The organism is Acinetobacter sp. ABJ-A23_2 (assembly GCF_044538765.1).
Taxonomy (GTDB): Bacteria; Pseudomonadota; Gammaproteobacteria; order Pseudomonadales; family Moraxellaceae; genus Acinetobacter; species Acinetobacter nosocomialis_A.
The window spans coordinates 1-54,649 of sequence record NZ_JBIUCP010000027.1 but is presented as its reverse complement, the minus strand read 5'-3'; the positions used below and the strand labels follow the sequence as shown (position 1 = coordinate 54,649).

The window sequence follows — 54,649 nt, the reverse complement described above, 5'->3', positions numbered from 1 at the left end:
ATTTAATATTTGAAGATCTAAATTAAAAGATACGGTTCTATTTTTTCGTGCACTATTTCTCATTTGATAAACTTGAATAATATAGTCACCATCGACTGGTAGTACGAGTTCTCCTGAAGAACCCATAGTCGAACCTACCAATAATGCTTTATCTTTGCCTGGCTTTTTACCGGGAGCAAAAACATTAACATAAGCTAAGTTACTATAACTATTAATGTTAAATTTTAAAACCTGACCACTTTTTGCAAAAACTCGATACCTTACATCATCATAACCCTGAAATTTCCCTGTTAAAGTTGCTTGATCAGAACCTTTTAAAAAGCTTACTTTGTTTTCAACATTTTTAGCCGTCACAGTTAAGGGTAAGGTTGCAATTAATCCTGTTAATAATAAAATTTTAATGATTCTTTTCATTTTTAATCCTCGAAATTCTTTTAAATAATAATAAGAAAGATAGGTTTTATTAAGTTTTACTTTATGTATAAGTTTGATGAGTAACGTTTGAGTTTGTATATCTTTTAATAGTTGTTCAAAAAATATATGTCATGAAACTTTAACTTGCCAGCTCAGAAAAACCACCTTAGAATCCGCGCAACGAATTTTTAGGGGCTTCATTGTGAGTACTTGCTCGATTGATAAGAATAAATCATCGACTCATATCTAAGTATCCACTAAAGCCCACTGGCTCTCTTGTGGATTTAAGAGAGTCCCTCCTTCTTGCTTTATTTCTTATTTATCTGTCTTGTTGAAAGACGAGTAAATACTTGCATATGCTCCTTGTTGTATTGGAGTCATCAATGCTATTTCTTAATTTTAAAAAATCTGTCGTTTTTTTTAGCACTTGCTTGGCATTTATTTCTAGCTATGCTGGACGACCTATGGTGGTTGATGATGCTTCTTTAGTTCCTGCCCATTCTTGTCAACTTGATTCATGGATGCAGAATAACCCTAAAGACAAAGAATATTGGGTTATTCCTTCTTGCAATATAGGTGGCAATTTTGAGTTTGGTGTAGGTATGGGACGCCATTTCTCCGATGAAGCAGGTAATGCGACTTATACAACTGTTCAAGGGAAAACGCTTATAAAACCACTTGAGACGAATAACTGGGGAATTGGCGTTTCATTTGCGACCCAAATTAATAACAACCACACTTCTGAAAAAGATTGGACTGTGAATGTTCCCTTAAGTATTTCTATGTTAGATGACCATTTCTTGGTTCATACCAATGTGGGATGGCTTAGAGAACATACCACTCACCACGAGCAAACCACATGGGGTGTGGGGACAGAAACATTCATTACGAAACCTTTAACATTGACTGCTGAAGTTTATGGAAATGATCGAAATGATTCATTTTATCAAACCGGCATTAAGTATATGTTGTACAAAGAGAATGTTCAGTTCAATGCAAGCTATGGTAATCGTTTAAATCAGACCAAAGATGACTCGTTTTTCTCAGTTGGTTTAGTTCTTGTGACTAACCCATTTTTCTAAGTGAAAATGTGATTTAAAAAGCCCATCAATAGATGGGCTTTTCAATTTTATGAGTCTTTATCTAATGAATGTGGTGTCGTGGTTTTGTCTTGCTGCTTGGTATCATTCTCGCCTTGGCAGGCTGCAACAGAGATTGAAACGATTGCTGCTAAACCTAGGGTAGCTATAATTTTAGTCATATCTTACCTCATACAGTTTCCATTGATTAGCTTATAAATACTGGCTATCAATATTACGATCAGCATAGGTTTATAGACTTTTTTGTACTTCTCACTTAGAAATGTAAATTAGAAAAAATCACCTTTAACCAATTTTTTAATGACAAAGAGGTGAGAAATTTTAGATGTGGTATGAATTAACGTTTTAGCTCATTACTTTAATTATCGCTCTGTGGTTAAGCTTTTTATTAGTTGTAAGAAACACAAAAATCAAGCCGATCATGCTGTTGCTTAAAGCAGGTCCAAGAGTCTTTTTCAGGAGCTTCAATAATCTTTTTAGTTTTGAAATCACGATAATAAATAGTCGCATCTTTTAAATTCGATAAATTACTTCCCACAGACACACATGAATCTTCATGAGAACAAATATTTGATTCTTTTATAAATACTTTGCTATTTGGAAAAGTTAATCTTTCAAAGTTAGAACTTAAGTTATTTGTAGAAGAAAGTAAGCAAGACACCGTACTATTTTTACCATTCACTACAAAACAGCTTTTACTGACTTCGAAGGGCTCTTGAGCGAACGTACCCGTAGCATAAGGCAATAAAAATAATGTAATAAGGCGCTTCATGTTCTTTCTCTCTATTCAACATTTAGTCCAAAACTGCCTATAAATATTCAGACTACATTTAATTTAGCTGTCTATAATACCTGTATTAAGTTTAGTTAAATATTTACTATTTGATAAATTTTACAAAATATTCAAAAAATTAACTTATAGAATGGTTATGTACTCACTTTAAAGTTATTCGTCTAAAATCTTCCAATCCGTACCAATTTGCGCTAGCGCTGGCAACTCATCACTATTAAAAACATTCTGGTTATCATCAACAGCAAATCGATAAAGTGGTATTGAATCTGCTTGTGTTTTCTTAAAAAAACTAAAATCTTCGGTAATATGTATTAGGTCCGCTGACCGATTATCTCCGCCTATTTTGTTTACTCCAGTACCTGATGGTATATGTATATAACTTTCACAAGTTACTTCGATGCTATTTCCATTCAAATCTTGATATGAACATTTCATGTCTAAGTCCTTCCATAAGTTTTAGAGATGTGTAGAAAAACTTAACATGCTATACAGATAAGTTATGGAAGTTTTTATGATGTAATTGTTTTAAGTATGTATATCGTGTTGAAAATTGAAAGATTTACTATTATGTAAGACTGATAAGAAATTGTCCTTTAAAAAAAGCACCGTTACCGGTGCTTATTGTTATTTACATTTCCCATGAGGACTATTTATTTCTTCTTTCAAAGCATCAATATCCATTTTAATTAATTCTTTATCATTCGTTGCTTCTAGACCAGATTTCTTCATGAAAGCTTTATATTCCTTAAATCTAGTAATAATAAATTCATCATATTGCAGTTCAGATTGCATATAAGTACATTCTATTGAATCTAGCTTTTTTCTTTGCGAACTGGTTAGATTTTTATTCGCATTCTTTTTGATAAAAGCATCTCTTTGTGCTTGAGCTGTATGGAATTTTTCTAAAAGACTATGATATTGCTCTTCAAAACTTGTGTCTGATGCAGCCATAGTATTGGTACAAATAAGTAAGCCCAAGATAAAAAGTCTTAATTTCATAATATGTAATATTCGCTTATCATAATTAAAAACTGCATATTATAAGACTGGCGCGACCAAATAAAGTAAATAAACTATATAAAGAAAACCGCCCCAGAAGGCGGTTGCTGAAATTTTCCAGCGATTATAAAAGTGCGGTGGACACACACTTTTATAGGGTTTTAAACCAGATTTACTTTCTTATTATTTTTCTTATATTCCTCAGAATTAAAATAGTTCACTATCATCTTGGCATTTTCTTCCGACACGGCTTTTTTATTTTCCAGTACTGTCTGAGCTTCTTTTTTTACATTAAAGTCGGCTGGCACAATACTTGAAAGTGGTGGCAGTTTTGGCTGTCCACCAATCGTGATTCTTTCAATAAAGCTCGCTAGCCACATAATATATTCGCCCTTATTTTTATATTTAGGCATTAAGCTCATGTCGAGTTTAATCGTACATTCATTTAAAGGTTTACTTAGACATTCTTCAAAATCTATAAAATTGTATTTGAGTTTACAGGGGGTACCCTTTATCTCTTTTCGAATAATGCTGACTAAATTATTCAATTGTTCAATTAGGTCGTCAGAGAACAATTTATCTTCTTCGAATTTTTTATAGACCTTCTCGGCAATTGTTAGAAATTTTGGCATGGGTCCTTCCCTCCTATTCTGACTTTGGTGGTTAATCAGATTTTTAGGGAAGTATGATGGATATATTATTGCAGTATGTAAGTCTTGAAATGCCAAATGTAATCAATAAGAGTGTTCTGAAACCGAGTTCCATAATACGCCACAACAATTGAATAAAATGCAAAATTCATCGCATTTTTGGTGCGGAAAGATTTTATAGTTGGTAATAGTTTTCTGAAAAAAATTAAGCTCATCAATAATATTATTTGACTTAGATTTTTTGTGATGTCTTAGCTAAAAATAGAATACAGAAATATTTGAATTATTTTTATTTACTGCCTTGCTGAATAACCAAGTTACCTAGTCAGGGGACTAGAAAGTTAACCGTGTCTTCAGCAAGGTCTTTTATGGCTATATTTTAGTTTGATGCTGCTTACGCACCACTTAAAGCTGCTTCAAACATTTCAATAATTGCTTTGGCTCCTTCAGCCTTTTGCCTTGCGTCTTGATCGTCAAAAATAACCGTTTCATCATTGAGTTCACTTACATATCGCCGGGCTTCGTCTAGAGCTCTCCTTAGTTTTTGTACTTTGTGTTTGTTTACGTCTTTGGCAATGGTTGGCGCATATCCTCCACGTTTTGCGTTTTTAAGTTGTCTAGCTCTGTTCTCTATTGCTGTAGCCATTCAAACACTCCAACTCACCTAACAAATTTTAGTAAAGCAACTTTATTGTTTGTTATTCTTAAACATTTAGTATTTTCTTTGTTCAAAGTGTCAAATTTGTTACTTAAGCTTTACTCCTGAAAAGTTTTAGATCGAGTTTGCTCAAAAAATAATCTTTTCTAAGTTATGAATCGCGCATAACTTTATATAGTAAATTTATACCGCTATTTAATAATAATTTTCCAAAAATAATTATAAATTAATGTATAAAAATATTAAAAGAATGCTATCTATTTGAAATTTAAATAAAGATAGCATTCTACTATGGGGTTACTCTACAGTTAGTTTTTGAAAATCATGGCCTGAAGGTGCCTGATACACTCTTAAACCAAACTCAGGCAAAATCGCGATGAGATGATCAAAAATATCGGACTGAATTGCTTCATAAGAAACCCATGCAGTGGTATTGGTAAAGGCATAAATTTCTAACGGTAGACCTTCACTCGTCGGTTGTAGCTGACGAACAATAAGCGTTTGGTTCTGAGCAATGCCCTTATGCTGACGTAAGTAGAACTCGACATACGCTCTAAATGTTCCAATATTGGTTAAACGTCTTTTGTTATAGCGTGATTGACTACCTAAATGCTTGTTAAATTCGTCAATCTCAGATTGCTTGGCGTTGAGGTATTGATCTAATAATAGAAAGTCTTTTAGCTTTTGTTGCTCTTCTTCAGTCATGAAGTGAACACTAGTTTGATCAATATAAAGCGAACGCTTCATGCGGCGGCATCCAGCATTACTCATACCACGCCAGTTTTTAAAAGTGTCTGTAACAAGTTTATTGGTTGGAATAGTGGTATAGGTTTTATCAAAGTTTTGTACGGTTACAGTATGTAGTGAAATATCAATCACATCACCATCGGCATTTAGCGACGGCATTTCAATCCAGTCCCCTATACGCACCATGTCATAAGATGCAATTTGCACACTCGCGACCAATGACAAAATCGTATTTTGGAAAACCAACATTAATACGGCGGCCATTGCACCGAAGCCAGCAAGCAAGGTGAATACATCCTTTTTAAGGAATGTACCTAAAATCATCAAACCGCAAACAACAAAAATAATGAGTTTAACGAGTTGTAAATAACCTTTAATCGGCTTGTTTCTAGATTTTGGATTACGCTGATAGATTAAATTAAATATATTTAATAATTCACTAATAGTGAGCGCAATAGTCAGGAAAATAAATGCCTGTGCACCCATCTGTACCAAAGCAATGGCTTTCTCAGATAAGTGCGGAACGGTGGTAATCCCATTCATAATGACAATGGCAGGCACAATATTGGCAAATCGCTTAATAACACTATGCTGAGCAAAGACTGACTGGTTAAGTGACTTGATTTTAGTCACTAAATGACGGATTCCCCGAACAATAATTCGCTTAGCAATAAAGTTTGCCAAAGCAGCAAATAAAATCAAAATTGTGAGTGAAACTATCATTTCTAGCCAAGGATAGTTGCTTAACTCAGCTTGAAGATCACGATAATAATTAAAAAAATCCAACCCTTTACACCTTAAAACTTTATTTTCAATAATTTTAAAGTGTTCGAGTGTTATAGATTAAGGCTTGTTTACATATGTCGTCATAAATACAACACGTCTATAATACTTAATCGCTAAATTAGATTAATTTATGGAAATATGATTCACGCAGGCAATAAGTGAATCTTCTTTTTTAAATAAAACTGTTCCATTCAACACGGCTCTAGCTTCTTAGCTCCTTCATAAGGAGTGCTCGTTTTATCAAATTACAGCTTTTTTGTTTCAATAAACTTCCCTTTGAATGGCGAGTTTTGAGTAAAAAAACTTTCTCCATAAATTATTTACCTTTATTTTTTGTCAATTAACTCATTTTTTCACTGTGATCAATTTTTATAAAATAGTAAGTTTCTGCCTATCTGCTTATATTTAAAAACTTTACTAATTTAAGCTTTTGTAAAATATACATTTTATTATTCAAAGTATTAGAACAAAAAAATTAGTGAAAATTCTTATAACTCCCCCTGCTTTTGCTTTACAAACCGCAACAATCCTGGAATAAATCGTAATAATAATTTAATTAATAATAATTATTATTTACAACACATAAAAACCTGAGAAGATCTGCCATGATCCATGAAAATATTCTCGAATGCATAGGTAAAACGCCATTATTACAACTATCAAGGCTGTTCACGCATCAATCAGTCTCAGTGATTGCGAAAATGGAATTGTTAAACCCAGGAGGAAGTATTAAAGACCGTCCAGCATTATTCATGCTACAGGAAGGTCTGAAATCTGGAGTGATTAATAAAGATAGTCATATTGTTGAAAGTTCATCAGGGAACTTAGCTATTGCACTTGCAATGGCTTGCAAAATATATGGATTAAAATTTACTGCCGTTATTGACCCGAAAATTGCCTCAGCAAACCTACAAATGCTGAAGCTTTACAAAGCCAATATCGAAATGGTTTCTGAAAAAGACCAAAACGGCGGTTACTTAAAAACCCGAATTGACACCGTAAAACGACTCTGCCAACAACTACCAAATGCTGTTTGGATTAATCAATACGCCAATCCAAACAACTGGAAAAGTCACTATTTTGGTGAAGCAGAAGAAATCCTAAGTCAAATTGATCGCAAGATTGATTACCTCGTGATTGGGGCAAGTACCTCTGGCACGATTATGGGCGTGTCTCGTCGCCTTAAAGAAAAGTTCCCCGAATTAAAAGTTATCGCTGTCGATATTGTCGGCTCTGTACTGTTCGGTGGCACATCTGGTCCACGCGAAATTCCCGGCATTGGGGCAAGTACAGTCCCACCGCTGCTCTCCCCCGATGAAATCGATGAAGTCATTTATGTAGATGACTATGAGTCGGCACTCGGTTGCCGAGAACTTCTTGAGCATGAAGGAATCTTTGCTGGCGGTTCGAGCGGCTCATCTATTTCAGCCATCAAAAAACTGATTCCAACCATTCCAGAAGGTTCATGCGTCTTAACACTATTACCCGATCGCGGTGACCGTTATCTCGATCTGGTTTATGAAGATGAATGGTTCGAAATGATCAAGAAGCGTCACTTCAATCGAAACGTACGACGCCAAGAAAACCTTACTTTACAAAATGTTGTTTAACCTTCTCCTTAGGACATATTCATGAGCAATTTGGCTACCCTTCGCTATTTAAGTCAATCAGATTTATTAAATCTTGGCGCAAATCATAGTAATTCATTTATTGAAGCGATTACTGAAGGCTTAACCCTGCATGCAAATAAACAGTTTGTACAACCCTTAAAACCGTACCTTCGCTGGCAAGGTGCAGACCATATTGCTGACCGTATTATCGCTATGCCTTGTTATTTAGGTGGCAATGACCCAATTGCCGGCATCAAATGGATTGGCTCAAGACAACATAACCCTAAAAAATTCAATATTCCGCGTGCTAGCGCACTGATTGTTTTAAATGACTCAGAAACAAACTATCCGGTTGCAGTGATGGAAGGCAGCTTAATCAGTGCAATGCGAACTGCTGCTATTACAGGCGTTTCAATTAAATATCTAGCAAAAAAAGACTTTTCAGACATTACTGTAATTGGCTGCGGACCAATTGCGCAAATGCAGATTAAAACGGTGCTTGAACAATATGCTCAAGTGAAAAAAATCCATTTATTTGATGTGAACCCTGAAGCGGCTGAAAAACTCAAAGCGTTGTTCTTATCAGAATATCCGAATCTAGAAATTGAAATTCATGACAGTGCTAAGTCTGCGATTCAACAAGCCGATGTTCTCATTACCTGCACAGTTTCAGATAAACCTTACATTCCGTTTGAGTGGCTTAAAAAAGGTTGCTTTGTTTCAAACATTTCAATTATGGATATTGAACCTGAAGTCTTCTTAAAAGTGGACAAAGTGATTGTGGATGACTGGGACCAATCAAACCGCGAAAAGAAAGTCATCAACGTACTGGTTGAAGATGGCTTATTTAGCCGTGAAAAACTACATGCTGAACTTGGCGACATCATTATTGGTCATAAAAACGGCCGCGAACACGAAGATGAAATCATTTTGCTCAACCCAATGGGCATGGCGATTGATGACATTGTCTGCGCTAAGTGGTTCTTCAATGCCGCACAAGAACAAAACGTTGGCACGGTTCTACCGCTTTTATAAGAATAGGAATAACTAAAATGTTAGATCGGATTTACACAGCACAACTACAAAAAACGATAGATGCACTCTACATGGAGAATTATGGAGATTTTAAAGATCATATTTCCTATAAAAAGCCTTATCTGGCAATTACTCTCAATGATGAGTTGGAGCTCTATTTCAACTGTTTAAAAGTAGATGGTGTAAATCCTTTCTATATTAACCAACCCGAAGTTTTGCTTCATAACCTCTTAAGCAATACAACATCTAAAATCTCGATTTCTGAAGTTTTTAACTATTTAACTAAAGCATCTTGGTGGCCGTCACCACACCATCAAAAAGCAATTGATTACTGGCTAGACAACTTAGTAACGGCTGAAAAAATTCCCCAAATTTTACAGTCAGCACTTTCATTTTCTTCACCTTTAATCAAAAGCGAGTTGCTATCACTGGTCGCTGACCGTCCATTTCATCCGTTCGCGCACTCAAAAGGTGAACTTGCACCACTCACAACTCACAAAGAAATTAAGGTGTATTGGTGGGCCTTTAAGAAAGATGACGTGATCAACAATATGGAGTCGATTCCTCACAAAGAGCTTTTGTTATCAGAGGTTGAGGAATGTCTTATTGCTGAAAAAATGGCTGAGCTTTCAGATGACTACATAGCCCTGCCTTTGTTAGAGACTCAACATCGCTATTTAAAGTTTGATGAAAATAAGTACGGCGGTATTGACCTAAACCATGTCACTACCATTGGTTTACCGACTTCTTCTTTAAGAACGCTTATTCACAACACAAAACCTACACTGCATTTGAAACTCTCGACCAATGCCAAAACATTAGGTGCAATCCGCTCTATGCCGGGCCGTTACTTAATGAATGGACATACGGCTTATGATTTTTTAAATGACGTTATTAATGAAACTGCTTTAATAAAAAATCGCCTCTTTTTGAGTAATGAAACACATTGGTGGGTACTCGGTAAACAAGAGCCGATTGTAAAAAATTTAGGTGTAATCGGTTGCCAAGTCCGACATTTACCGGATATTTGCCGAGACCAAAACGTTACTCCAATCACTATGTCAGCTTTAAGCTGTACCTATGTTGACCCTTGGGAAGCTTTAGGCGTTGAAGGTGACAAATGGTCATTACTAAAAGACTTAAGTGTTCATTTTATTCAAACATTCTTAACGCTTTGGGCAAAAGGAATCATGCCTGAATGCCACGGGCAAAACACCATGGTGTGTTATGAAAATAATAAGTTGAAATGCTTTATTTTACGTGACCACGATACCTTAAGAATATGTACCACAGCCATTGAAGAAAATGGTTTTACACCTCCAGTTTATACCATTGATACCAGCACGCCGAACAATCTTATCTTTACTAAAAATGAAGACTTATTTAATTACTTCATTACTTTAGGGATTCAAATTAACCTCTACCCGATTGCTTTAGCTGCTTTGAAATATACGGATCGTACAGAAAGCGATTTTTGGGAAATGGTTCAAGACATTATTCAAAATTTTGTAGAAACCCAACCTATTTCAGAACAAACAAAATCGCAAATTCAAACTTATCTTTTTGACAATAAGACTTGGCCGTTCAAACAGCTACTTACGCCTTTACTTGCGCAAGAAAGCGACTCAACAGGCATGCCAAGTAAAATCGGAAGTACGCCAAACCCTTATCACAGCTTATCTGTTTCTAGCTATGAGACCATGGACATCTAAATCATGCGCTCATCTCGCCTAGATCATTTCATTATTTTGCTCTGTCAGTTTTTTTCCACTTTCGGGCTCATGGTGCTGATTCCAATCATGCCGCTCTATATGGAAAAACTGACGGCGCATATGAGTGCTCCCACTATCTGGGCAGGTTTGGCACTCGCAGCTCCGGCTATTGGCAGTTTATTTACCGCACCGATTGTGGGTCATCTATCCGACACATTCGGCCATAAAAAAGCCTTGTTACTTTCTCTGGCTGGCTTTTGTATTTCAATACTGCTCATGGCGAGCGCCCAGCATTTATACCTGTTTATTTTTGCACGAATTTTACTCGGCTTTTGCGGTCTTTCGGTCATTTTAAATGCCTATGTTTCATATCTTTCCAACGAGCAACAACGAGGCGCTGCTTTTGGGCAACTACAGAGTAGTGTTGCACTCGCTTGCTTATGTGGTCCCGTACTCGGCGGGATATTTATGGATCAATGGCGGGTTGAAGTATTACTTAACGCGACAGCATTTGTTGTGATGACACTCATTGTGATTGCGTCATTTGTATTAACCAATCCCGTTAAAACTGAAGTCTCAAAAACCAAAGAAAAATCTAAGCTTCCAGCTTTCTTTGATAGAACGATTTTTTCATGGTTAAGCGCTGGCATTTTGGTTCAAGCGGGCGGCTTTGGTTTGGTGTCTTGCTTTGTTTTATACATTAGTGAAATAAGCCAAAGCACTCATTCATCGTTATCTGCTGCAAGCTTAACAGGCACCATTCATGCACTTTCATGGGGAGCCGCTTTTATTGCTGCAACCTATTGGGGAAAACGAAATGATGATAAAGGAGACTCTTTTAATAACTTCGTTTACGCATCTTTAATTTGCGGTATCACGATTTTCGCATTGATCTGGGTTTCGAATATTTGGCTGGTTCTTGTATTACGACTCATACAAGGCTTTTGCTTTGCAGCCCTGATTCCTTCGATCTTACACACAATTTCTCTAAAAGCTGGCGCTCAAAGCCAAGGAAAAGTGATTGGTATTTCTAACAGTGCCTTTGTCTTAGGACAGCTTATTGGCCCAATCACGATCACGCTCACCTACTCATTTTTCAATATTACCGCTGCATTAATCTGCACCTCACTATTTTTTATCGGTGCGGGATTAGTAGTGATTTTGAACAGATTCTTAATGGATACAATTTTAGAAGAGGCACAAGAATGAACTCAATTATTACAATAGATGCATGGTCTTATAAACTTTTCGAACAGTACCTGAATACTTTCTTTCGTGAACTTAAAGTGAATCTTGAAGAACGCATTATCCCAGCTCAAGACTCTCCTTTATTCACACTGTATGCGGAGCAACCAGATACCCTGTATTTTGCTTATACGTTTAATGCATCTAACACGACTGTTTATGGCGCAGTTCAGCATCTTTCAACGACGGGTTATCACAGATATCAACGTGGTTTTATTCTGCAAAACTTAAATGACAATACATTTGACTCGCTCACCGACCCTAAACAGTTAGTGAAACTGATTACAGATGAGTTGAATAGTCTATTTAAAGACAAAAAACAAAATAAGAATCTGTATTCCGATATTGCCAATAGTATCGATAACACAAAATTCTTTTTAGAAAATAAGCCATCTCAAACAGCAACTAAAGCATTGAGTGGTTTTCAGGCTACTGAACAAGGCATGTTATATGGGCACCCTTTTCATGTGACCTCTAAAGCCAATCTAGGTTTTTCTAAAGAGGACATGAAAAAGTATAGCCCTGAGTTAGGCGCAAGTTTCCAACTCCACTACTTTGCAATTCATTCTTCTTTAATCCAAAAACTGATCAGTGAAGAACAGCCATCTCACCATATTGAAGATGAAGTTTTAGAAGTTGCAAAAGATCGTTTGCAAGAAAACTTCGTAAACTATGAGCTCATGCCAACCCATCCGTGGCAAGCTAATTTCTTACTTCAACATCCATCGTTAAAGAAACATTTAGACAGCCAAGACGTGATCTATCTGGGCGCTTTAGGTCAAACCGTATGGCCGACCTCATCCGTTCGTACAGTGTGGTTGCCTCAATCGAATCTATTCTTAAAGCTATCAATTGATGTACGAATTACCAGTTTCATTCGTAACAACCCAATGGATGAGATGGAGCGCGCGATTGATGCGAGCAAAATTATTATTAATCACAAGATTAATGAGCAATATCCAGACCTTGTGATTCTGCCGGAGTTAGAGGCAAAAACAGTCAAAATTCCAGAGCTTGAAAGTTCATTTGGTATTATTTATCGAGCAGGACTCACTCCTGATGTATTAGAAAATACTCGAATGCTGGGCGGCTTGGTTGAAGAAAATGAAAACCATGAAATCCCGCTTTTAAGCTTTATTCAGCAAGCTGCACCGAATCAAAACTTACAATCGAACGATGCGAAAGACTTCATTACTTTTTGGTGGAAACAGTACATTAAAGTTTCGCTTATTCCATTAGTTGAGTTGTTTGCAAACAAAGGCATTAGCGTAGAAGCGCACATGCAAAACAGCTTAATGGAATTTAAAAACGGCTATCCGCATCGCCTTATTCTTCGAGATATGGAAGGCATTAGCATTGTTCCAGAAATGATAGAAGACGACTCATCTATTTCTGAAGATAGTACCGTTTGGTTCTCTCAAAAAGATGCATGGACCTTTTTAAAATATTACCTCGTGATCAATCACATTGCCCATCTCATCAGTGCAATTGCACGCGTTACGGCCATTGAAGAATCTGAACTTTGGCAAGCCACACGCCTTACGCTCACACAAGAAAACTTTAGCGCCAAAGGCCAACAGTATCGCGATTTATTAATTCATTCACTCACATTACCAATCAAGGCAAATATGTTAAATACGCTCTACCACAGTGGTGGCAATCCAATCTGGATTGAAGTTGAAAACCCTATTTATAAATATCGCGGCGCAGAAGCACTTTGCCCTCTTCAACCAACACAACAAACCAATTATAAAACCCTTGCGGAAAATCGCGTAATGGGCCAATTATTAGAAGCACTTATTTTTGAAAATACTTTTAAATACGAGTTTTCTAAAGGTCAGATCAAGTTTTATATTTCTGATACTGTTTTCTATACTTGCGCGGCCAAACGACATTTTAGTTTTAAACGAATTAAGTTGGATCCTTCAAGCTTAGTTCGTTCTGATATTACTTTAGACACTGAAACTCGCCCTAACTTAAAAACGCTACTTGCCGATTTAAAAAATATTATTGAAGCTGACCCAGTTAAATGGCAAAACTTTAATGATGAGCTGAATTTAACTTACGTTAAACATGCGCAGACTTTAAGCCAAGCACCTGCTCAACCTTTAAGAACCTTGTCTTACCTAGAACAAGAAGCACGGATTACCAACGCGCATTTATATCACCCAAGTTTTAAATCTCGTATCGGCTTCGATTTAAAAGAAAATCAAAAATATGCACCCGAGCTTTCTGAAGGTTTTACGGTTCAATGGGTCGCGACTCATAACAGTTTATGCAAACTGGTTTTAAGTGAAACCATTAACTTAGAGCAGCTTTATAAACAGCATTTTTCAGAAAAAGATCTACAAACTATTAATGAGCAATTGAAAGAGCAAAATGTAGATTTTAAAGATTATATCCTCACCCCAATTCATCCGTGGCAGTGGGATAAAATTATTGAATTGTATTATCAAGATGCGATTAGCAACCAACTGATCATCCCGTTAGATATTGAAGGTCCAACTTACTTACCACAGCAATCGATTCGAACCTTGTCGAATATTAGCGACATCTCAGCGCTTTCTCTTAAGTTGGCAATGAACTTAGTCAATACTTCGACCTCTCGCGTATTGGCACCGCATACCGTTCAAAATGCGGCAAAAATGAGTGACTGGCTGTATAACATTGTTGAACAAGATCATATTTTAGAAAAACAGCGTAAGCCTGTTATTTTAAGAGAGATTGGCGGTCTTTCAGTTAACCAGCCGATTGCGCTACCTGTTCAATACGGCGCTCTCGCCTGCATTTGGCGCGAAAGTATTTACAGCTACTTAAAAGAAGGTGAATCGGCAACGCCAGTCACGGGCTTAATGCAAGTTGATACAGATCAAAAACCTCTCATTGATGAGTGGATTCAAGAGTACGGTATCGAGTTCTGGTTAGAAAAATTACTCACCAATGCTTATTTACCAATCATGCATATTTTATGGTGCCACGGCCTCGCTTTAGAGTCACATGCACAAAACATGGTGCTGATTCATAAAAATGGCTTACCTGTTAAAGCTGCCTTGAAAGATTTCCACGATGGAATCCGTTTTAGTCGTCATCTTTTACGTGAGCCGAACCTTTTACCCAACTTACAAGATGCGCCAAAAGAACATGCCAAAATTAACCCGAACTCGTTCTTGGAAACCCACTCTCCAAATGAGTTAAGAGACTTTACTCAAGATGCGCTTTGGTTTGTAAATCTGGCTGAGTTAGCAATTTTCTTAAATGAACATTATGACTTCGATGAAATCAAATTCTGGACCATGTTAAGAACCATCATCAATCAGCATAAAGAAGCTCACCCAGAGTTTAGCGAACGATATGAATTGTTTAACTTTACAGATGACACCATCGATATTGAACAACTTGCAAGCCGCCGTTTCCTTCCAGAAATTCGCTTAAGAGTACAAACCACCCCGAACCCGCTCAGTCTCATTAAGGAAATTGAATATGAATAAGCATTCGATTTCTTTTAAGAAACGAATAGCAAATGGTGAGACGCTCTACGGAATATTTTGTTCCGTAGCTTCTCCAATTAATGTCGAGCAACTGGCACTAGCGGGCTACGACTTTATTATTATCGACTTGGAACATACTTTATTTAGTACGTTTCAAGTCGAGACCATGATTTTAGCCGCTAGAGCTATGAGCCTTGATGTGTTTGTAAGAGTACCTTTAAACGCTAATCATTTAGTTTTACCTCTGCTCGATGCAGGGGTAACAGGCATTGTGTTTCCACGTATTGAAAATGCTCAGCAAGCTCAAGAAGCTGTGAACTATTGCCACTATATGCCGCTTGGGCAAAGAGGACTCAACTCAACAAGATTAAATCGATATGGCATAGACGATTTAGCGAGTTTTGTTGAACAGGCTGCAAACGAGACTGTTGTCATTGCCATGATTGAAAGCTTGGAAGGGCTAGAACAACTAGATGAAATATTAAAAGTTGAAGGTATTGATATTATTCTTGAAGGTGCTGCCGACCTTTCCCAATCGATGGGCATGCCGTGGCAAACCAGCCATCCCAAGGTCAAAGAAAAAGTTCAAGAGATGCATACAAAGACTAAAAATAGTGAAAAGCATTTCTGTGCTATTCCCCGACAACCTGAAGATATTGCGGCATGGAAACAGCAAGCTGTTCAGCTTTTTGTACTCGGTGATGACCGCAGCATTATTCGCCGTGCCCATCAAAACCATCTAAATACCTTTAAAGACATTTCATAACTGTTCAAATCTTTTAGGGGAATAAATGCCTATTCCCCTAATTCATTGAATAAATTTCAAATATATTATTTTAAAGCAATTAATAATATTGTTAATTACAATGATTCTCATTTATAATTCGCTCAATTTAAAATCACTCTCAGGGCGAGACAATGGCAAATAAGAAAAGTAATAAACTTTTTACAAGAAAGTCTGAAGTTAAAAATATCATTCCTCTTCTTTCACTTGGAGGAGCCATTATTCTTTCAAACTCAGCATTTGCAGCTTCACCTGCTGATACCACAGAAACAGAAAAAAAGCCTGAAGCCCTTCCTACCATTACCATTACCGCTTCACGTGCAGATGAACTCTCTACCTCTGCCAAGCAAGTCACCAAGCTCGATGAAAAACAAATTGAACTTTTGAAAAATGGATCGTCTGGCAACATTGCGACTGTTTTAGCCAAAGCCGTACCGGGCCTATCGGACTCAAGCCGAACCATTACCGATTATGGTCAAACTTTACGTGGCCGTAATGCGCTTATTTTGGTCGATGGCGTACCAATGAACCTCACTCGTGATACAGCGAGAGGACTTTCAGCCATTGACCCCGAAAGTATTGCCAACATTGAAGTGATTCGTGGTAGTAACGCAATTTATGGTGGCGGTGCTGCGGGCGGTATTATTTCAATTACTACGAAAGCTGCGGGCGGTGAGCCTACAGCTAAAACGGTCGTTGGGCTTCAAACACCCCTCACAAATTTCCGTTCAAATGCTTTAAGTGGCGATATTCACCAGTATTTTACGGGCAGTTTTAACGCCTTTGATTATGCGCTCGACTTCGGTTATCAACGTATTGGTAGCCCCTACGATGCAAGTGGTGACCGTGTTGCACCAGAACCAAGCCAAGGCGACCTTTACGACTCAAATGGTTATAGCATTGGCGGTAAGCTGGGTTACCACATTGATGACAACCAATACCTCCAGTTTGCTGCAAACTACTATAATGCCGAGCAAGACTCAGATTATGCATCTGACCCAAGTGTTAAAAAAGCTCCTGCTGGAACTGTGCCAGCCAAAGCCATTAAAGGCTTAAAGCTCAAAGACCAAAATAAAAACGAAAACCAGATCTACAATTTAACCTATAACCATAAAGACTTTTTTGGTAATAAGGTTGATGCTCAAATTTATTACCGCGATTTCTTTACCCGTTTTTCACCGTTTGATGCCCGTGCAAATGCCAACCGTGGTAAACAAGTCGACCAGATTTATCAAGAAAATAATGTACTCGGTAGCCGCTTAACGGTGACCACTCCCCTTGAGTTTTTAGGTGATACATCTTTAGTTTGGGGTGGTGACTTTAGCCGCGAAAAAAGCGAAATGCCTTTAGATATTTTTGATCAAAAAATTTATGATCAATCGGGCGGCTTAGAGTTTGTAAAAATCGGCAAACTCATTTATTTACCTGAACTCACCACACAAAGTGTTGGTGGTTTTGTACAGCTAAAACATCGCTTTAATGACCAATGGTCAGCAGAAGCTGGCACACGCTATGAAGACAGCTATGCCCAAATTGATAGCTTTGTTCCATTATCACAATTAGGCAAAACCAACCCTTACACGGTTCCGGGTGGAAAAGTAAAAGCTGATGCATGGTTGTACAATGCTAATGTGACTTTCTCACCAAACGACCAGCACTCGATCTATGCATCGTTTAACCAGGGTTTCCAGTTACCTGATGTCGGTTTAATTATTCGTAATGCTGGTGAAGGTTTTAACCTTGGTTCATCATTCTTAGAGCCTGTAAAAGTTGATAACTACGAACTCGGCTGGAAAGGTAACTTTAATAACTTCTCGTCAAGCTTAGCTGTATTCCACTCTACTTCTGACTTGGGTGCTGTTCAATCATTCAATAATGGTTTAGTTCTAGCCCGAACCAAAGAGAAAGTTACTGGGGTTGAAGCAACACTTGATTATCTTGATGATGCAAATGTGTGGGGAACTGGCGGTAGTGTTACGTGGATGAAAGGCCGTGAAAAACCGCAAAACGGTGCTGAACAAGACATGACGGGCTTCCGTATTCCACCATTAAAACTCACAGGTTATATTTCTTATAGCCCAACTGAAACTTGGACAAACCGTCTACAAGCAACTTACTTCGGTTCAGAAGATTACCGTTTAGATGGCAAGAACAGTTTTGGTCGCTACGATGTAAAATCTTATACCACAGCAGATTTAATCAGTAGTTTTGCGCTTAACAAGAAAGACACCATGACCATTGGCCTAGAAAACATGTTTAACCGCAAGTACTACCCGCTTTATAGCCAATTATTAAGAACGAACGATAACACCAGCCACTTAGTTGCAAATGGTATAACGCTTAAAGTGACTTATAGCCATAAGTGGTAAGAACTTTGGTTAGCCCCAAATACAGTAAAAGCCCCAACCTCGGGGCTTTTATTTTTAGAGCATTTCTATAAAAACATCGCTATAACATATTCGAATTGTTTGTCCCGCTCATCTACATCGTTATGACTGAGCCTTTGAATAATAGTTCCTTCAATTATATGCAGGAGTAATTTGGCATCATGAAATGAAGCATCAGCTTTTAGTAATCTAAGCTGGCTATAGATTTCATTAATCAACCAAGTTCTATATTTAATGGCGACTTGATAAGCGTTTGAATAAGTATTTTTGGTTTCAAAAATGGCTTTAAATAACAAGTAGTACAGCCCTTCTAAATCAGTATGTAAGTCATAAAGTGTTTTGAGTTTACCCGTCACGCTTGAGTTGTAGTCGTACTCGACCATTGCCGTGACTTTGTCTTGAAGCCGCTCTTTTTGTACGAGTAGGCAGATTTCGATAAACCGCGCTTTGGACTGAAAGTGATGATAAAAAGTCATTTTTGTAATTTCAGACTCTTTGATAATTCTATCAACGCCCACTAAGTGAAAGCCGTGATGGTGAAATAAATGAATTGCATGATTCACAACTTTTAAAGCACGTGTAGAAAGTACTAAAGGTGGCATATTTGTACCGTTTAAAATAATTTTTTGTTGTATATAAAAGAGATAGAAATGCCGTCACTCTTAAATTGAGCGCTAAAAACAGGCATACAAAAGCAGCACAACAAAGGTGTGCTCGCCTATCTCGGGTTTATTGTTGCTATGATTTTTGAATCGTAACGATTCTTAGGGTGCAGAAAACCTAGAGTCGATTAAACCGTTTTATAGACTGTTTAAATGGTATGGGCAGAGAGACTTTGGCAAAGGCCAATAAATGAGAAGAAATAGTACGCATTAGCGAACTCCTTTGGCTATAAAGAAGCTTCACCATATTACTGTCAAATAATGGTGGTGAAACGAGAGAAGGTTGACAGACTGATAGCCAAAAGATCAGCACACCCGAAGGTGTCCCCCTCCCGTTCCACCGCAGAGGGGGCACGCAGGGATGCCCACAAAAAAGAGAGACTTTTTCGTGTGCGTTGGCTATCCGACCTGTCAAAGTCGACTGGCAATGTAGGCCAGCAGGCAAAGGATAATCGGAGAGATTTAGGGTGTCAATGTGATATTGGCTAGAAAATGGATAAATAATTTTTTGTTTTTCATTAGATTAGATTCATTAATCTATTGAATAGAATATATTATATTTGCTTAACGCACTTTAACTTATAAATATGAATACGATCTCAGCTACTCTTTTATATAAATATATGAGTGAATGAAGGCAGGTTGACAGACCAATCATCTAGAACTGGCACGCACGAAGCGTCCCACCTCCATTCTACCGCAGAGAATAATAAGAGAGATTTTAAGTGTCAATGTAATATTGGATGGATTCTTAATAATTATTCTCTGATTTAAGTGTTAGTTATATACTGTGATACACCGATAAAATGAATAATAAAATCCATTTTATCGGCTTGCCTACAGAGGCTTTTTAAGATTCCATTTTATTTTCTAATATAGTTTGGAAACTCTTTTAAAACCGTGCTACATAATTGGCCTTTCATATCTTCACGTTTGCGTGCTTCAAATTGGTCCATACCTAATCTCATAACTTCTCTACCATACTTTTCACCTAGTTCATGTTTGGTACATTTTTCAGATTCATGAACTAATTCTTGTGAAGTATAGTGATAATTACAATCAAGTTGAGCACGGCTTAAAAAACCATGTAGTTGTACTGTTCTCTCGCAAGTTGTTCGCTGTAGATAAGTTTTAGGCTCTTGAGCAGCATAAACTGATGAACCTACCAATAAAGTGAAAGCTGTTACTAAAAAATTACGCATTATTTCCCCGATAAAATTATTAAAAGTATAAGTGGCAATGTTGCGGGTGTATTAAATAATAATTGTTTATAAGTGTCTATTAATAATAAGAAAGTTAGATAAATCCTCTTATCTTTTGAATATTTCATCACCTTATTAAAATTATGGAATTAAGTTTAATAAATGGAATTGGTCTTAATCAAATAGATGACATTAGATTTGTTTTATGTCCGTCTTTAAACATTAGTAAAGAATGTGCTCTTATTATTTTCAATAAAGCGGATTGAGAGCAACTTTGAAGTTTCCATGTTTAGACTAAAGAAACAAACCTTTGAATATAAAAAAAGCTCTTTAAGTAACAAGAGCTTTTTTATCATTTCGACAATTTTACTGATTATCGATACTTTTTATTACCACTTGGCGTAATACAGTAAGTCCCTCCACGAGGCCCAACACAATTATTTGACCCACTACAAGGACATTCGGAAGAACTATTACTAGAAGAGCTACTACTAGAACTCCCATAGCTACTTCGTCCGTGGGATAATTTACTTTTTGAAGAGTAATGATGACTACTAGATGAATAACTATGGCTACTAAATGATCTTCCTCCGCCACGACCTCCCCGTGCCTCGGCCTGAGTTAAAAATATTATCTGTAATAAAACTAATATAGATAAGAAAATAATTCTCATATTCACCCCTAAAAAATAAAAACTCATATTAATTTATGGCCAAATTTTAAACTACAGTTTAATAATTCAACTTTGGTAGATCATATAATATTTGTTTTTATGAATACAATTTAAACTAACAGATAACTTGAAGTTCTATTAGTTCATTAATTATACAAATAATTTTTTGTAATCTAATGCCACCTATAAGGAATTATTTTAAAATCCAAATATGATAATTAATGACAAATTATATTAAAATATACAATGTTTTTAATATAATTTAGTATGACTAAAGAATAATAAAAATGGAAAAATCCAAATATTTTGATCATTTGTGCAATATACGGCCCTGTCCATATAGAGATTTATATGCCTTATAAAAATTCGACTTTAGTCTGATGTTTTTATAACAGAATAAAAATAAGATGGCGGCTGGGTAGACAGTGAATAAATAATTATACCCAGAATATCTTTAATAAATCAGGAACATAACAATGACTTCGCCTTTAATGAATAATTATCTTAACTTTGCATCTGGAATTGCACATCAGCAGTATTTACCAGCTGAAGAAGGGATTGTTAAGGCATATAATGATGGTTGTACTCACTGGTATGTAGATGGAAGTCTACATGGAGAAATGGTTCCAGATTGGTCTTCTGAACGAATTGAAAATCTAAATAACTTAATAAAAAAATATAATGTTCAACCTATTTTCCATGGTAATTTTAAAGCCCCATTAGGTAGCGATGTAGATTATTTACGTGAAGCTGCTGTGGCATATGTTAAACAAGAAATTGATATTGCCGCAAAGATTGGTGCACCTTTAGTGATTCATGGCGGCGGTATTGTTGAACCTAAAAAAATTGTCCTCGCAAAACAAAAAGCTCTAGATAACTATATTTTGTCTATTAAAGAACTCGCTGAATATGCGGCTGAAAAATCAGTTGATATTTATTTAGAGAATTTATCAAACTATAAACATTATCGTCCGTTCCATTATGTCTTTACCCATATGGAAGAGTACGATTATGTTTTCAACAAAATTGATCATAAAAATGTCTATTTCTTTTTAGATGCAGGCCATGCAAATGTGGGTGAAGGTGACCCTATTGCTGTTGTAGAAAAATACCACCAAAAAATTAAGGGTATTTCTTTTAGCAATAACAATGGTGAGCAAGATCAACACTTTAGTATTGGTCGCGGTACTGTAAACTATTCTGATTTTATCGAGACTATTAATCGAAATAATTGGAAAGGTCTTGTTGCCTTTGAGGTGAGAGACAAAAGTACTTTAGATTCAGTTAAAGAATTGGCAAGCGCATAAAATTAAAAGCCTTCTGAGGAACATCAGAAGGCTTTTTAAATATAAATAATTCATTTTTAAAAGGATATATTAAGTGAGTGGTTTACTAGTTTTCATAACAATTGCCTTTCTTACATTATCAAGCCCAGGGCCTGGTGTCTTATTTACAGTGACAAATTCAATAAATTACGGTGTCCGTACCGCATTATTTGGCATTATTGGCTTAATTATTGGTATGTTTGTTATTGCAGTCATTTCGGCTAGTGGCGTTGGTTTAATTATTACTAGTAATCCCACTATTTTTACTGTTTTAAAATTTATAGGTGCATTCTATTTAATGTACCTAGGCTATAAGAACTTTGTAAAAACATCCCCTTCTCAAGACTTATTAGATACCGAGACAAGTGAAAAAACGGTTAGAAAGTCCAAATTATTTTATCAAGGTTTATTCGCTTCTCTTCTAAACCCTAAAACTATTGTTTTCTTTATTGCTCTTTTTCCACAATTTATTGATATAAAAGAAAAAATAATAAATCAATTTTTAGTATTATCTTTAACCTTTTGCCTGATCGGATTTTTAATCCATCTGGTCTATGCTAATTTTTCCTCAATCTTTAAAGAAAAAATGCTATCTGGAAATAACTTTGCCAGATTAAATAAAATCAGTGGTTGTATATTTTTTATTCTCGCTGTTTTATTAATTGTTCAATAAGTAAACTTACGTTTTTGTCTTAATATCAATTCTTTATTAGATCCGCAAAGAGCACTGTTTAGTCACCCTTACTGAAACAGTGCTCTTTGCTTCATCACAACTCCTATCCAGTAGAGTTCGATGCATAGAAATAGTGTATGGCTGTCGTCCTCAAAATGTTTACTGTATTTTCAGTTTTTTTAAATGATCTCAGCATAAAAATCACGTATATTAAAAATTAACAGAAGAATCTTCTTTGGTTTATATTTTGAACAGCACAGAATACACACTAGATCGCATAGATCGGAAAATATTATCTGCCCTTCGTGGAAATGGACGCTTAACGGTTGCGCAGCTCGCTGAAGAAGTTGGGCTTTCATCTTCACCCTGCTGGACTCGACTCAAGCGTTTAGAAAGCCTAAAAATTATTGAAGGTTATACGGTAAACGTAAACCCAAAAGCGATTGGCATTCACGAGTTATTCTTTATTGAAATTACGCTAGAACGCCACGACGACGAAATGCTAGAAAACTTTAGTGAAGCTTTGGCAGACATTCCTGAAGTAGTCGAGGCACATTTAGTTACGGGTGACTATGACTACTTGGTGAAAGTGGCCGTAAAAGATGCCGAACACTACGAACGCTTTTTACGTAAAAAGCTCTATTCGATTAAAGGTATTCGGCATACGCGTTCAACCTTTGCCTTACGACCACTTAAATCTGCCAATACTGCCGACTTAATGTTGATTGAATAATTGAGTTATATAAGCCGCTTTAGGTGCTTCATTGTTTTAATTTGATTTTATTCAATGTTACACATAAAGCCTTTTTGTCAGCTTCTTTAAGTTGAGGGTGCTGAACTGGCCACATATAGCTACAACCGTGCGGCGCCTTGTTATTATTTTTCTTGAGTTCATAGGCAATATTTTTTAGAAGCTCCGTATTTAAAGAACTAATTTTTAAACGCACTTCGCTTAAGTCCTGAGGCTTCCAATTGGTTTCAGGGCTAGACAACCAGTCCGCTCTATATCGGTATTGAATAGCTTTCGCTACATTCATTTGTGTCACTATAAACGGCTTTACTGTTTCACTGTTCAGTCCAAAAGATTCGGCCTCAGAAAGTGATTGGTCAAGTACTTTCTTTTCTTGAGTTAAGTCTTCAATCGGTAAATGCTGCTCTGCTTTATAGCCTGCGACATCTTTCATATAAGATAAGCGCTCGTTAACTAAACGCGCTGTTTGATCATATTGATATGCTTGTGCCAGTGAAGAAAAGCACATCAAAGCTGCCACTGTAGTCGCTACCTTAACCGTTTGCTGAGCATTCTTAATATTTAACATTTGAGTACCTATCGAAATTATTGTTGTGCTGTTATTCCAAAGCAGTACTCTATTTTAAGAACAATCGAAAGTAAAATCTCACGATACACTGAGCTCTTGGCTCCATGCAGAATCGGATTGGTGATAGATGTGCTGACATACTTGTTTAACAGATGAAATAAAGTGCGGGTTTTGTCCATCCCATTTTTCCACCATGCAATACGTGACATGTATACCTTTGGGCTGAAACTCTCTTGCCAACGACTGCGATAATGCTCGAATACTCGCAAACATACTTTGACTTAATACATCGTGGTGAGCCGAATGATGAGATGGCGCTCCAAGAAAAATAACTGTACCCCGCTGCTGCTTTAACATGGGTTTAAGTACTAACTGCGACACGCTCACAGCACTTAAACCTGTGGTCTGCCAACTGTGTTCAATTTCTTCTAAAGATAAAGCTTCAATATTTGGTGCAGATGAAAAATTTGGCTGAAACACGCATAACTCAATGGTATGACGATGCTCTGTTATATATTTCAGCAGATTTTTTAAATGCTTAGTTTTTATCAAGTTTAAGCGCACACTTGTCATGCCATCATTTACGAAACTTACTTGTATGTTCTGAACAGTAGAATCATGTATGACTTGATAAACATGTAATGGAGCTTGATGGTTTTTATCTAAAATTACAAAGTCATGGCCCAGTAGGTCTATATCATGACCAGCAACCACTACACAGCCCTGCTTTTTTTGAAACTTCTGAAATATTGTTTTTAGCATAAGAGTCCCTCAAAATTTTTCTTGGTATGGGCGTAAATCTAACTCATGTGTCCAGAGCTCAGGGCTTTGCAGGTAAAGCATCCAATAGTTTTCTGCTATTGCATCAAGATTAAGTCCACCCGTTCCACGTGTAAGACGTGCTAAACGACCTAGACCAAATAAAGCTTTATTAATTCTGTCACCATTTACCATTCCATCAATAATGACATGAGCAATATGAATGCCTTGTGTTTTATATATTTGAGCTAGATTTAATGCATAAGCTCGCAACGCAGATTTACCCATCGTAAAAGCAGCAAAAAAGGGTTTTCCGCGCAAAGAGGCACTCGCTCCCGTAAAAATAAGCGTACCGTGATTTTGTTCTTTAAAAATTTTTAGGCAGCTTTGAGAAACCAAATAAGCCGATAAAAATGTGGATTGCCACATATCATTAAAAAACGATAGCGGGCTGCGTAAAAAAATTGAGGGAATATTTCCCCCAACATTATGAATAACAGCAGTAATACGTTCGTTTTGACTAGTAACGGTGTCAAATAGGGCCTGAACTTGATGTATATCTTCGGCATCCAAACGAAATGCGACAGCTTCACCACCCTTTGCATGGATTTCGGCAGCGACTGCTTCAATTTTCTGGAAAGTTCGCCCAGCAACGTAAACTTTTAAGCCTTCTTTTGCAAAACGATGACAAACGGCGGCCCCAATCCCCTGTGAAGCCCCGACACCAATAACAACTGCACAATCTCGTGTTTTATCCGGTGTTGCTAATGACATAGTCGTTTCACCCTGTTTGTTTTTTATACCATAAAGCAATAAACGGACGATTCAAAATTTCTTTACTAAACTTTTTACTTGTTCGAACGACTTCACCAAGTTGAGCAACCACGGTAATGTCTGCAATCGACTGGTTATCTCCAACCAACCATTCACTTTGTGATAAAACCTGCTCAATACGGTCTAAGTGTTTAATAAACTCTGCTTCAACATCTTCAGCTTTCATTCGGCCCAAGCCCTGAAAGAAAAGCTGTGTTTTTAATTCGGCTAAAATAAAAGCTTTCACCATTGGCTTTTCATATGCTGGCCGACCAATGCTACTAATACGGATGGCTTCCTCTAAAGCCTCCGAATCATTTACCCTTAAATACACTTCATAAAAATAAAGAGACTCATCTGCCCAGTCTTCCCATAGTTCGGCAAGTGCTTTTTGATTTGGATCTGCGGGATAAAGTCGTGGTGTATCTGGATAGGCTTCATCTAAGTAACGAGCAATACGAGTACTGTCTTGTATACGTTGTCCTTTATGGTCAATAACGGGCACTTTGCCCACTTTACTTAGCAAAGGAACTTTGGCACCAAGAATGCCGTTATAGTTTACTGTATCAAATGAGATTCCCTTAAATTTCAAAGCTCTTGCAATTTTTTGACAAAATGGAGAAATTTCCCACTGGTGCAAAATAATATCCGACATTTGTTCACCTTTATTTTTAATTGCCTGTTTTACTTACTAGTTCTTTTTTAGAACTAATCAATAAATATACAGAATACCTTTTTAAGTCAAACCATTTTTGATGACCTTCAAGTTTTAAAAGCTAAGAATTATTTGATTTTTATTATTTATATTTTAGCAATTTCTAACCAATACAATTTGAATTATAAGAAGCTCTGTCATAAAAGAGCTTCCTATATAGATTTGACAATTAATAAGTCACTGTAACAACAACACTATCAGAGTAGCTACCAGGTCTACTTGCAATCGTAGTACCTTGCGGAATTTTTCCATAAACTGTAGTGGTTTGAGCATTACCTGTTCCAGTGCCAGATACTCCTCCCGTTCCCCCAACGCTATTCACTCCACCCGTAGCATCCCACACCGAACTATAAGCAGCATCTTTGTATAACTGATAGGGAATAAACTCATTATTACTATTAGCCATACGCCTGAACCCTCCGCTTATACGGTTATTGCCATCCCCTAAATAAATCGAATATGGCGTTCCAGAGTTACATGTCGTATTTACAGCACCTTGAGTCGTGTAGTCACGCTTAGTAATACCAATATCATTGATATTGCCAAAATCGACATTTGACGTTGAGTTTAATTGACAAAGCGTCGGTACCACAAAGTTCGCTGTTAGCGTTACATTTCCAGAGTCCCAGCTGAGTAAATCACCTAAACATAACACCGCTAGAAGATCCATATCCCAAAAGAGTTGAACCGTAGCGGTATAGGTTCCTTGAGGATAGGCAATTAATGATCCTGTTCGCGCTGGTACTTTCACATTTACCGAGTAACTAAGAATATTATTTGAAGCGACAGTTACCACTGGACCATACCAAACATTGGAAGTTTGGTTAGTGGTAGAGGAACCGGCTCCACCAACAGTTGCAGTGACTGTATACGGTAACGATACGCTATTATTTGTAGTGGTTGCTCCTGTAAATACTGTCTTCATACACATAAACGGAGAGATTTGAGGTATTAGTCCTCCATTCGTGCAAGTAATTGTTCCTGAAAAGTTTACAGTTGCATCACTATTAATATTTGCTGCCGTGTAAGTAAACGTATTATTGGTCGTTCCAGCTACCGTACAGGCAGCATGCGTTGGACTCAAAAACGCATAAACGAGATAAAGTAAGCAAATGCCTATAAAGTATTTTAAAGATAAGTAAATTTTTTTATAGCTCTCTATTTGAGCCTTATTCATAATATTTAATGACATATATAAGGTCCCAATTTCTTAGTTGAGTACTGATTACTGTTATAAGTGAAGTCAACTTGGCATGAACCATGATCGAGAAGATCTACTTCAAGTTTGTTTTGTTTTAATAAGTTTGGAACGAATACTTCACCATCGTAGCCCACTATTGCATCTTGCTGCCCATTAATTCGAACGCTATAACCCGGCTTTAACGGTGAGTCGTTTTTATCAACGACTTTGACTAAGCCTGAAACGACCTGATGTGCACCAAAGTCAACTAAGGTTCCTTGGCGGTAACCTACTACTGTTTTTTGATCTGTAGATTTAACATTCCAATTTAAAGGTAAATAAGATGGATCTAAATAAATATGGTTCTCTCTATAGGGCATGAGACTAGGAATGAGGAATCTTCCAGACTTATCAGTTGTTCCTAGATTTATTCCACCATTGATAATCTGGCTTTGCGGTCCGGCATTGGTAACAACAGCATAACCATCTCCGATTTCATTGGCCGCAAAGACGCGTCCTGCTGCTGCAACAAGTGATCCAGTCGCTGAAAGTGCAACTTGGTCATTGTCTCCAATTCGGTTATAACGACCTGTTAGGTACGCAGCTCGTGCGCGATAAGAACCATAGATCGATGCATTATTGTTATGTGTATCCTGATCCCGCTCAACATATCCTCCCCATCCAAATGAATCAATTTGTGGTTCCGATAGAACAAATACTTCTTGTCGATAAGTCAATCTGCCACTATCACTAGATACGCTAGAAATAGCATTCACTCTGGTAGATGGTGTATAGCGCAGGGCAAAGTAAATGCCATAGTCCTTATGGTTTTCATAGTCTTTATAAGCTGAACTATAAAAGCCCCAATTCTTGTTCAGACTTCCGCTTAAGTTAGCAGATAGCAACTTATAGGAGTTATCACTGTATTTGATCTGGTTATAGCCGACATAAATGCTATAGCCCGGATAAAAGTTATAGTTAATCCCTGCCCTAATAATCTCATCTGCCAGTGCACTGTAGCTCAAATAATTTTGTGGTTCAGAAGTAATCTGGTTTTCTTTTAAATATCGAATTTGAGACACACGGGCCAAGTCAAAATAGTTATCAAATACTTTGCGGTAACTGGTATTAAACGAAATATTCTTGCTAATACGCCCTTCTAAACCAAACAAGGCAGAATAGCCGTTCTCATCCTTATACTGGCTTGCTGCAATGTCGGCATTAATCACTCCAACACCAAAAACATTCTTGGCAAAACCTGTGCCTAGATTCGACAGGCCATCTGTTGAAGCCTCCGCACCACCACTTAAAGTGAGTGAGTTACTGTAGCCATAGCGAATCGCGCCCGAAGCAAAGGTGGCATCATCATAATCGTTTGAATACAGCCCATAGTTATAGCGTGGAACCCCAACATCGACTGAAAACTCATTTATACCTTTTGCCAAAATCTTCGATGAAAAATAGTAAGGTTTTTTGGTAATGCTTTGCTGACCTGTGGCATCGGTGGTCACCAGCGTGACTTCATTTCCTGAAATAAACGGGAGCTGCTTAATGTCAAATGGGCCTGAAGGAACAAGGCCTGAATAAATCTTTTGCTGGTTAACGTATAAGTCTAGTGTTGAAGGTAACGCCGCCGAACCAGAAAATTGTGGTAATGCCGAAGTAACAATATCACCACGCTGGGTATAGGCACTCGACCATTGCAAACCAGCCAGACGCACACTACTCCCCCAGTCAGAGCTATTGGAAATAAAGTCACCTAGGGTATATATTCTGACTTTTTCAGGGTCTACATATTGCCATTTACTTTCCAGACGTACCCACTTTTCATGGCTATAGCTCGTTTCATTACTACCGTTATATAAAATGCCTGATGAAAAGTTACCGATGGCACTATTAAAAATACCTTCAGCCGAACCAGAGAAAATACTCTCATCATTAGTTATGGTGTGATACAGGCTGTAGTTCAGGAGTGCAGCATTTAAGGGTTTCATTTTTAGCAGACTGGAGCTAGTGGTCTGTTGACCAGTTAAATCAACTGAGTAACCCATTAACATGTTTGACGGAACTTGTAAGTTCAGAGACTGCTCATTTTCTAAGTACTTAAACTGGATTCCTTTAAGTTCGTTAAGACATACCCATTGGCTATCAGGGATATGTTCATCCATTTTCACTCTTAGCGTTTTTAAGTCACCAGAACGAATATATAACTTTCCATCTTTAGATTGTTTTACGGAAAACAAATCTTCAGAAGTATTTGAATTAATAGAAATATTTAAAAATAGCTGAGTAAAATCATGTTCTTGCTGCTGTCCATTCGTCTTTTCATGCATATATTTATTATTACTTCCTATAGACTTAGGAACACTAGGAACTGCAGTATTTGTATGATCTAGTAACTGTTCAGCAAAAGAATACGTTGGAAAATACGCAACACATAAGACACCTATAATATATTTCATATAAGCCTCTTAAAGTGTAGTTTTCTTACCATTAACTGTCAGAGAAATGCTATATTTATGATTGGGCTGATATGTAAAATTATTAACTGAATAGCTTCGTGCTTGGTTTGCAAGAATGTAGCCATTCACGGTATTCACTTTAATCGGATAACTTTTATTTTCGGTGTTATCTATAAGTGTTAAGTCATTTAAAAGTGCATGTCGGTTTCCAATATTTCTAATATTTAAAAAAGCTTCCTTTTGATGAGTATCAATTTTCCAATTCAGTTGAGTAATCGCATCTTTATTGACTACAAATACAGGTAATGACGAACGAAGTAATACATTTACACCTTGAGAAGCTTTACGGCTATCAACTGGTTTTGGTAATTCGTCAATAATAATACGATAAGTTTTTTCACCAGAAATTGGTTCCGGATTAATTCGGACTACCCGTAAATTATAAGACTCGCTAGGCTTTAACTTTAAAAAAGGTGGGCTAATAGTGATTTCATCTGTAGGTGTTAATTGATCTTGTCCATTATTTTGAGTCCATTCAAATATACGTGCCTGTAAATCAGCACTTTCATTTGACTGATTATATAGACTAATTGAAGAAGCTTTTTGATGACTTAAAATTTCTACACTTACTGGTGAAAGGCGGATTGTAGCGGCGTGAATAGTGCTAGATAAAGATAAGAATAATCCCGTAATAATAAAAATATTTTTTTTCATGTTTTACTCAAATATATATCTTTTTAATATATTAGCCCTTTCAAAAGGGCTAACAGCTTTTCTAATTTATACAACTTAATAAGTTACCGTTATTGTTACCGTATCAACATAACTACCCGCACTCGGCAGTGCTGAGCCAGCAGGAAGACGACCATATACATTCACTGTTTGTACTGCACCACTACCTGTTCCGCTATAAGCGGTTGTTGCTATACCAATTGCAGTGGCACGTCCTGTATCCGAATACAGGTTATAAGGGATATATTCATTACTTGCTGCCCCACCAATCATGCGTCGTTGGGTTGATAAAACATTTTGACCACCATCAAACGACAAAGTCCATGGCACAGTATTGTTACAAAGAACTTTAATTGAAGTACCACCTGTAGTTGAGGTATCTGCATCAACATTACTAGTGAGAGAACTCAAAGTACCAAAGTCCAAAACCGCATTTGTTGTAGTACCTGTTGCAGAGGTATTAAGGACACAACTATTTGTTACTGTTGCCTTAACAGTTAATGTCCCCGTCGCTGTAGCGGCATTTGCTGCGTTCAGGGAAAATAACCCTACAGCTATTGCCGATAAATAAAAAAAAGTCTTTTTCATGGCCAAAACCTTTTAAATTAAATTGTCGAATTAATAGATATAAAAAAATTAACTCTTATTCTTACAATCATTTTTTATTTGACTGCTCTTTTAAAGCTTATTTTTTATCCTATTTTAAATATCATACATAAAAATAATTAAAATGCATAAACTTGTTATTATTTTTATTTCTATTTAATAAAATATAGTTACTTAAAGTTACTCCACAAAGATAAAAATCAACATTAACAAATCATAAGCATTTGATTTAAATTAATTTAACCATTCTATCAAAAAATTTATTGATAAAAATTTAAGTAAATGTGTCATTTCTTGTTTTCCGGTAATTAATCACAAAAAAATAGCTTTTGTATGCAATGCTTCAACTTAAAATTAAATTGATTTATTCTTTAATATATTTAAAAAATACATTTAATATAAATTAATAAAGGACATAATTTAAAGAAATATAAAATAAGGGTAAAAATAAAGGCCTCATACGAGGCCTTTATTAAGTATATTTAAATAATTAAACGCTTAACATACTATTTAAAGTTTCAGAAACGTTTTTAGATTTCACTTTAGGCTGCAATGCCTCTAAAGCTTGTTGTACTTGAGTGCGCTGAGGCTCTGCAAGTGTGTACCAACGTGACAATACCTGTAATAGGCGTGAACCTAAAATCGGGTTCTTCTCATCAAGATATTGTGCAAGATTAATAAAGTGCGCTACACCAAAGCTCCAAGTATTTTCAGGGTTATTTGACAAGCCCCCACTTACGGCGCGAATACGGTTTGGCGTCGTGAGGTCATAATCAGGATGTTGAGTGAGATATTCAATCGTCTCAACAGTGGCATTTGGATTTGCTGCCTGAATCATAAACCATTGATCTAAAGACAATGCTTCATCTTTAAAGCGGTCATAGAAATCAGCTAGGGCATCTTGAGCTTGAGGTGCATTTTGCCAAACCAATACACGTAACGCACCTAAACGTTCAGACATATTGCCTGTGTTTTGGTATTGCACATGTGCTAATTCAAATGCAGTTTGGTCGCCCTGACGAGCCATCATCATCAGCATAATATTTTTTAATGCACGTACACCCATCGCTAAAGAAAATTCTTTTTGTTGGTCTGGGTCAAGGGTAAGGTAAGTATCTTTCCAGAATGAACCTAACTCTTGTGCTAATCGATTCAGCAAGGCCTCACGTTTTACATGAACATCGGCTGGTGCATAGTTCTGATCGATACGACTACCTAAATAACCTTCACTTGGTACATCAAACAAACGTGATGCTAAAAGTGGGTCGCGGCCAACCAACTCAGGTAAAGTGCTTTGAATTGCTTGAATGTACGCATCGGCAGAATGGTCTTCTAACAAAATACGCTCAAGTAAGGTTTGAGTTGCTTGCCACTGGTTAAAACCATTCGTTTCGTGTTGAATTAAGAAAGCTAATTCTGCATCGGTATAGTCAAATACAAGATTTACAGGCGCAGAGAAATTACGGAGTAACGAAACAACTGGCTGTTCAGTCACGCCTGTAAACTCAATGGTTGCCTCGTCTTGATCAAACAAGTACACGCCATCTTTAACATCATTTACGAATAAGCTGTCACTGTGCAATGTATATTGCTCGCCTGTTTTAGCATTAAATAGCGCTAAAGCCACAGGAATCGGAACAGCTTTTAAATTTGGATATTTAGGATGAGCTTTCAGGCTTTGTTTAAAACTTAAACGGTAAGTTTGTGCTGCTGCATCGTACTCACCTTTTGCTTCAAGCTTTGGTGTACCCGGTTGGTTATACCAAGTTAAAAATGCAGATAAATCGACACCCGAACCTGCTGATAATGCAGCAACCCAGTCTTCTACAGTTACGGCTTGTCCGTCATGACGGCGAAAGTATTCGTCTGTTCCCTTACGGTATTTTTCTTTACCAAGTAAGGTCGACATCATGCGGTTAATTTCCGCACCTTTTTCATAGACTGTCGCTGTATAGAAGTTATTAATTTCTACAAAGTGGTCTGGACGTGGTGGATGCGACAAAGGACCTGCGTCTTCAGGGAATTGGTGTGATTTAAGTACAGCAACGTCATCAATACGTTGAACCGCAGCAGATTGTAAGTCTTCCGAGAAAGACTGATCGCGGAATACCGTTAAACCTTCTTTTAAACACAGTTGGAACCAGTCACGGCAAGTAATACGGTTCCCTGTCCAGTTATGGAAATATTCATGGGCAATCACCGACTGTACACGCATAATCGCTGCATCAGTCGTGTATTCTTCATCGGCAAGTACACATGAGGTATTAAAGATGTTTAAACCTTTATTTTCCATTGCACCCATGTTGAACTGGCTCACCGCAACAATCATATAGTTGTCGAGGTCATACGCACGGCCGTAGTGTTCTTCATCCCAACGCATTGAATGCTTTAAAGCTTCCATTGCGATATGGCATTTTGGAATGTCTTTCTCAATGGCATAGATTTCTAAAGCGACATCACGTCCTTCCGAAGTCGTATAGCGGTCTTTCAATACAGCTAAATCACCAATCACACAAGCGAACAAATAGCTTGGCTTTTTAGTTGGATCTTGCCAAATCGCAAAATGGCGGTTTTCACCCGCTTCACCTGTTTCAAGCAGGTTACCATTAGCAAGTAATACGGGGTATTTTTTGTCTGCTTCTACACGAGTCGTAAAGACTGAAAGTACGTCTGGACGGTCTGGATAGAAGGTAATTTTGCGGAAGCCTTCAGGCTCGTTTTGAGTTACAAACAAATCGCCAGCTTTATATAAACCTTCAAGCTGAGTATTGGTTTCCGGATGAATAATCACTTGAGTCTGTAAAATGACTTCATCTGGTGCATTAGTGATCACCAATTGTTCACTATCGAGTGAATATTGTGCAGGAGTAAGCTCTTGACCATTGAGCTGAATAGATTGCAACTCAAGATCACGGCCTAACAGCACCAAGTCTCCAGCAGTTTGACGCTTCATGACTAAAGTTGAATCAACAATTGTTTTATCGTCATAGACTTGAATATCAAGATTAATGGATTCAACCAAGAACGAAGGTTTTTGATAATCTTTTAAATAAACTGTTTGATCTGCCTGAACTGGAGGCTGTGCCGCAATATTCATCTTTATTCCTTATATACTTTTCGGAAACCGTAGTACGAATTTTATGAACTTGATCATACACATTCATACATACTGTGTTTGTTTACCTTTATAAAATTAATGGGACTTCATTTATACATTTCAAATTAGAATTTGGTTTTATTAGCACAGATTAGACCAAAATTACGATAATCGTTGTTTATATAATCAATCTATACAATAAAAATAAAACTCCTTTCGCTTTTAACATTTTTTAGGAGCTACTTACATTTTGGGCATGGTTCTTGCCTTAACTAATATACCATTATAAGTATTTCAATTAGAACAAGAGGTAGCCACTATGGAATTAAAAACTTATTTACATCGCTTAGAAAATATTAAAGCTATTCATGATCTAGACGCAGCAGGACTCGACCATCATGTGATCGCCGTGTTTTTAACTGCCGAAGGTATTTCAATGACTGCTCAGGAGGTAACCACTATCGTTAATACTTATGACGCATTAGGTAAAGTGAAATTACCAAGCAAAAAAGTACAGGCACTTATCAATGCTAAAAAACTTGGACAACATGATGAGAGCTTGCCGTGCCCTGTTTAATCTTAACTTTTAACCCCTTATGAAAACCTAAAATCAAAATAAAGATTTTAGGTTTTCTATTTTTGCACCAAACAAAAATACAATCTCAGCTATCGGCAATGCGGCTGTGTATAATAGGTCAATCATGATTGATTTAAGTGTTCGGAGCGAAATGGCCTTACAAATTCTACAGAAACAGCTAGATGAAAGTAGCCATTGCCCACTCTGCCAAGCTTCAATGTATTGGGTAGATGCCGAACAATTTGAGCAAGACATTCAGTTTCATGAATGCGGTCATTGCCAGCACCGTGTATTTAAAGACACAAAAATGACGTGCCATTGTGACCAATGCACTAAACAAAGAAAAAAGCTTTTACAGCAAACCCGCCTCCAAGAACAACGCCAGTTTAAGTCAAAAGACCAACCTCAGCGCAGTCTGGAACAACTCAGTTTTTTAAATAAACTTTTTCTGCTTAGCCTGCTCGATGATTATGCACGTGACGATGTTGCGCATGACGAATACATTCACTGGGACCAAATAAAATATCAGCCTATTACACCCAACTGGATGTTCCAAAACCATCTCATTAAACAGCTTCATAAAGATGGGATTTTAAATGCACAGGATCAATCGGATGAGCCACAGTGCTTTTATTTAAACATTCGTTTAGATGGCTATAGTGACCCAAGCTTATTTAGTGTAGCCCAGCAATTACGCCACTGGTTTTATGAAAACTTAAGTCTTGGTATTCCGTTCCGTAGTGCCGATGAAGTGAAAGATGTCTTGTTTCAGGTGCTCTATCAAGAAATTATCCAGTTTATGCAGTTCTACTGCCGAACATGGGGTATTCAAATTGCAGGTAGCTCTAACTTTCAAACTTTTTGCTATCGTTTAATGGACTCATTGGCCATTGGTCAAATTTATTATTTGATTCAAACCGCGCTTGAATATCTTTATAAGCAAAAAGCTCTACAGCCACGTAATGAAAAGTTTATTAATACTAATTTATTAAAGAAAACTTTAGAACAATATCGGGAAAGAGCTTTAGCTGAAAAGTGGGAAACTTCGATGTTGCCACGTCCGTACAATATTCCTTACAGTAAAATGAGCCACATTTTGTTTAACCGCTTTTTAGGTTATGACGAGCAAATTTTTGTACAACCTGTATGGAAAGCATGGCGAAAAATTGAACCTCGGTTAAACTTTTACTCAGTTAAACGCTGTATGCATTGTGGTTCAAATGATTTAAGTGTTGATTATGATGCAGCAGATTATGTTTCTTTGATTTGCGAAAGATGTAAGCATCAAGATCACTATTTTACCCGTTAAATGTTATCTCTGGCTTATAAGGATAATCAGATGACTTCAACATCAAACCTCATTGAACAGGTGATTGAAGCTTGGCAAAACATGCAGGCAAAAGCGCCTCTTGTACAATGCATCACCAATAGTGTTGCAGCCAACTATACAGCCAATGTATTACTGGCTTCCGGTGCCTCACCTGCCATGATTGATAATCCTTATGAAGCAGAAAGCTTTACCAAGATCTCATCAGCTTTAAGCATTAATTTGGGGACACCTACTTCAGAACAAATGCGAGCCATGCAAATCTCTGCCAAAACAGCACAGCTTAGCAATGTTCCTTGGGTACTTGATCCAGTCGGTTATGGACCAATTTTAGCTTGGCGCAGTCAAATGACAGACGAGCTTTTGCAGTTCAAGCCAAGCGTTATTCGTGGTAATGCCTCAGAAATCAGTACCCTTGCAGGCAAACAAGTTCAATCTAAAGGTGTAGATAGCACTTTAAGTAGTGATCAAGCCTATCAGCAAGCTGTTTCTCTCTTAACACATGCAAGCTGTATCGCTATTTCGGGCGAATCAGATTATATATTGTCTAATGAAATAGATGCTGTGATTCAAGTGAACGGCGGAAGTCCTTTACAACCTAAAATTACCGCAACTGGCTGTGCTTTGGGTGCATTAATTGCCGCATATAGTGCTGTGACAACACCAACCATTGCTGCTCTTTCAGCTCATGTTCATTTTGCAATTGCGGGTAAACTTGCAGCAAATCAGGCACAAACTATGGGAAGCTTTAGTAGCATCTTTATGGATTATATCCATATGTTAGATGACAACCTGATTGAACAGTATGCAGATATCAAACTTTTAAACATACAGGCATAACCTAAGTTATACCTGTATCATCCTAGCCTCATTTTAAAAGTAAGTAGATGTCTGTAACAAGATCGCACTCGTTCACTTCATGCACAAAGTTGTGATAGTGAAAGAAAACCGGATAATCCCCTGCTTCTTCTGGTTGCTCAGGTAACCAGTTTCTAAAGATGTAATAGACACTATCTTTAATCTGGTCATGGCTACCTAAATGTCTTACGGTTGCATAACGCCCAGCAGGAATTTCACCTGTCTGTACGCCGTAATGATTTTCAGGTACATCCTTTTCAATTGAACCTGCTATATCAAACCGAAATTCGTCTGCTGGTGTCTGATCAGGGTCAGCAAAAGGAATACCATAAGTTCTAGACTTGGTTACAGGCGATAAACCAGTTTCTTTACGCCAAGCAATAAAATTCGCAGCCGTTTCCAAGATTTTATCGGGACTTCCTAAATGCGATAGATAGGCAATCTTTTCAGCAGGCCGTTCAACAATATTTACATTCATTTTTAGCTCACTTTTTGGAAGTGTAAAAACAAACCTCTGGTGCCAAGATTCCCAGTCTGGTTTATCTCTAAAAGCCCGAGGAGTTTGATCGAATGAACGCTTAAATGCACGAGTAAATGCCTCGGGACTATCAAACCCTGCTTGCAAGGCAATCTCAATAATCTTGAGATCGGGTTCAAAAGCCAATTGAAAAGAGGCCCGTTTTAAACGAGAAAGTTGAATAAACTTCATCACATTTAGGCCAATATGAATGGCAAAAATACGATGAAAATGAAACTTAGATAAGGCTGCAATCTGGCTTAATATGTCAACATCTAAATCTTCATCTAAATGTCTTTGAATATAGTCGCAAACCAGTTGCAGCTTTTGTGTATATACAGCCATACATTTATGTCTGTTCATTCGATAGCACTACTTTTACATAGTGCTCATCGCTATTCTTGATCGAAATTGCGCTTTTTATAGTTATACAACTTGCTTGAAATAATCTTCTCTTGGCATGTCGACAAGCTCAACGCACAATTGAATTTCTTTATTAAACCCTTGTTGTAAATATTTTTTGTTGCTAAGCGCCGCTAATAACTGCTCACCCATAAGCTGTTTTTGTTCAGCCGTTCTTCCCGACAAAATATAGACCTTTGCATGAATATAAGCTTGATCAGCCCCTAAGCCAATAAGGAAAACATCATCTTTACGCGCACGGCTTTTAATGTCTTCTGGACTAAATAACTCTGTCTCAATCAGTGTACTATTAATTTCTTCAAGTAATTGTTTTGCGTTCAATCCAGTTAAATTTTCTGAATAATCCACTACTACGTGCGGCATAGCCACCTCAATTTATGTAATAAGTAATTAAGCCAATCAGACTTTATTCAATAAATAATAAAGCTAATCGAACCTGATCATATCCCATTCGAGGACTGGTTGCTTCAACAATTGGTCTTAGTTTGATCGAACCATCATCAGAAAAATGATCTGGATTTTGACGTTTTTTCAATTTCTTATAAATTTTACGGACTTCTTCAACCACTTCTTCACCCGGATGGGCAACCGAAATATCTAGCTTTTGTTCTTTATGAAGTCGAGCCAAGTGATTAATAATCGTTGCTGGTGTCAGACCACGTTCATGCGCAATGTCTTCAATTTCGTAGCCTTCTTCAAACAAGGCACGTGTTTCATCTAGCGTTGCCGTAGCGTAATTTTGCTTTCCACCTTTTGCGAGTTTCTTCTCATTACGAGAAATCTCAGTTTCATTCAAGGTGCCACCACAGTGACGAATAAAGGCTTTATGCTGAGCCGTTAAATCTACATCTGCAAAGTTGTCTTCGGCCTCTTTTGAAAGTTCTTGGAAACGACGATCCGCTTTTACAGCTAAACTATCTAACTCTAAAGCTTGCTCGTTAATCCCTAATAGCTTTAACCCAGTTAAAGATTTTAAGCGCGACAATGCAACATAACCCTGACCTTTTTCAAAGGTATTCATCAGGTTAATTTCAGCGGCTTCTAAAGTCATCCCTTGGCTTTTATGAATAGTAATCGCCCAAGCCAAACGAAGCGGAATTTGCTGAAAACTTGCAATGACTTTACCGGCTTCATTTTCAACTGACCACGTCTCAGGCGCAACCAACAATGTCGTGCCATCGGTTAGTTTTACTTTCGGCAATAAGCCATTTTCGTCATCTTCTTCAAAGCCGATGACTTCACCTAGACTTCCGTTGATATAACCCATATCAAAGTTGTTTTTGACAAACATAACTTTGGCATGCTTTTTAAGAGTTAGCTCTTCTGGTGCACGAACTGAAGATTTTAAAGTTTCTAGTAGTTTTTCATTACCATCTAAAACAGCATTGAATTGATGCCCTTCGTTATCAATTTCATTTAAATGCTGATAATTGATATTGTCGACATCCATATTGTGCGTATAAAGACGAGTAAAGGTCTCACCAATATCATGCGAACGCGATTGACGTAATGCGTGTAAATGATCTGATTGAATATTTTGCGCACGAATGGCATTTAAAATTTGGTTCAGAATTTCATCGTCTTGACGGTGTTGTTCTGTTAAATAACATACCCGAAATTTGGCTTCGACCCATGCATCAGACATAAAACAGAATTTGTCACGATTAGCTTCACCATTACGTCCTACAGGGGGTAACTGGAAAAAATCTCCAGCCACAATGACTTGAATACCGCCAAAAGCTTCATCACTTTCTTTAAAATATTTTAAAACCTGATTGACCAGATTAAGCTGCTTCGCATGCAACATCGAGATTTCATCGATAACGAGAACTTGCGCATTTTCAAGGTGTTCCTTGAGGTATTTACGCTCTTTCATACGTTTTAGGTCATCTTCAGTTAACTGATCTTTAATGCCGATACCCGCCCACGTATGAATGGTCATGCCGTTCATATGCGTTGCCGCAATACCTGTAGACGCCGTAATAGCTACAGGCACTTTACGTGCTTTTAGGTATTGGATGTACTGATTGAGTGTATAGGTTTTCCCTGCACCAGCCGAACCGGTTAAAAAAACATTTTCACCTGCTTTGAGCAGTTTAAGCGCAGTTTCCTGTTTCATAATCTCATATGTACATCTTCAACAGCCCATAGCTTAACGATTTTCCCGAAAAAATTAAATGAATGTGCCAAATTTTATATAAAGTCATTAAAAATCAATAATTAAATCCTAAGTAATATTTGGTAGGTTTTTGGTAGGTAGGAAAATAATCTTCACATCACAATACTAAGCCCATGGTGAGGCTCACCTGTAATAACAAACAATGGATTTATGGAAGAAGGAATCACTCCATGGCTTTTAAAAATATTGCAGATCAAACAAACGGTTTTTACATTCCTTGCGTATCACTCTTTGGACCAGGATGTGCCAAAGAAATTGGTACGAAGGCGCAAAACCTCGGCGCAAAAAAAGCATTAATTGTGACCGATGAAGGCTTATTTAAATTTGGCGTTGCAGGCCTTATCGCAAACTATTTAACCGAAGCAGGCGTTTCGAGCCATATTTTCCCGGGTGCAGAACCGAACCCAACCGATATTAATGTTCACAATGGCGTGAAAGCCTATAACGACAATAGCTGTGACTTTATTGTGTCTTTAGGTGGTGGTTCATCTCACGACTGTGCGAAAGGGATTGGTTTAGTCACTGCTGGCGGTGGTCATATTCGTGACTATGAAGGCATCGATAAAAGTAAAGTCCCGATGACGCCATTGATTGCAGTGAATACAACGGCTGGTACGGCCTCTGAAATGACTCGTTTCTGTATTATTACTAATACAGACACTCACGTAAAAATGGCAATTGTCGACTGGCGTTGTACCCCACTCATTGCCATTGATGACCCTAAACTCATGATCGCAAAACCAGCTGGTTTAACAGCGGCAACAGGTATGGACGCGTTAACTCATGCAGTTGAAGCATATGTTTCTACGGCGGCAAACCCGATTACTGATGCGTGTGCAGAAAAAGCCATAACCATGATTAGCCAATGGCTCCAACCTGCTGTCGCAAATGGTGAAAACATCGAAGCGCGTGATGCAATGAGCTATGCACAATACTTGGCTGGTATGGCATTTAACAACGCGTCATTAGGCTATGTTCATGCAATGGCGCACCAGTTAGGCGGTTTTTACAACCTACCTCACGGTGTGTGTAATGCAATCTTGTTACCGCATGTCTGCGAATTTAACTTAATTGCTTGCCCAGATCGTTACGCAAAAATCGCCGAGTTAATGGGTGTAAGAACTCACGGGTTAACAGTGATGGAAGCTGCATATGCTGCAATTGACGCCATTCGTAAACTGTCTTCATCAATTGGTATTCCATCTGGTTTAACAGAGCTAGGTGTGAAAAATGAAGACCTTGCGGTCATGGCAGATAATGCTCAGAAAGATGCATGTATGCTGACCAACCCTCGTAAAGCTAATCATGCTCAAGTTGTGGAGATTTTCAAAGCAGCTCTTTAATCCTGATGTAATGGCATGTCCCTCTAGTAAGTCAAATCCCTCCGACCGTTGACTTACTTTTTTGGGGAATACTTAGCTCCAGCGGTATTCCCTTTTTTTAGAACCTATACTCCAACCTTCTATAAACCTGATTGACAATTTGCCCATTTCATTGAAGGATACTCAGCATGTCTTAATTACAATAGCTCGATAAAAATGAATACATCTTCAGCTAATCAAACTTATGTCCCAGATATTTTAGGTGCTGGCTACGAACAGCTCACACTTAGTTTTCCTGATGATTATGAAGGGAAAGTTGTAGCTACATTAGTCCGTAAAAAAGCCGCTCAACCGACTCAAAAAGCCGTACTATATATTCATGGATTTTTAGATTATTTCTTTCAAACCGAAATGGCTGAGCAATTCAATGCACATGGTTATGACTTCTATGCACTCGATTTAAGAAAATATGGCCGCTCAAAACTGCCTCATCAAATTTTCTATAATGTGCTCGATTTAAATGAATATGATGCCGAAATTACTCAAGCATTAGAGATTATTGGTGAAGAGCAACACACTCAGGTTTTACTCGCAGGCCATTCAACTGGTGGTTTGACAGCAACGCTTTATGCTGCTCATCATCCAGATCATCCTCTTATTAAAGCGCTCTGGGCGAATAGTCCATTTTACGATTTTAATTTAAGCTTAGTCGAAAAGAAGTTTGGTATTCCTATGCTCAGTCGAGTAGGAAAATATCTACCAAAAGTTAAATTTCCAAGCCAATTAAACAAATGGTACACCACCAGTCTTCACAAACAGCTCAAAGGTGAATGGGAGTTCAATCTTGACTGGAAACCGACCTCTGCCCCTACAGTTCAGCTTAGCTTTGTACATGCGATTCATACGGCACAAAAAGAGATTCACCGTGGGGTTAAACTGAACGTTCCCGCCCTGATTATGCATTCGCACCAAACTAAAAATCCGAAAAAATGGGGAATAGATGCGACTCAAAGTGACGTAATTTTAGATGTTAAAGATATTGAGAAACATGGTAAAAAAATTAAAGGCGATGTCTCGGTTGTCTCTATTCACAATGGATTGCATGACTTAGTCCTTTCGGCCCAGCCAGTACGGAAACAAGTCTATCAACAATTGTTCCAGTGGCTGGATCAAAAAATTACTTAACTAAGCTTAGGTGAGTCAAGGTATTTCACCAGCAGTTGATGCGCAGGATGTTCACTTGGTAAGAGCTCCATAAGGCGTTCTACCGCATCAATTGCTTCAGGGAAATGAGCTAGATGCTTTAACAGTAAATCTGTTTCTTGGGTTTTAAAAATTGCATCGCTCAAGCGTGACTCAAGGCAGTCGCGCCATGCACATAAAAACGGACTTTCAGTTTTAGCCAGAAATACACCTGTGTAAAGCTGTAAAGCCGAGGCTGCATATCCTGCATCCAGTGCCTGTTCAGCTTGTAAAAAATCGGCTTCAACATGCACAAGCAGACGATATGGACGAGAACCAAGTAAGCCTCCCAAAATATCGCGTAGTTGAGACATTTCAGCTTTCAGTGTACCCATGCTGACTTTACGTTCGCCGTAGAGCGCCTGATAAAGATGCTCTAAAGTTAAGCCATGTGGACATAAGGCCAATATCGTCAAAATTTCAATTTGACGGGGCGTTAATAACAAGCTTTTGCCGTTAAATTTAACTTGCGGTGTCGAAAATGCACGAATATGTAACTGTTGACGCTGCTGCTCTAGCAAAGCGGATTGAATAATGGATGCACAACGTTCAGCAGCCAATATTCCTAAACTATTATGATTCTTCCAAGTGGTTGACAAATCAACGACACCAAGAGTTTGTTTCGAGTATGGATCGATAATCGGTGCGGCATAACACACCCAATCATGAATCGATTCCATATAATGTTCATTTGAAAAAACACAGCTTGATTGTTGAGTTTTTAAAGATAAAGCCAAGGCATTAGTGCCTACAAATTCTTCACGCCACTGACCACCCTGCACAAAATGTACACGCTCCGCAGCACTTTGCATTTGAGCACTTGGCGCAGTCCAAATAATGGTACTGCCGATATCACCGACAGCAATCACCATTGAAGATTGTTCTGCAATATGACGCAAGTCATCGGCACATTGGCTTAAAGCCAGATCTAAAGCATTCTGTGAGGCAGTTTTTTTCTCGACTAATGGAGCAGCAAAACGCTCTTTAGGAATCGCAGCAGAAGCTGATCGTTCCCAAGAACTTGCAATACTTTGGCCGAGTTTGGCAGCGTTTTGAGGAGAGAGACTATTTTGCGTGCGCAGTTGATCAATCAACGTCCGTTGCTGCAATAAATCCTTTTTTGTGAACATTTGTAAATTCCTTATATATCCACATTTCTATTCCAACCTTTCTCCAACCTTCTTCTTTATATCCTAATTATACAAAGTACGAAAGTACCTACTGACAGGGTTCTTGTTAGTCTTTAGTCCTAAAAAGCAAAGGAATATTTATATGCGCTATATCGATCCAAATCAACCAGGCTCAAAAGTTCAATTTAAATCACAATACGAAAATTTTATTGGCGGTGAATGGGTAGCACCTGTAAAAGGTGCTTATTTTGACAACGTATCTCCTGTTGACGGAAAGGCTTTTACACGTATTCCACGCTCTAGTGCCGAAGATATTGAGCTCGCTCTAGATGCAGCACACAAAGCGAAAGCAACATGGAATAAAGCCTCACCAACGGTACGCTCAAATATACTTTTAAAAATTGCTGATCGTTTAGAAGCAAATCTTGAAATGCTTGCTGTTGCAGAAACTTGGGATAACGGTAAAGCAGTCCGTGAAACTTTAGCAGCTGACCTTCCGCTTGCGATTGACCATTTCCGTTATTTCGCAGGGTGTATTCGTGCTCAAGAAGGTGGCATCTCTGAAATTGATGAAGATACCATCGCTTACCATTTCCATGAACCGTTAGGTGTTGTTGGCCAAATTATTCCATGGAACTTCCCAATTTTAATGGCAGCATGGAAGCTTGCACCAGCTTTAGCGGCAGGTAACTGTGTGGTGATTAAACCAGCTGAGCAAACTCCAGTGGGTATTTTGTTGGTGGCTGAACTCATCCAAGACATTTTACCGCCGGGTGTCCTGAATATCGTTAATGGTTTCGGTGCAGAAGTCGGCCGTCCATTAGCGACAAACCCACGTATTGCAAAAATCGCATTCACAGGTTCAACTCAAACTGGACAAATGGTGATGCAATATGCAACTGAAAATATTATTCCAGTTACGTTAGAACTTGGCGGTAAGTCACCGAACCTTTTCTTTGAAGACATCATGGATAAAGAAGATGACTTCTTAGAAAAAACGCTTGAAGGTTTTGCCATGTTTGCCTTAAACCAAGGTGAAGTATGTACTTGCCCTTCTCGTGCTTTAGTACAAGAAAGCATCGCTGATCAGTTCTTAGAAATGGCTGTCGAGCGTGTAAAACGTATTAAAACTGGTCATCCACTTGATACTGAAACGATGATTGGCGCACAAGCATCTCTACAACAACAAGAGAAAATCTTACGTTGTATTAATACTGGTCGTGAAGAAGGAGCAGAACTCTTACTTGGCGGTAGCGGCCGTAAAGAAGTAGGCGATGGTTACTATGTTGATCCGACTATTTTTAAAGGTCACAACGGCATGCAAGTTTTCCAAGAAGAAATTTTTGGACCTGTACTTGCTGTGACAACGTTCAAAGACTTTGATGATGCAATTAAAATTGCCAATGACACCATGTATGGTTTAGGTGCAGGTGTTTGGTCACGTTCAGCTCACATTTCTTATCGTGCTGGTCGTGCTATTGAGGCGGGTCGTGTCTGGACAAACTGCTACAACATCTACCCTGCACATGCTGCATTTGGTGGCTACAAGAAGTCTGGTATTGGCCGTGAAAACCATAAAATGATGCTAGATCATTATCAACAAACTAAAAACTTGCTAGTGAGTTATTCAACTAAACCAATGGGCTTCTTCTAAGTTTCGCACCAAGTTGATACCAAACTATCAACACTAGAAAGAAGTAAGATGACTAATTATATAAGAAGCCAGTAATTTAGATTGCTGGCTTCTTTATTTCCGATTGTTAAGCTTGAATTTTTATCATTTAGAATAAAAAACTCTATCTACTCTCTGAAGTGCTTAATTTAGGCATTGCTTTTGCATTGATTCATACAAACCCACTCGCAGGAGTATTGTATGAATCAACCAGAAACAGCTTCCGTCATTTCCTCAAGCACAGAAGTCTCATCAGCAGAATATTTTGCTCAGCGTCAACTCAAACAAGGTACGGTTGGTTGGTTACTCCTGATTGGTTTAGGCGTAGCTTATGTGATATCGGGTGATTTTGCTGGCTGGAACTTCGGTATTGCTCAAGGTGGTTGGGGTGGCATGTTTATTGCCACTGCACTCGCTGCGCTTATGTACTTATGTCTGTGTCTTTCTATGTCGGAAATGTCCACCATGATGCCTACAGCAGGTGGCGGTTATAGTTTTGCACGTGCTGCCTTTGGCCCTTTTGGTGGCTATTTAACGGGAACAGCCATTTTAATTGAATACGCGATTGCTCCTGCTGCGATTGCTGTATTTATTGGTGGTTATTGCGAATCTCTATTTGGCATTAATGGCTGGATGATTTATCTCGCCTGCTACGCCATTTTTATGGGCATACATCTGAAAGGTGCCGGCGAAGCCTTAAAAATTATGTTCGCAATTACACTTGTCGCAGCTGTTGCTCTAGTTGTGTTTATTGTCGCAATGATTCCACATTTTAATACACAAAACCTGTTAGATATTCCTGTTGGCACAGCAGCTGGTGCAAGTCGTTTTCTACCACATGGCTATTTAGGCATTTGGGCCGCAGTTCCCTTTGCAATCTGGTTTTTCCTTGCAGTTGAAGGTGTGCCATTAGCCGCCGAAGAAGCAAAAGATCCAGCAAAATCTCTTCCACGCGGTTTAATCGGTGCAATGCTTATATTAACGGCGTTTGCCATGCTCATTTTATTCTTGGGTGCAGGCGCAGCAGGTGCAAGTACTTTGCAAAACTCAGGTGCTCCCCTCGTCGATGCTCTAGTTAAAGTTTATGGCACCAACACTTGGCTTGCGACTTTTGTAAATTTTGTTGGGTTAGCAGGTTTAATCGCAAGTTTCTTCTCAATTATCTATGCCTATTCCCGTCAAATTTTTGCACTTTCTCGCGCTGGCTACTTACCGACTTCACTGTCTTTAACCAATAAAAATAAAGCCCCTTATCTTGCGATTATTATTCCGGGCATTATCGGGTTCTTGCTTTCACTTACCAAAGAAGGCGATTCACTGATTTTAATCGCGGTTTTTGGTGCCACCATTTCGTATGTGTTGATTCTTTTATCCCACATCAAACTACGCCTATCTAAACCCGACATGCCTCGTCCTTATAAAACTCCTGGAGGAATCGTTACTTCAAGCATTGCACTGGTTCTAGCAGTCGCTGCTGTAGTTGCTGGCTTTGTTGTTAATCCGAAAGTTTGGTTTATTGCTGCCGCTATTTATGTCGTATTTATTGCTTACTTTTTATTCTATAGCCGTTATCATTTAGTTAAAGGTACACCAGAAGAAGAATTTGCAAATATTAAAGCCGCAGAACAAGAACTATAAAAAGGATGCAACTATGAGTTATCGCAATATTATCGCCAATCAACAGTATCACTTTGCTGACCTAAAAACTTTAATGGCCAAAGCTACACCGTTACGTTCAGGCGATGAGTTAGCAGGTGTAGCGGCCAGAGATGCAACCGAACATGTTGCGGCACAAATGACTTTGGCCAATGTACCGCTTAAAACCTTTTTAAATGAAGTTGTGGTCGATTACGAAACTGATGAAATTACACGACTAATTATTGATGAACATGATCTGGCAGCCTTTGCCCCTATTTCACACTTTACAGTAGGTGATTTTCGAAACTGGTTACTTGGAGAAGAAGCCACTGCCCAAAGCTTAAAAGCATTAGCATCAGGTTTAACTCCAGAAATGGTGGCTGCTGTCAGCAAAATTATGCGCAATCAAGATTTGATTTATGTCGCCAGCAAATGTGAAGTAGTTACCCAGTTTCGCAACACGATTGGTTTAAAAGGCCATCTTTCTACCCGTTTACAACCGAACCACCCTACCGATGATGTGCTCGGTATTTCTGCCAGTATTTTAGATGGTTTAATGTATGGCAATGGTGATGCAGTGATTGGCATTAACCCCGCCACAGATAACCTTCATAATTTGTCAGAGCTACTGAAATTACTTGATCATGTCATTCAGGAATATCAAATTCCGACGCAATCTTGTGTACTTACCCATATCAGCTCAGGCATTCAGCTTGCTGAAAAAAATGTGCCAATTGATTTAATGTTTCAATCAATCGCTGGCACCCAACTGGCTAATGAAGGTTTTGGAATTTCACTCGATTTACTACAAGAAGGATATGAAGCCACACTCGCACTTAAACGCGGAACCATTGGACAAAATGTTATGTACTTTGAAACGGGTCAAGGCAGTGCCTTATCCAGCAATGCACATCACGGCGTTGACCAGCAAACATTAGAAACGCGTGCTTATGCAGTAGCTCGTAAATACAATCCGCTTTTAGTGAATACAGTCGTTGGCTTTATTGGTCCCGAATATCTTTTTAACGGTAAACAAATTATACGTGCAGGGCTAGAAGACCACTTCTGCGGCAAGTTACTTGGTGTGCCAATGGGCTGCGACATTTGTTACACCAATCATGCCGATGCCGACCAAAACGATATGGATGTTCTCCTTACTTTATTTGGTGCTGCGGGCATTAATTTTATTATGGGAATTCCGGGTTCAGATGATGTCATGCTCAACTATCAAACGACCTCATTCCATGATGCCCTCTATTTAAGACAACTCCTCGGTTTAAAGCCCGCTCCTGAGTTTTTAGCTTGGCTTGAACAGCAAGGTATTTTTAAACAGCAAAACTCTCAAATTTGTTGGGCAGACCACATGCCTGACCAATTCTCTCGTTTGCTCATGAACTAGGGAGAACGCCATGAAACTGAACCGTGATATTCAATATCCATCTTCTACTCATCAAGACCAGTGGGAAAAACTCAAACAGTTTACCGATGCCCGTATTGCTCTGGGCCGTGCAGGTTGTAGCATCCCCACACAAGCCTTACTTGAATTCCAGTTGTCGCATGCGCAAGCAAAAGATGCGGTTTATCAAGACATGGATATTTCCTATTTATCTGAACAATTACGACAAAAGCAACTTCAAAGCATTCATGTTCAAAGTAATGCCCCTAATAAGGAAATCTATCTTAAACGTCCTGATTTAGGACGTCAGCTTTCAGATCAATCAAAAAATGTCTTAATTAAGAAGTATGCAGAAGACCTTCAACAATACGATGTTTGTATTGTGGTTGGTGATGGACTCTCTGCAAGAGCGATTGAAGCGAATGCCATCCCATTCATTACAACGCTAAGTGAACAAGTTCAGCAAGAAAACTGGACTCTTGCGCCCATTGCACTGGCAACAGGTAGTCGGGTTGCTTTAGGTGATGAAGTCGCAGAAATCTTTAAAGCATCCATGCTTGTTATGCTCATCGGTGAGCGCCCTGGTTTAAGCTCTCCTGACAGTATGGGAATTTATTACACATGGAATGCATATTCAGGTTGCCTCGATGCCAAACGTAATTGTATTTCCAATGTCCGTTCAGCAGGCTTAAGTATTCCAGTTGCAGTGCAACGTTTAATCGCTTTAATGAAAAAATCAAAACAACTTGGCTTTTCAGGCGTTAATTTAAAAGATGAACATCAACTCTCAAATATAGACTGTGCAGAGGTACCTAAACTTTTATTTTAATAGGCAAGTTATGCATAGCTATGGTCATAAACAGAAGATGCTTATGCATAACAATATTATCTTAACGAAAAATATCAATTTTCAGGTATTGACGATTTATATGGATATTTTCTTCTTTATATTTATCGCTATACTCCACCTATTGATCTTCTATGAATCATTTGTATGAGCACAACAAACGCCTTCCCTAAAACTATTTATGCCATTCAGCATCTTGCTTTCGAAGACTTAGGTTCATTAGAAGATGTCTTTTATCAGCTTGGCTTTCGCGTCCGTTATTTTGAAGCGGGTGTTGATGATTTAACAGCTGCTTTTGCACACGATGGATTAACTATTATTTTAGGTGGCCCAATCGGAGTTTATGAAACTGAAGATTATCCATTTTTAAAAGATGAAATTGCTTTACTTAAACAACGTTTAGCAACGGATAAGCCTACACTTGGTATTTGTTTGGGTGCACAGTTAATTGCTCATGCACTTGGTGCTAAAGTATATGCAGGTCATCAAAAAGAAATCGGTTGGAGTCCACTCAGCTTAAGTTTACGTCCTAATCAGGTATTATCTCCTTTGCTTAATAATGTTCATGTTTTACATTGGCATGGTGATACTTTCGATCTTCCTGAAAATGCTGCCCTTTTGGCTAGCTCAGATATTTATACCAATCAAGCGTTTGAAGTCGGTAATAATATTCTTGCTTTACAGTTTCACATCGAAACGACTCAAGAAAATTTTGAAAAATGGCTCATTGGTCATACATGTGAACTTCGCCATGCCGGAATTTCAATTCCTAAATTGCGCGAGCAAAATATTGAATATGCATCTGCACTTGAACAAGCTGCATTTGAAGTAATTCAAAAATTCTTGAAAAGAATTGGTTATAGTGCATAAATGAACAGTTTTTAATCTGCATCGAATATAGCTTTTTATCTCCTCGCATTGTTTGATTATTTTTTAAACAAAAAAGCTTTATATTTTATTTTTAGAAACATTTCAGAAAAATTTCAGTGTATTATTAATTTGTAACATAAAATATACGCTGATTTACTATGGATATCTGGAAGTTTATTAAAAGCTTTAATACGGTCAATACTTATTTAATGCTTTCAAGTATGCTTCTCATACTATTAGTTCTTTATTTTTATGTGATTAATCCTACCTAAGCTCTTTTGCCAAGGAAGTGGAATCATAAAGAAAAAGAATATTATGAGAAGACCTCCGAATAAAAAGCCCAACCTTACAGTTGGGCTTTTTTGATATCTGCTGTGTACTCACAACATGTTGCTCGTCTTGCAAAAAAGTAAGAGATAATCAATCTCTGCTCTCTACTCACAACATGTTGCTCGTCTTGCGAAAAAGTAAGAGATAAGCAATCTCTGCTCTCTACTCACAACATGTTGCTCGTCTTGCGAAAAAGTAAGAGATAATCAATCTCTGCTCTCTACTCACAACATGTTGTTCGTCTTGCGAAAAAGTAAGAGATAAGCAATCTCTGCTCTCTACTCACAACATGTTGCTCGTCTTGCGAAAAAGTAAGAGATAAGCAATCTCTTACTTTTTCTCAGGTTTGAAGCTGTCTTTCAAATCAAGAACACGGTTGAACACTGGTTTTTCAGGAGTATGATCGTGTTGATCTGCAACAAAATAACCTTCACGTTCAAATTGGAAACGGTCTTCAGGACTCGCTTGAGCTAAAGCAGGTTCAATCACAGCCTGAACAACTTTTAAAGAATCTGGATTTAAATTTGCTAAAAAGTCATCATCTGCATCAGGTGCTGCTTCAGTAAACAAACGATCGTAAATACGTACTTCAGCAGGAATACCTTTAGTAGCAGATACCCAGTGAATTACGCCTTTTACTTTACGACCTTCCGGATTTTTACCTAAAGTTTCAGGGTCAATTGAACATTTCAGCTCAATCACTTCACCATTAGCATCCTTAATGACTTCATCACATTTAATCACATAGGCATGGCGTAAACGCACTTCACCATCAGGAATTAAACGTTTAAAGCCTTTTGGTGGCACTTCTTCAAAATCTTTACGGTCAATATAGATTTCTTTAGTCAATGGAATAACACGTTCACCCATATCAACATTTGGATGACGAGCATGCGTAAGATCTAAATCTTCTGGTAAGTTTGTAAGTGTTACTTTTAAAGGATCTAACACCGCCATACCACGCGCTGCAGTATTCTCCAAAGATTGGCGAATACAGAACTCAAGCATTGCAACATCAACAATACCGTCAGTTTTAGATACACCTACACGTTTACAGAAATCACGTAAGCCTTCTGGTGTAAAACCACGACGGCGCATACCAACAACCGTTGGCATACGTGGGTCATCCCAACCATTTACATAACCACCTTCAACCAACTTACGCAATTTACGTTTAGAAGTAATGGTGTAGTCTACGTTTAAACGAGAAGATTCATATTGGTGTGGAACGGCTTTAGATTTAACCTTTTCAACAATCCAATCATAAAACGGACGGTGATCTTGGAATTCCAATGTGCAAAGTGAGTGAGTGATTCCTTCAATTGCATCAGACAATGGATGAGCATAGTCATACATTGGGTAGATTTTCCATTTATCACCAGTTTGGTGGTGCTCTGAATGCAAGACACGATACAAAATTGGATCACGCATATGCACGTTCGGGCTTGCCATATCAATTTTGGCACGTAGAACTGCTTCACCTTCTTTCAGTTCGCCATTACGCATTTGTTCAAAGCGAGCAAGGTTCTCTTCTACAGAAGCATCGCGATATGGCGAGTTTTTCCCTGGTTCAACAAAACTACCGCGGTTTAACTTGATTTCTTCTGGAGATTGTAAATCAACATAAGCATCGCCTTGCTCAATGAGTTGAACAGCCCATGCATATAATTGATCAAAATAACCAGAAGCATAGCGTGGTTCGCCATTCCAGTTAAAACCAAGCCATTTCACGTCATTAGCAATACCATCAACATATTCTTGTTCTTCTGCATCTGGGTTCGTATCGTCAAAACGTAAATTACAAAGACCATCAAACTCTTCAGCCACACCAAAGTTTAGACAGATTGCTTTTACGTGACCAATATGTAAATAACCATTTGGTTCTGGCGGAAAACGCGTTACGATTTGTTTTGCACGTCCGGCAGCCAAATCATCAGTAATGACTTGGCGAACAAAATCTAATCCAGCCTGTTGTTCTTGCTGCGCAGAATCGACAGAGGCATGAGTATTCGGTGTCGGGTTGTTTGGCAGGTTCGAGACAACATCATTAGGCTTCATAGTGTATCAATCACTTCTTTGTAGATAAAATTTCGAAAAAATAAACGCTATCTTCATTTTTCACAAAGATTTTAACGTTTTTTACTTGCCTTGTAGTTTACAGTTTGCTTATGCTTCTCTCAACCAAAAAACCCATGGTCATAAGCCCATGTTTAGGAGATTAATGTAATGAGTTTTCCTCAAGTCGAATTAAACACCAATAAAGGTCGTATTGTTCTTGAACTAAATACTGAAAAAGCACCAAAAACAGTAGCAAACTTTTTAGAATACGTACGTGACGGTTTTTATGACGGCGTTATTTTCCACCGTGTCATTGATGGTTTCATGATCCAAGGCGGCGGGATGGATGAAAACTTCAAAGAAAAAGCAACTCGCGATGCGATTGAAAACGAAGCTGACAACGGTTTAAGCAACGATGTTGGTACGATTGCTATGGCACGTACTCAAGCTCCTCACTCTGCTTCTGCGCAATTCTTCATCAATGTAAAAAACAACTCTTTCTTGAACCATACTTCAAAAACTGCTCAAGGTTGGGGTTACGCTGTATTTGGTAAAGTTGTTGAAGGTATGGACGTTGTAGAAGCAATCAAAGGCGTACGTACAGGTAACCGTGGTTATCACGCTGACGTTCCTTTAGAAAACGTTGTTATCGAATCTGCTAAAATTATTTCTGAATAATTTCAGGATAAAGCTGTGACCTATCTGTTTATTTCAGATTTACATTTGTCACCTGAACACCCTCGACTCGTTCGAGGGTTTTTAGATTTGTTGGTACATTATCAACATAAACAAACACAGCTTTATATTTTAGGTGACTGGTTTAATGCTTGGATTGGCGATGATTACTCAGCACCATGGCTCGATGAAATTGTTGAAGCCTTAAAGGCGTTTAATCAAAAAGGGAATCGAGTTTACTTCCAAGTGGGTAACCGCGACTTTGCTTTAAATCAGATTTTTCTCAATAAGTTTAATGGTGTATTACTTCCTGATATCTATTATCTTAATATCGCAGGTCACCAATATCGCCTAGAACATGGCGATGCGTTATGCACAGATGATATTTCCTACCAAAGATTTAGAAAAATTATTCGAAACCCTCTTTTAGTCGCTTTTTTACGACGAACACCTCTAAGTTTCCGTACGAAACTTGTCAATGGTTTCCGCAAAAGAAGTCATTCGGACAAACAACAAAAAAGTTATGAGATTATGGATGTCAATAAGCAGGCTGTTCTCTCTGCCATAAAAGATGTCGACATACTTATTCATGGCCATACTCACCGTCCAGCTATTCATGAAATACAGAACAAACAACGGATTGTACTAGGTGACTGGAAAGAAGATCATGCACAAATTTTGGAAATTGATCCCTCTTCACATTTGCAGCAAATCAAACTAACTGATTGGCATTATTAATTAATAATCAATTATTTTTCAAATGTATAGCTTGTTTATTTAAATCAAAATCCCAGATCATACATAGACAGGTAAGGAATACAAATTTCCAGTTTATATGTCCATATTTTTGATATTCGATGTATAAAATTAAAAGACACAATACAAATGCAAAAATTAGAAAGGCTTTAACAATTCTAATTTCTCGCAGCTTACTCTTTGCATCTTTTGGCATTAAATCAAAC

General features: G+C 37.9%; 48 protein-coding genes. 23 read left to right on the top strand and 25 right to left on the bottom strand.

The annotated features are described in order from the left end of the window. On the bottom strand, positions 1 to 414 hold a 414-nt coding region (locus ACH63V_RS10870; RefSeq protein ID WP_396463506.1), incomplete at its 3' end, for a DNA breaking-rejoining protein. A 383-nt stretch (positions 415 to 797) separates the two neighbouring features. Between ACH63V_RS10870 and ACH63V_RS10865 the strand changes: the two genes are divergently transcribed. Then, a complete protein-coding gene (locus ACH63V_RS10865) occupies positions 798 to 1,496 on the top strand; it encodes a hypothetical protein (RefSeq protein WP_396463505.1) in 699 nt (232 codons plus the stop codon). 47 nt (positions 1,497 to 1,543) lie between these two features. Here ACH63V_RS10865 and ACH63V_RS10860 read toward each other — a convergent pair whose 3' ends face one another. From ACH63V_RS10860 to ACH63V_RS10830, 7 genes are all read right to left on the bottom strand, one after another. Further along, positions 1,544 to 1,675: a hypothetical protein gene (locus ACH63V_RS10860; RefSeq protein WP_263613965.1), complete on the bottom strand. Its 132-nt coding sequence runs from the start codon at positions 1,673 to 1,675 to the stop codon at positions 1,544 to 1,546. Positions 1,676 to 1,902: 227 nt separating this feature from the next. Beyond that, positions 1,903 to 2,286 (bottom strand): hypothetical protein, encoded by a 384-nt coding sequence (locus tag ACH63V_RS10855; RefSeq protein WP_263613966.1) that lies wholly within the window; start codon positions 2,284 to 2,286, stop codon positions 1,903 to 1,905. Positions 2,287 to 2,460: 174 nt separating this feature from the next. After that, a complete protein-coding gene (locus tag ACH63V_RS10850; protein WP_396463504.1) occupies positions 2,461 to 2,742 on the bottom strand; it encodes a hypothetical protein in 282 nt (93 codons plus the stop codon). A 189-nt stretch (positions 2,743 to 2,931) separates the two neighbouring features. Next, the gene (locus ACH63V_RS10845) at positions 2,932 to 3,258 is read right to left on the bottom strand and encodes a hypothetical protein (protein WP_396463503.1); all 327 of its coding nucleotides are present in this window, start codon (positions 3,256 to 3,258) and stop codon (positions 2,932 to 2,934) included. Positions 3,259 to 3,467: 209 nt separating this feature from the next. Continuing rightward, positions 3,468 to 3,938 (bottom strand): hypothetical protein, encoded by a 471-nt coding sequence (locus ACH63V_RS10840; protein ID WP_396463502.1) that lies wholly within the window; start codon positions 3,936 to 3,938, stop codon positions 3,468 to 3,470. A gap of 412 nt (positions 3,939 to 4,350) precedes the next feature. Beyond that, complete coding sequence (locus ACH63V_RS10835; RefSeq protein WP_209046687.1) at positions 4,351 to 4,602, bottom strand: hypothetical protein; 252 nt, start codon at positions 4,600 to 4,602, stop codon at positions 4,351 to 4,353. 309 nt (positions 4,603 to 4,911) lie between these two features. Then, the gene (locus tag ACH63V_RS10830; protein WP_311087419.1) at positions 4,912 to 6,147 is read right to left on the bottom strand and encodes a mechanosensitive ion channel domain-containing protein; all 1,236 of its coding nucleotides are present in this window, start codon (positions 6,145 to 6,147) and stop codon (positions 4,912 to 4,914) included. A 605-nt stretch (positions 6,148 to 6,752) separates the two neighbouring features. On the opposite strand from ACH63V_RS10830, the gene sbnA reads away from it, so the two are divergent. From sbnA to ACH63V_RS10795, 7 genes are all read left to right on the top strand, one after another. Beyond that, a complete protein-coding gene (gene sbnA / locus ACH63V_RS10825) occupies positions 6,753 to 7,757 on the top strand; it encodes a 2,3-diaminopropionate biosynthesis protein SbnA (protein ID WP_396463501.1) in 1,005 nt (334 codons plus the stop codon). 21 nt (positions 7,758 to 7,778) lie between these two features. Beyond that, entirely contained in the window at positions 7,779 to 8,792 is a 1,014-nt protein-coding gene (gene sbnB / locus ACH63V_RS10820) for a 2,3-diaminopropionate biosynthesis protein SbnB (protein ID WP_002115662.1), read from the top strand. Between the two features lie 71 nt (positions 8,793 to 8,863). Next, a complete protein-coding gene (locus ACH63V_RS10815) occupies positions 8,864 to 10,504 on the top strand; it encodes an IucA/IucC family protein (protein ID WP_396463508.1) in 1,641 nt (546 codons plus the stop codon). A gap of 3 nt (positions 10,505 to 10,507) precedes the next feature. Beyond that, on the top strand, positions 10,508 to 11,713 hold the full coding sequence (locus ACH63V_RS10810) for an MFS transporter (RefSeq protein ID WP_396463500.1): 1,206 nt from the start codon (positions 10,508 to 10,510) through the stop codon (positions 11,711 to 11,713). Beyond that, positions 11,710 to 15,237: an IucA/IucC family protein gene (locus ACH63V_RS10805; RefSeq protein WP_396463499.1), complete on the top strand. Its 3,528-nt coding sequence runs from the start codon at positions 11,710 to 11,712 to the stop codon at positions 15,235 to 15,237. Before ACH63V_RS10810 ends, ACH63V_RS10805 begins: the two co-directional genes overlap by 4 nt. Next, on the top strand, positions 15,230 to 16,003 hold the full coding sequence (locus ACH63V_RS10800) for an HpcH/HpaI aldolase/citrate lyase family protein (RefSeq protein WP_396463498.1): 774 nt from the start codon (positions 15,230 to 15,232) through the stop codon (positions 16,001 to 16,003). Before ACH63V_RS10805 ends, ACH63V_RS10800 begins: the two co-directional genes overlap by 8 nt. 152 nt (positions 16,004 to 16,155) lie before the next feature. Continuing rightward, positions 16,156 to 18,390: a TonB-dependent receptor gene (locus ACH63V_RS10795; protein WP_396463497.1), complete on the top strand. Its 2,235-nt coding sequence runs from the start codon at positions 16,156 to 16,158 to the stop codon at positions 18,388 to 18,390. Positions 18,391 to 18,455: 65 nt separating this feature from the next. On the opposite strand, the gene ACH63V_RS10790 is transcribed toward ACH63V_RS10795, so the two are convergent. Both ACH63V_RS10790 and ACH63V_RS10785 read right to left on the bottom strand, forming a co-directional pair. After that, a complete protein-coding gene (locus ACH63V_RS10790; protein WP_396463496.1) occupies positions 18,456 to 19,010 on the bottom strand; it encodes a TetR/AcrR family transcriptional regulator in 555 nt (184 codons plus the stop codon). Positions 19,011 to 19,933: 923 nt separating this feature from the next. Then, positions 19,934 to 20,272, bottom strand: a complete 339-nt coding sequence (locus tag ACH63V_RS10785; protein WP_343568135.1) for a hypothetical protein — start codon at positions 20,270 to 20,272, stop codon at positions 19,934 to 19,936. A gap of 1,149 nt (positions 20,273 to 21,421) precedes the next feature. Here ACH63V_RS10785 and ACH63V_RS10780 point away from each other — a divergent pair. The 3 genes from ACH63V_RS10780 (at position 21,422) to ACH63V_RS10770 (ending at position 23,676) form a co-directional block, all read left to right on the top strand. Further along, on the top strand, positions 21,422 to 22,252 hold the full coding sequence (locus ACH63V_RS10780) for a sugar phosphate isomerase/epimerase family protein (RefSeq protein WP_311070571.1): 831 nt from the start codon (positions 21,422 to 21,424) through the stop codon (positions 22,250 to 22,252). A 73-nt stretch (positions 22,253 to 22,325) separates the two neighbouring features. Beyond that, on the top strand, positions 22,326 to 22,943 hold the full coding sequence (locus ACH63V_RS10775; RefSeq protein ID WP_009392922.1) for a LysE family translocator: 618 nt from the start codon (positions 22,326 to 22,328) through the stop codon (positions 22,941 to 22,943). Between the two features lie 247 nt (positions 22,944 to 23,190). Continuing rightward, positions 23,191 to 23,676: an Lrp/AsnC family transcriptional regulator gene (locus ACH63V_RS10770; protein WP_031944247.1), complete on the top strand. Its 486-nt coding sequence runs from the start codon at positions 23,191 to 23,193 to the stop codon at positions 23,674 to 23,676. Between the two features lie 28 nt (positions 23,677 to 23,704). On the opposite strand, the gene ACH63V_RS10765 is transcribed toward ACH63V_RS10770, so the two are convergent. The 9 genes from ACH63V_RS10765 to pepN all read right to left on the bottom strand — a co-directional run bounded on the left by ACH63V_RS10765 (position 23,705) and on the right by pepN (position 34,626). Beyond that, entirely contained in the window at positions 23,705 to 24,262 is a 558-nt protein-coding gene (locus ACH63V_RS10765; protein WP_396463495.1) for a chorismate mutase, read from the bottom strand. Between the two features lie 78 nt (positions 24,263 to 24,340). Further along, positions 24,341 to 25,024 (bottom strand): SDR family NAD(P)-dependent oxidoreductase, encoded by a 684-nt coding sequence (locus ACH63V_RS10760; protein WP_396463494.1) that lies wholly within the window; start codon positions 25,022 to 25,024, stop codon positions 24,341 to 24,343. Between the two features lie 9 nt (positions 25,025 to 25,033). Continuing rightward, the gene (locus ACH63V_RS10755; RefSeq protein WP_240061564.1) at positions 25,034 to 25,795 is read right to left on the bottom strand and encodes an SDR family NAD(P)-dependent oxidoreductase; all 762 of its coding nucleotides are present in this window, start codon (positions 25,793 to 25,795) and stop codon (positions 25,034 to 25,036) included. Between the two features lie 7 nt (positions 25,796 to 25,802). Next, complete coding sequence (locus tag ACH63V_RS10750) at positions 25,803 to 26,489, bottom strand: glutathione S-transferase family protein (protein WP_396463493.1); 687 nt, start codon at positions 26,487 to 26,489, stop codon at positions 25,803 to 25,805. 229 nt (positions 26,490 to 26,718) lie between these two features. Beyond that, positions 26,719 to 27,741, bottom strand: a complete 1,023-nt coding sequence (locus tag ACH63V_RS10745) for a spore coat U domain-containing protein (protein WP_396463492.1) — start codon at positions 27,739 to 27,741, stop codon at positions 26,719 to 26,721. Then, the gene (locus ACH63V_RS10740) at positions 27,732 to 30,191 is read right to left on the bottom strand and encodes a fimbria/pilus outer membrane usher protein (protein WP_396463491.1); all 2,460 of its coding nucleotides are present in this window, start codon (positions 30,189 to 30,191) and stop codon (positions 27,732 to 27,734) included. Before ACH63V_RS10740 ends, ACH63V_RS10745 begins: the two co-directional genes overlap by 10 nt. A 9-nt stretch (positions 30,192 to 30,200) precedes the next feature. After that, entirely contained in the window at positions 30,201 to 30,905 is a 705-nt protein-coding gene (locus tag ACH63V_RS10735; RefSeq protein WP_263613991.1) for a molecular chaperone, read from the bottom strand. Between the two features lie 75 nt (positions 30,906 to 30,980). Continuing rightward, positions 30,981 to 31,517 (bottom strand): spore coat U domain-containing protein, encoded by a 537-nt coding sequence (locus ACH63V_RS10730; RefSeq protein WP_311070552.1) that lies wholly within the window; start codon positions 31,515 to 31,517, stop codon positions 30,981 to 30,983. Positions 31,518 to 32,019: 502 nt separating this feature from the next. Beyond that, positions 32,020 to 34,626, bottom strand: a complete 2,607-nt coding sequence (gene pepN, locus ACH63V_RS10725) for an aminopeptidase N (RefSeq protein ID WP_396463490.1) — start codon at positions 34,624 to 34,626, stop codon at positions 32,020 to 32,022. 319 nt (positions 34,627 to 34,945) lie between these two features. Between pepN and ACH63V_RS10720 the strand changes: the two genes are divergently transcribed. The 3 genes from ACH63V_RS10720 (at position 34,946) to thiM (ending at position 37,370) form a co-directional block, all read left to right on the top strand. Then, the gene (locus ACH63V_RS10720; protein ID WP_004700972.1) at positions 34,946 to 35,203 is read left to right on the top strand and encodes a hypothetical protein; all 258 of its coding nucleotides are present in this window, start codon (positions 34,946 to 34,948) and stop codon (positions 35,201 to 35,203) included. 151 nt (positions 35,204 to 35,354) lie between these two features. Continuing rightward, complete coding sequence (locus ACH63V_RS10715) at positions 35,355 to 36,512, top strand: hypothetical protein (protein ID WP_396463489.1); 1,158 nt, start codon at positions 35,355 to 35,357, stop codon at positions 36,510 to 36,512. A 30-nt stretch (positions 36,513 to 36,542) separates the two neighbouring features. Beyond that, positions 36,543 to 37,370, top strand: a complete 828-nt coding sequence (gene thiM / locus ACH63V_RS10710; protein WP_077169296.1) for a hydroxyethylthiazole kinase — start codon at positions 36,543 to 36,545, stop codon at positions 37,368 to 37,370. A 28-nt stretch (positions 37,371 to 37,398) separates the two neighbouring features. Here the strand turns inward: thiM and ACH63V_RS10705 are convergent, their stop codons facing one another. The 3 genes from ACH63V_RS10705 to ACH63V_RS10695 all read right to left on the bottom strand — a co-directional run bounded on the left by ACH63V_RS10705 (position 37,399) and on the right by ACH63V_RS10695 (position 40,447). After that, entirely contained in the window at positions 37,399 to 38,250 is an 852-nt protein-coding gene (locus tag ACH63V_RS10705) for a GyrI-like domain-containing protein (protein ID WP_396463507.1), read from the bottom strand. Positions 38,251 to 38,331: 81 nt separating this feature from the next. Further along, positions 38,332 to 38,691 carry a 5-carboxymethyl-2-hydroxymuconate Delta-isomerase gene (locus ACH63V_RS10700; RefSeq protein WP_016804422.1) on the bottom strand — a complete coding sequence of 120 codons (360 nt, stop codon included), beginning with the start codon at positions 38,689 to 38,691 and terminating at the stop codon, positions 38,332 to 38,334. 43 nt (positions 38,692 to 38,734) lie between these two features. Next, positions 38,735 to 40,447 (bottom strand): AAA family ATPase, encoded by a 1,713-nt coding sequence (locus ACH63V_RS10695; RefSeq protein ID WP_396463488.1) that lies wholly within the window; start codon positions 40,445 to 40,447, stop codon positions 38,735 to 38,737. A gap of 230 nt (positions 40,448 to 40,677) precedes the next feature. Here ACH63V_RS10695 and ACH63V_RS10690 point away from each other — a divergent pair, with 230 nt between their 5' ends. Then, entirely contained in the window at positions 40,678 to 41,850 is a 1,173-nt protein-coding gene (locus ACH63V_RS10690) for an iron-containing alcohol dehydrogenase (protein ID WP_396463487.1), read from the top strand. 195 nt (positions 41,851 to 42,045) lie between these two features. Beyond that, on the top strand, positions 42,046 to 43,014 hold the full coding sequence (locus ACH63V_RS10685; protein ID WP_396463486.1) for an alpha/beta hydrolase: 969 nt from the start codon (positions 42,046 to 42,048) through the stop codon (positions 43,012 to 43,014). On the opposite strand, the gene ACH63V_RS10680 is transcribed toward ACH63V_RS10685, so the two are convergent. Next, positions 43,011 to 44,201, bottom strand: a complete 1,191-nt coding sequence (locus tag ACH63V_RS10680; RefSeq protein WP_016140618.1) for a helix-turn-helix domain-containing protein — start codon at positions 44,199 to 44,201, stop codon at positions 43,011 to 43,013. The genes ACH63V_RS10685 and ACH63V_RS10680 overlap by 4 nt on opposite strands. Positions 44,202 to 44,343: 142 nt before the next feature. On the opposite strand from ACH63V_RS10680, the gene ACH63V_RS10675 reads away from it, so the two are divergent. The 5 genes from ACH63V_RS10675 (at position 44,344) to ACH63V_RS10655 (ending at position 50,624) form a co-directional block, all read left to right on the top strand. Next, positions 44,344 to 45,855: an aldehyde dehydrogenase family protein gene (locus tag ACH63V_RS10675; RefSeq protein WP_174736027.1), complete on the top strand. Its 1,512-nt coding sequence runs from the start codon at positions 44,344 to 44,346 to the stop codon at positions 45,853 to 45,855. A gap of 219 nt (positions 45,856 to 46,074) precedes the next feature. Further along, positions 46,075 to 47,511 carry an ethanolamine permease gene (eat, locus tag ACH63V_RS10670; protein WP_151988568.1) on the top strand — a complete coding sequence of 479 codons (1,437 nt, stop codon included), beginning with the start codon at positions 46,075 to 46,077 and terminating at the stop codon, positions 47,509 to 47,511. 13 nt (positions 47,512 to 47,524) lie between these two features. After that, the gene (locus tag ACH63V_RS10665; RefSeq protein WP_396463485.1) at positions 47,525 to 48,910 is read left to right on the top strand and encodes an ethanolamine ammonia-lyase subunit EutB; all 1,386 of its coding nucleotides are present in this window, start codon (positions 47,525 to 47,527) and stop codon (positions 48,908 to 48,910) included. Positions 48,911 to 48,920: 10 nt separating this feature from the next. Continuing rightward, the gene (gene eutC, locus ACH63V_RS10660) at positions 48,921 to 49,736 is read left to right on the top strand and encodes an ethanolamine ammonia-lyase subunit EutC (RefSeq protein ID WP_396463484.1); all 816 of its coding nucleotides are present in this window, start codon (positions 48,921 to 48,923) and stop codon (positions 49,734 to 49,736) included. 165 nt (positions 49,737 to 49,901) lie between these two features. Then, positions 49,902 to 50,624, top strand: coding sequence for a glutamine amidotransferase (locus ACH63V_RS10655; RefSeq protein WP_396463483.1), 723 nt, complete (start codon positions 49,902 to 49,904; stop codon positions 50,622 to 50,624). 660 nt (positions 50,625 to 51,284) lie between these two features. On the opposite strand, the gene ACH63V_RS10650 is transcribed toward ACH63V_RS10655, so the two are convergent. After that, the gene (locus ACH63V_RS10650) at positions 51,285 to 53,012 is read right to left on the bottom strand and encodes a glutamine--tRNA ligase/YqeY domain fusion protein (RefSeq protein ID WP_396463482.1); all 1,728 of its coding nucleotides are present in this window, start codon (positions 53,010 to 53,012) and stop codon (positions 51,285 to 51,287) included. Between the two features lie 168 nt (positions 53,013 to 53,180). Between ACH63V_RS10650 and ACH63V_RS10645 the strand changes: the two genes are divergently transcribed. After that, the gene (locus tag ACH63V_RS10645) at positions 53,181 to 53,690 is read left to right on the top strand and encodes a peptidylprolyl isomerase (RefSeq protein WP_004700945.1); all 510 of its coding nucleotides are present in this window, start codon (positions 53,181 to 53,183) and stop codon (positions 53,688 to 53,690) included. A 15-nt stretch (positions 53,691 to 53,705) separates the two neighbouring features. Next, positions 53,706 to 54,425 (top strand): UDP-2,3-diacylglucosamine diphosphatase, encoded by a 720-nt coding sequence (locus ACH63V_RS10640; RefSeq protein ID WP_396463481.1) that lies wholly within the window; start codon positions 53,706 to 53,708, stop codon positions 54,423 to 54,425. A gap of 7 nt (positions 54,426 to 54,432) precedes the next feature. Here the strand turns inward: ACH63V_RS10640 and ACH63V_RS10635 are convergent. Then, positions 54,433 to 54,649, bottom strand: a 217-nt coding sequence (locus tag ACH63V_RS10635) for a hypothetical protein (RefSeq protein WP_396463480.1), incomplete at its 5' end; no start/stop codon positions are given.

What these genes read in the sequence shown, in the direction of transcription:
- sbnA (WP_396463501.1), top strand. Translation starts at nt 6,753, where the DNA reads ATGATCCATGAAAATATTCTCGAATGCATAGGTAAAACGCCATTATTA.
- ACH63V_RS10860 (WP_263613965.1), bottom strand. Translation starts at nt 1,675, where the DNA reads ATGACTAAAATTATAGCTACCCTAGGTTTAGCAGCAATCGTTTCAATC.
- ACH63V_RS10705 (WP_396463507.1), bottom strand. Translation starts at nt 38,250, where the DNA reads ATGGCTGTATATACACAAAAGCTGCAACTGGTTTGCGACTATATTCAA.
- thiM (WP_077169296.1), top strand. Translation starts at nt 36,543, where the DNA reads ATGACTTCAACATCAAACCTCATTGAACAGGTGATTGAAGCTTGGCAA.
- ACH63V_RS10785 (WP_343568135.1), bottom strand. Translation starts at nt 20,272, where the DNA reads ATGCGTAATTTTTTAGTAACAGCTTTCACTTTATTGGTAGGTTCATCA.
- ACH63V_RS10815 (WP_396463508.1), top strand. Translation starts at nt 8,864, where the DNA reads ATGGAGAATTATGGAGATTTTAAAGATCATATTTCCTATAAAAAGCCT.
- ACH63V_RS10650 (WP_396463482.1), bottom strand. Translation starts at nt 53,012, where the DNA reads ATGAAGCCTAATGATGTTGTCTCGAACCTGCCAAACAACCCGACACCG.
- pepN (WP_396463490.1), bottom strand. Translation starts at nt 34,626, where the DNA reads ATGAATATTGCGGCACAGCCTCCAGTTCAGGCAGATCAAACAGTTTAT.
- ACH63V_RS10665 (WP_396463485.1), top strand. Translation starts at nt 47,525, where the DNA reads ATGAGTTATCGCAATATTATCGCCAATCAACAGTATCACTTTGCTGAC.
- ACH63V_RS10810 (WP_396463500.1), top strand. Translation starts at nt 10,508, where the DNA reads ATGCGCTCATCTCGCCTAGATCATTTCATTATTTTGCTCTGTCAGTTT.
- sbnB (WP_002115662.1), top strand. Translation starts at nt 7,779, where the DNA reads ATGAGCAATTTGGCTACCCTTCGCTATTTAAGTCAATCAGATTTATTA.
- eutC (WP_396463484.1), top strand. Translation starts at nt 48,921, where the DNA reads ATGAAACTGAACCGTGATATTCAATATCCATCTTCTACTCATCAAGAC.
- ACH63V_RS10695 (WP_396463488.1), bottom strand. Translation starts at nt 40,447, where the DNA reads ATGAAACAGGAAACTGCGCTTAAACTGCTCAAAGCAGGTGAAAATGTT.
- ACH63V_RS10840 (WP_396463502.1), bottom strand. Translation starts at nt 3,938, where the DNA reads ATGCCAAAATTTCTAACAATTGCCGAGAAGGTCTATAAAAAATTCGAA.
- ACH63V_RS10720 (WP_004700972.1), top strand. Translation starts at nt 34,946, where the DNA reads ATGGAATTAAAAACTTATTTACATCGCTTAGAAAATATTAAAGCTATT.
- ACH63V_RS10790 (WP_396463496.1), bottom strand. Translation starts at nt 19,010, where the DNA reads ATGCCACCTTTAGTACTTTCTACACGTGCTTTAAAAGTTGTGAATCAT.
- ACH63V_RS10680 (WP_016140618.1), bottom strand. Translation starts at nt 44,201, where the DNA reads ATGTTCACAAAAAAGGATTTATTGCAGCAACGGACGTTGATTGATCAA.
- eat (WP_151988568.1), top strand. Translation starts at nt 46,075, where the DNA reads ATGAATCAACCAGAAACAGCTTCCGTCATTTCCTCAAGCACAGAAGTC.
- ACH63V_RS10850 (WP_396463504.1), bottom strand. Translation starts at nt 2,742, where the DNA reads ATGAAATGTTCATATCAAGATTTGAATGGAAATAGCATCGAAGTAACT.
- ACH63V_RS10795 (WP_396463497.1), top strand. Translation starts at nt 16,156, where the DNA reads ATGGCAAATAAGAAAAGTAATAAACTTTTTACAAGAAAGTCTGAAGTT.
- ACH63V_RS10755 (WP_240061564.1), bottom strand. Translation starts at nt 25,795, where the DNA reads ATGTCATTAGCAACACCGGATAAAACACGAGATTGTGCAGTTGTTATT.
- ACH63V_RS10740 (WP_396463491.1), bottom strand. Translation starts at nt 30,191, where the DNA reads ATGAAATATATTATAGGTGTCTTATGTGTTGCGTATTTTCCAACGTAT.
- ACH63V_RS10645 (WP_004700945.1), top strand. Translation starts at nt 53,181, where the DNA reads ATGAGTTTTCCTCAAGTCGAATTAAACACCAATAAAGGTCGTATTGTT.
- ACH63V_RS10745 (WP_396463492.1), bottom strand. Translation starts at nt 27,741, where the DNA reads ATGTCATTAAATATTATGAATAAGGCTCAAATAGAGAGCTATAAAAAA.
- ACH63V_RS10750 (WP_396463493.1), bottom strand. Translation starts at nt 26,489, where the DNA reads ATGTCGGATATTATTTTGCACCAGTGGGAAATTTCTCCATTTTGTCAA.
- ACH63V_RS10765 (WP_396463495.1), bottom strand. Translation starts at nt 24,262, where the DNA reads ATGTTAAATATTAAGAATGCTCAGCAAACGGTTAAGGTAGCGACTACA.
- ACH63V_RS10800 (WP_396463498.1), top strand. Translation starts at nt 15,230, where the DNA reads ATGAATAAGCATTCGATTTCTTTTAAGAAACGAATAGCAAATGGTGAG.
- ACH63V_RS10865 (WP_396463505.1), top strand. Translation starts at nt 798, where the DNA reads ATGCTATTTCTTAATTTTAAAAAATCTGTCGTTTTTTTTAGCACTTGC.
- ACH63V_RS10780 (WP_311070571.1), top strand. Translation starts at nt 21,422, where the DNA reads ATGACTTCGCCTTTAATGAATAATTATCTTAACTTTGCATCTGGAATT.
- ACH63V_RS10845 (WP_396463503.1), bottom strand. Translation starts at nt 3,258, where the DNA reads ATGGCTGCATCAGACACAAGTTTTGAAGAGCAATATCATAGTCTTTTA.
- ACH63V_RS10655 (WP_396463483.1), top strand. Translation starts at nt 49,902, where the DNA reads ATGAGCACAACAAACGCCTTCCCTAAAACTATTTATGCCATTCAGCAT.
- ACH63V_RS10855 (WP_263613966.1), bottom strand. Translation starts at nt 2,286, where the DNA reads ATGAAGCGCCTTATTACATTATTTTTATTGCCTTATGCTACGGGTACG.
- ACH63V_RS10835 (WP_209046687.1), bottom strand. Translation starts at nt 4,602, where the DNA reads ATGGCTACAGCAATAGAGAACAGAGCTAGACAACTTAAAAACGCAAAA.
- ACH63V_RS10690 (WP_396463487.1), top strand. Translation starts at nt 40,678, where the DNA reads ATGGCTTTTAAAAATATTGCAGATCAAACAAACGGTTTTTACATTCCT.
- ACH63V_RS10715 (WP_396463489.1), top strand. Translation starts at nt 35,355, where the DNA reads ATGGCCTTACAAATTCTACAGAAACAGCTAGATGAAAGTAGCCATTGC.
- ACH63V_RS10805 (WP_396463499.1), top strand. Translation starts at nt 11,710, where the DNA reads ATGAACTCAATTATTACAATAGATGCATGGTCTTATAAACTTTTCGAA.
- ACH63V_RS10685 (WP_396463486.1), top strand. Translation starts at nt 42,046, where the DNA reads ATGAATACATCTTCAGCTAATCAAACTTATGTCCCAGATATTTTAGGT.
- ACH63V_RS10760 (WP_396463494.1), bottom strand. Translation starts at nt 25,024, where the DNA reads ATGCTAAAAACAATATTTCAGAAGTTTCAAAAAAAGCAGGGCTGTGTA.
- ACH63V_RS10735 (WP_263613991.1), bottom strand. Translation starts at nt 30,905, where the DNA reads ATGAAAAAAAATATTTTTATTATTACGGGATTATTCTTATCTTTATCT.
- ACH63V_RS10675 (WP_174736027.1), top strand. Translation starts at nt 44,344, where the DNA reads ATGCGCTATATCGATCCAAATCAACCAGGCTCAAAAGTTCAATTTAAA.
- ACH63V_RS10700 (WP_016804422.1), bottom strand. Translation starts at nt 38,691, where the DNA reads ATGCCGCACGTAGTAGTGGATTATTCAGAAAATTTAACTGGATTGAAC.